Here is a 57,671-nt window from a genome sequence, read left to right on the forward strand (position 1 = left end):
TTACTGATGTTGATCCAGTATGTATAGATGCTAGTTCATTCCAACTTCAGGCAAGTCCTGCTGGTGGTACCTGGTCTGGTGATGTTGATGCCAATGGTAACTTCAATCCAGCTAATGGTTCTGGTTCCGCTACTTATACTTATAAAGACGGTAATGGTTGTGAGAACTCCGATACTGTTCAGATTACAGTTAACCCACTTCCAGAGGTAAGTATTACTGATGTTGATCCAGTATGTATAGATGCTAGTTCATTCCAACTTCAGGCAAGTCCTGCTGGTGGTACCTGGTCTGGTGATGTTGATGCCAATGGTAACTTCAATCCAGCTAATGGTTCTGGTTCTGCTACTTATACTTATAAAGATGGTAATGGTTGTGAGAACTCCGATACTGTTCAGATTACAGTTAACCCACTTCCAGAGGTAAGTATTACTGATGTTGATCCAGTATGTATAGATGCTAGTTCATTCCAACTTCAGGCAAGTCCTGCTGGTGGTACCTGGTCTGGTGATGTTGATGCCAATGGTAACTTCAATCCAGCTAATGGTTCTGGTTCTGCTACTTATACTTACGAAGATGGTAATGGTTGTGAGAACTCCGATACTGTTCAGATTACAGTTAATCCACTTCCAACGATTACTCCACAGACACCTGTTTGCTCTGAAGACCTTTTAACTTATTCTGTTGCATTCTCAAGTAATGGAACAGTAACTGTAAAAGAAGATATCCAAGGTATTGTTGTTGCTAATGGTTCTGTATCTGGAATCCCTGCTGGTCAAAACATTACCCTTGTAGCCACTAGTACTGATCAATGTACAGCTGAAGCTATTATAACAGCTCCAGATTGTAGTTGTCCTGTAGTAGAAGTTCCTCAGGCCTCTGATCAGGCAGAGTGTGACTCTGGTCAAACTCTTACTGCTTCGGCAACAGCTGGTAATGGTGAAGTCATTGACTGGTTCGATGCTCAGAACAATCCAGTACAAGATCCGTCATTAAGTAATGTTGGTATGGTTACTTATTTTGCGCAAGCAAGAAATACTACAACCAATTGTACTTCTGCTAAGATTCCTGTTAAACTTGAAATCTATGCACTTCCAGATGCACCTGAGACAACACCACTGTCATATTGTATAGGTGAAACTCCTGATGATATTGAATCATCTGTTACAGCTACAGGAACTCTAAAATGGTATTCAGACGAGAACGGTATCAATCAATTAGATGGAGCACCAAGCATTGATACAAACAGTGCTTCAGTTGAGACCTATTATGTTACTCAAATTGATGGTAACTCTTGTGAAAGTTTACCAACCATGATTCAGGTAACGGTTTACCCAGACCCAACAATTGAGATAATTTCTAAGGAATGTTCAGAAGATGCTTTAACCTATAGCATTACGTTTGAATCCAATGGAGAGGTAGAAAGTTCGGCCGGTGAAGTGGATAACGAGAATGGTATTGTTTCGGGCATTCCATCTGGTGAATCTGTATTACTTATGGTTGTTTCAGAGAATGAATGCGAAATCCAAGAGGAAGTTGAGGCAGAAGTGTGTACAGATGTACAACTAGACTTTAGTAGCTTCTGTTTTGAAGACGGTGCCTATTTAGACTATGATGTTAAATTAATTGGTCTACCAGACGTAACAAGTTTTACCATTACCTGGAAAGACAATGATGGGGCCACAGTGGATACAGACGAAATAGAACTTGAGAATGGCATGGCTTCCGGTTGGATCCCATGGCCAGGAATAGTCTTAGATGAAAATGATGTGGTTATAGATTGGCCAGGTTGGGTATTAGAAGACGACGTATGGGTAATGGGTGATGATGGATTTGAAGATCTAAGACCTACAGCTGATATTGAAGTTTCCTTTAACTCTGGAAACGGTGGACGCTTTATGGGACCAAATGCTTCTCTTAATAATGAGGAGGATGGAGTTATGCCACAAGAGTTTAAGGTGGCCTACCCACCAGGAACACCTCAGTGTAACCCTAATCCACCTGAAGAAGATCCATGTGTATTATATGGTGGTATTGCCGATGATTTATATCAAGTTAAAGATCATACGAGAGAGGCTGAAAACTACAAACACAGTGTTTGGGTCAACGGATTCCCATGTCAAGGTGCTAAAGCCAACTTTAGTTTTGATGATGACATGTATAAAGGATACGCCTATACGCTATTAAGTAATGGAAACTTCGTAATTACTGGAACGGCGGTCTTAAGTGGAATCCAAAATAACAATTGTGAAGATGATTATGAAGGTTCTGTGTGGAGCGTGTATTTCGAGTTTGCACCTATTGAAGATATTTCAGGAGTAGATCCGTTTAGTGCTCATGGTTTTGACGACACTGGATTCCCTGAAGATCCAATCTGGGATTATTATGAACTCGTTCCTGGAAGAGGAGAAATGACTTTATTGGAAGGAGATTTTGAATATGATGCCATCACCTTCACTAAAATGGATAACGATTATGCCTTCCAGGTTGGTGATGGTGCCAATGCTAAAAACAGTGGATTAGGGGCTGCTAGCTGGTTAAACTATACAGTTTGGAGTGATGGACAAGAAGCCTATTCTAATTCAGGTGCTATTCACGCCGATATTAATGTTAACCTTCACGAGATTATTTGTGAGCCAGTATTTGAAGAAGATCCAATTTGTGAGACTTATGCGTCGTTCTACGCACACAATGGACCTAACAATGCTTCAAGTATCATTTATGGTGTTGAGTTTGAGAACGGAAATGCAACGTTCACCGAACTTATAGACATGGCACAATACGGAGCAAACTATAGAGTACACATCTCATTTGATGAAGACATGAATATTCTATATACCGCTAGAAATGATGGATCCGAATTAATTTCGTTCGTCTACAACCCAGTAAGCCTTAAATGGCAAGAACTCAACAGAATCGAATTGGATGGAGTTCCTGGGGGTATTGTTCAGAATACATTCTTTAACGATATGGTGTACCTGGGCTCTAGTGTAACTAATGATATTTATTCAGTTAACCCACTGACTGCTGCAGTTACGCATTACGATTTCACCAACTTGAATATTAATGGTGGTGACCTAGCGGTTAAGGATGGAAGAATGTTCTCTGCTAGTAGAAGTGGCAGAAAAATCTACTTATTAGATTTCGACTCACTAACTGGAAGCGTTATTAATAATAATCAGGGAACTCCAGCTCAGGTTAACGGATTTGGATTATCACTTGGTGGAAACTTTGTAATGACTAATGATGGTGCTAACGTTGTCTATGTTCTTGACAATAACGGTGCTGAATTAGGATCTTATAATGTCGTAGCCGATTTCGATCAATTAATGGATGGTGATTTTGCTGCAGGTTGTGTAGGTCGTGATGAAGATCCACAAGATCCATGTGAGGATTATAAAGCCTTCTATGCTGATCATAATGGTGGAGATACCCGTCTTTACGGTGTGTCACTGGATGACAACTCCTTAGTTGCTGACTTTGATTTCATTACTTCATTACCATATCAGGCACATATAACACTGAATACTACAGATGGTTATGTCTATGCTGTTGATGAAGACGATAATAAAATCTATAAGATCAATCCTAATGGTGGTACTACAGAAGATGTAATTACGCTTAATGCAACCGACGGATCGTCTATTAATTCTATCTATTGTATGGCCTTCTTTGAAGATAAGATCTATTTAGGCTCTGCTCAAAAAGACCAGATTTATGAAGTAGAATTGGATGGTGATTATTCAGTCATTGCTTCTGAAGTACCTGTACAAGGTGGTGATCTAATTTTCAGAAATAATAGACTGTACCTAGCTACAAGGGCTCAAAACAAATTGTATTTCATTGCTGGTGGACCAGATAGTGAAATTCATGTAGGAGATATTGCAGGCAAAGTAAATGGACTGGCATTAAATGCTTCTAATGAGTTCATAACTACCAACTATGGTCACAACAAAGTATATCGTTATGACGGAAATGGTGGAGCGCTTGCACCTTATACGGTGAGCGGTGATCTCACAACATTTAAAAATGGAGACTTGGCTTCCGGCTGTACTTCAGCTGATCCAGAACCATTGTGTGATGTTGCAACATTTGATAACCCAGGTGCTGAGGGTGCACAAATAGCTAAGGATGATCCTCAGAATAATGACTTCAATAATGGTTGGCATCAGTATTCTGCTAATCAGGAACCTTCTTGGTTAGGATGGTCTACAACTACTTCAATTGAAGTTCAGGAAACTGGTCGTATTGATGGTAACGATTCGTTCTGTGGTAATTTCCACTTCGAATTATTGAGTAGAGCAGAAGGTGATAACATGTATCAGGTAGTAACAACGCAGCCTAATACAACAGTTTATCTGAGCTTCTACCATAAGAAACGTAGACAAAACAACATAGTAAATGTCATGGATGTTCTTGTAGGCTCTGAGTCTGACTTCGATCCAGAAGATCATTCAGAAAACACCACGTACGGCCTGTCGGTTGTTGAGACTATAGTAAGAACCTGGGAAGATGGCTGGGAGTTTGTTCAAATTGCCATTGAGCCAGATAGTGATAGCACCGTTATTATGTTGAGAGGACAATCCGGTACCACAACTTCTGTAGGTAACTTAATTGATGATGTTTACATCGGATGTGAGATGCAAGAGGAGAGAGAGCCATGTAACGGAGACGATAACAATGATGTCCCACCATTAACTCCACATGATGGCGCTTACTCAGATCTTATGATTGATGCAAGTCGTGTTAGTTTGTATCCAGTACCAGCTCATAGAGACTTATCAATTAAAATTGATAATAGTGGACAAAAGGTCACTGGAACATATTACATTACATCAATCAATGGTAGAACTGGGCATAAAGGAGAGATTCATGTCATTGATGGCGAGAGTGATATTGTTAAGGAAGATGTTTCTGATTTACCAGACGGTATGTATTTCTTAATGTTAGAAATAAATGGTCGTGTAATTTCTAAACAATTCATGAAAATATCCAACTAAATAATTCAAAAACAGATATTTAATAAAAACCACGCCTAATAAGCGTGGTTTTTTTGTATCTTAAAGCGAAACCTAATCTTTATCATGTTTTTGGCCGTTGTTGGTTCGTACTTTTAATGTACGCATTTCACTGAAGTTTTAACTAAATCAAAGTTCATATGAAAGAATTCGACAACAAGCACATCAAAAATGTGGCTTTTGTTGGTGCCCACAGAGCCGGTAAAACAACACTTGCAGAGACCATGTTGTTTGAAGCCGGCTTAATTAACAGACGCGGCACTGTAGAACAGCAAAATACGGTTTCTGATTATCACGAATTTGAGCACCAACGCGGTGCTTCTGTTTTTGCTACCCCTTTGCATACAGAGTGGCGTAACTATAAAATCAACATTATAGATACGCCTGGATTGGATGATTTTATTGGAGAGATTATGTCCTCCATTCGGGTGGCAGATACAATTGTTACGGTTATCAATGCCAAACATGGAGCCGATATTGGTACTGAGATTATTTGGAATTATGTAGACAAGTACCACAAACCAACACTTTTTGTAATTAATAAGATTGATAGTGAAAAGGCCAAGTTTGATGAAAGTGTTGAAAACTTAAAAAGTCTAGTAGGTAACAATGCGGTACTTATTCAATACCCCATTAATTTAGATGGAGCTCAGGCCATCATAGACGTACTGAAAATGAAGTGCTATAAGTTTGGTCCCGAAGGTGGTAAGCCAGAAAAACTACCTATCCCAGAAGATCAGTTAGATCGTGCCAATTACTTGCATAACGAGCTCGTGGAGAAGGCCGCCGAGAATGATGAAGAACTCTTAGAACTCTTTTTTGATAAAGGTACTCTTAACGAAGACGAATTACGTCAAGGCTTAAAGCAAGGGATGCTTAACCACGACGTATTTCCAGTGTTCTGCGTATCTGCTTTAAATGATATGGGAACTGGCCGTTTAATGGGATTCATTGATAATGTAGCACCTGCTGCGGCTGACTTAAAACCTGAGCAAACTATTGAGGGGGGATTGGTAACCCCTAATCTAGAAGATGACACCTCACTCTTTATTTTCAAAACCATCTACCAACCAAATCTCGGGCAGATTACCTTCTTTAAGGTGATGTCTGGCGAAGTGCACACCAACGATAAACTTTACAATACCAGAACCGGTGAGAGTGAAACCCTTAACCAACTCTACATCATGGACGGTAAGGAAAAGCATCCAGTTCAAAAGTTAACTGTTGGCGATATTGGAGCCACAACTAAATTAAAATATACCGACACCAATGATACTCTGGCTACTAAGGCCGAAGCAGGTACCATTAAACCTATTAAATTCCCTCAGCCACGTGTTTTAAAGGCCGTATTTGCAGAATCCAATTCAGATGAAGAGAAACTATCTGATGCCCTAAAACGCATACATAGTCAGGATTTTACAGTTGATCTCAGTTATAACAACGAGACACATCAAACCATTGTAGGAACGCAAGGAGAATTGCATCTAGCAACTCTCAATTGGATCTTGGAAAATATTTATGGTGTAAAAGCGCGTTTTGAAAATCCAAAAATATCCTATAGAGAAACCATTCAACGTAGTGCAACGGCTAACTACCGGCACAAGAAACAGAGTGGGGGAGCTGGACAATTTGGTCAGGTACATTTAAAAATTGAACCCTGGTACGAAGGAATTCCAGAGCCAGAAGGCTTCTCACTTCGAGGAAAAGAAGTTGTGGACTTACCCTGGGACGGAAAATTAGTATTCTACAATTGCATAGTTGGCGGTGTCATCGATCAACGTTATTTGCCATCCATCATGAAGGGTATTTTGGAAGTCATGGAGAATGGACCATTAACTAATTCCTATGCTCGTGATATTAGAGTAATGGTTTATGATGGGAAAATGCACTCCGTTGATTCCAATGATATTTCCTTTAAAATAGCAGGATCTCACGCCTTTAAAGAAGCATTTATAAATGCCAACCCTAAACTTCTAGAGCCAACAGAATTATTGACCTTAAGAGCTCCTGAAGAAATGGTAGGAGGAGTTATGACAGAACTACAGAGTAGACGTTCCATTATTCAAGGTATCGAGACTGAAGACCATTATCAGGTATTACGATGTATCATACCAAGTGCTGAGATGTCTGACTTCTCAACACAACTGCGATCCCTCACACAAGGTAGAGCTACTTATACGACAAAATCTGAAGGTTATAGTCCTGTCCCTGCACATGTGCAAAAAGAACTAATTAAAGAACAAGAATTAATAACAACATAAATAGACCGGTATGCTAAGCAAAGTTATGTATTTAAGCGATCTTCAGTTCAATATTGATACCTGGAAGCGCGAATTACGATTTCATTTTAATGAAATGGATACCTTCCAGGAAAAACTAGAAGAAGCTGTTTCAAGAATTGAAGACCCTATTGCTCTAAAGAAATTAGAGATGTTTCAAAATAGAATTATGATAGAAAAGGACGCTATTTCTAAACTCATGCATCGATGTAAAAACAAAGCCATTAGCATTAGAAATGTTGATTTCAACGAATCTATTGACGGACGATTACAAACCGAGCAATACACCCTAAAAGATGATATGCGTACCTACATTAAATTGCATTACGATCTTAAAGAGGAAATGATGGATTATTTTCTCGAGGTGCTATAAATAGACTTCTAATCAATTAAAAAAGACCACGTTTTAGTGGTCTTTTTTATTATTTGAGTATCGATTTTCCTTTATATAATACCTCTATTTCCTCCTTTGATAAACTCCTATTAAAGATGGATAACTCGTCAAATAAACCAATATAGCTTAAGCCTAAATAGATATTGGATTCTTCCAGATTCCAGGTAAATGCATTACTTATGTTCTCACGGACACCAACAAAGTCTCCGTTAACATAAAGTTCTGCCTTTCCATCAGGACTGTTTAACCCAGAGTAGTTGACCAAAACATGAGTCCATTCGTCTCTGTTAAAGGGTGGATCATCCATTCTAACTAGCAAATCTAAGAACTTTGGATTTTCATTATCTGGCCCTTCAGGCTCAGGGTTCCAGGCATCTCTATCTTCTATCACTCCCAATCTAAAGGCTCTAGGTAATGTTTTAGTAAAGTCAACCCATATTGAGGCATCGTTATAGCTGACGTCTGTTATTTGAATAGGATCGCAGTAGCCAGGCTGTAAATCTTCGTTTGGATTTAATTTCAACCAAAAGGATATGGCACCATTCCAATTAGTGCTATCATAAGCAATGTTTCCTCTACTCTTATAATAAATACTGCCTTTGGTCTTACCACTGAATAACAAGGCACCATCAGTCTTACCAAGATTTTTAGAATGGGAAACCGAATCTTTGTGTAAGCCCACTATTGCTGAATCGGCTTCACGTCTATTCATAACAGTATATAGCTTGGCATCCCCATTAGCTACATCAGCATCAATGCTCGTATCAAATGAGGCATATAGCGTTAATGCCTCTTTTAGATTATTTGAAATGGAAGATTCATCCATTCCATCCTCAATTTGGTTTGAGGACTTCTTTGTCTTGTTTCCACAGGATAATAGGACCAATGCTAAGACTAATATGACAAAACTATTTTTCATAAGATATATTTATTTTAATTCACCAGGGTGGTAGGTCTTAACAGCATTGGCTTCCACATCATCCTTGTAGTAGAGTACATCCTTAAATTCCATATTGGCATAACGCTGTGACTGGTCATTAAAATGAGAAGATTCAGGATGACCACTCTGTCCACCAGCAAGCATACTTTTAGCCTTTAGTTTATCTCCAAACTCAACCACAGCTACAAAGCTATTACCCCTCGTACCATAAATTTTCTTTGCATTATCAGCTCTGTAGCTCACACCATAAGCAGCCAAAGCTCCCCAACGACCAGATGCAAAACCAATGGGAATACTTGGCTTAGAGTCATCAAATTCCTGATAAATATCTCCATTCAATCGTTGGTAACGATTAACATCACCCCACACTAAGTCCCAAGTACCAAAATCCAGGGTGAGCTGTGCTAAAACATCTGTAAAAACCTGAAGTCGTTCCTTTTCTGGTGCTTCTGTACCAAAATATTTGAAATAATCCATCATTCCCATGCCTCTTGGTCTCGAGCTGTTTCTATTTACGGCTGTTCCATAATAATGCGCAAGGGTCATAGCTTTGGACTCAGCACTCGTATTAAAATCCCAATTGCGCAATAATTCTATAGCCCCTTTAATACCTTCAAATGCATCACTATTATTATCGTAAGCCAATACCAGTCCTGGAATCAAATCCTTAAAGGCTGGTAAGTAAGGGTCGTGAGCCATAGCTATAACATCATCTAAACTGTAATCCTTCTTTCCATTAGACAGTAATGAGATGGCATGCACACCTCTAAAATTTTCGCGATCCAAAGACATATACTTTGGATAATCTCCACGCTTAGGACTGTTTTCTGCGGCTGCCGTATAAGGCGTTGAGTTACAATTCTGAATCCAGCCATTTTCTGGATTAAGCAAGGTGATGGCCTCTTCAACATCATGTAATCCTTTCCAATCAGTATCAGGATTACTTCCATCAACCGGTAAGCGATAGTTAAAGTGTTCATTTCTAACAGGAATAAAATTGCCATGGAAATAAGCGATATTACCTTCTGCATCCGCATACACCGTATTATTTGAGGAGTTGGTTTTTATATCCATCATCTCACGGAAACCTTTATACCCACTTTGTTTAGTGCGTATGTAGGACTGTTCCAAAGCTTTTACCGGTTCCCACATGAGTGCTGTGGAGGTCCATTGGCCATCAACTGCATGGGTAATAGGGCCATGGTGGGTATGATAGGTGTCAAAAGCTTTTTCTTTTAATGAGTCACCACTTTTATACTTCAGAATCACTTCCGATTTTTCTACTGGACGTAATTCTTCTCCATAAGTGTAGAACAAATCATCACCAGATTTTACGATGGTTTCTTTAAACTCATCAATCACATCGGTAAAGGTAGAGGTATGCATCCAGCCAGTTTTTTCATTAAACCCTTGGTAAACAAAAAATTGGCCCCATGTAACTGCTCCGTAAGCATTTAAGCCCTCCTCACTTACCACATGAACCTCGCCACGGAAGAAAAAAGAAGTGTGTGGGTTAATGAGTAAAATTGGATTTCCTGAAGCCGTCATACTGCCGGATAAGGCAATACCATTTGATCCTTGCGGTTCAGCTTCTTCCACTGCCGTTGGTTGTATTTGCATCTCCCACAAAGAAGGTCTATTTTCATAGAAGTCTCTTATTCTACGAGTGGACACACGCTCTATATCGCCACCAATTGATCCCTCTGAAAAGTACATGGGCATCCAGGGTTCAAATTTAGTAAGAAGTCGAGGCTCAACTTCAGGGTGGGTATGTAAGTAATAATTAATACCATCAGCAAAGGCATCACATAGTTCCTTTAACCATTCAGGACTATTTTCATAGTTAGATTTTGCTTCTTCCTCTGTCATAAACAATTTGGCACGTAAATCACTATAAAGCGCTTCTTCTCCTTCCACTTCTGCTAACCTTCCTGTAGCCCAAATATAATTTTGTTCAACACGATTAAAATCGTCTTCACATTGGGCATATAATAATCCAAACACCGCGTCGGCGTCTGTTTTTCCATAGATATGTGGAACACCAAAACCATCCCTAATTATGGAAGTTTGATTAGCATGAGTCTCCCAACGTTCTATATCTGGATTTTTGTTGTTATCGGAATTACAGGCAATTAGTACGATAAATGCCACTAATAAAAGATATCGCATTTCAAATTTTTTATGTGAAAATAAGGCTTAATTGGCAAAGCAGAAAACCGCACAAAAGCAGATAAAATTTGATTATCTTGTGTAACCTCTTTAACCAACCAAAACATTATGACATCCATTACCAGGCTATCTATTGCAGTTTTAATTGTTTTATTTTCTTATCAATCTCATGCTCAAAACAATATCCTCGAAAAACTTGAAGAAATTGCCATCATAGATCAAAAAGTCATGATGCCGATGCGTGACGGTATACGATTAGCTACAGATATTTATAGGCCAAAGACTGATGAAAAAGTTCCTATTATTTTTTCCAGAACCCCATATAATTTTAATTCCTGGGGTGATGGAGAGCAGCGTACCAGAACGGCACAACGCGCTTATGAAGCTGTTAAACGTGGCTATGCTTATGTGGTGCAGAACGAACGTGGTCGGTATTTTTCTGAAGGTAAATGGGACATCTTGGGAGTTCCTTTAACAGATGGTTATGATGCCTTTTCATGGATGAAAGATCAGCCTTGGTCTAATGGGAAGATTGGAACCATAGGATGCTCATCTACAGCCGAATGGCAGATGGCAGTAGCTGCTCTAGATCACCCTTCACATGCAGCAATGGTGCCACAAGCATACGGGGCTGGTGTAGGACGGGTTGGTGATCTATATGAGCAAGGCAATTGGTACCGAGGTGGTGTAGAACAAATGCTTTTCTTTTCCTGGTTGTACGGTGTGGAACATGATAAGTTCAAGCCACGGATTCCAGCTGGTGCTACCCAAGAAGATCTTATCAGGATTTCACGCTTTTATGATTTAGCTCCAGAAAATCCTAGAGTGGACATGTCCGAAGCCCTGAGCCATTTACCAATCCAGGATATATTGCAAAACATTAATGGTAAGCGCGAGGTATTTGACAAAATGGTACGTCGTAAACCCAATCATCCCGATTGGTATGCTGGTGGCTTGTACCATGATGATATGGGATTTGGAGTACCAAGCTTCTGGTTTGCATCATGGTATGATGTATCGATAACACCAAACTTGGCACTTTTTAATCATGTTAGAAATAATGCAGAGGATGCCGAAGTTCGAGACAATCAATATATGGTGATAGCACCAGTATTACATTGTCGCTACACCAGAGCTACTGAAAACACAATGGTTGGTGAGCGTAATGTTGGTGATGCCCGGCTCAACTATGACGAGCAGATCTATGCCTGGTTCGATTGGTGGCTGAAAGGAGAAAACACCAATTTTAAAGAAAAAACACCCCGTGTTCAATATTATACCATGGGGAGCAATACATGGCAATCTGCCAACCAATGGCCACCTAAGGATAGCCAATTAGTCACTTATTATTTAAACAGTGGAGGGGAGGCTAACACCATGTATGGGGATGGATCTTTAAGCACAAAGATGCCAGGTAAGGACAATCCAGATTCTTATGTGTACGATCCCATGAATCCTGTAAAATCTTATGGAGGTAATGTATGTTGTACTGGTAACGCTGTACAAGGTGGATCTTTTGATCAACGTGTTATGGAGACTCGAAATGACATTCTGGTTTACACCACCGACATCTTGGAAGAAGGTGTCGAGGTAACAGGATTTATTGAAAGTACGCTTTATGTCTCCTCAGATGTAAAAGATACAGATTTCACCATCAAACTTATTGATGTTTATCCAGACGGGACCGCCTATAATTTAGATGAAACCATTCAAAGAGCCCGATTTAGAGAAGGTTATGATAAAGAAGTTTTTATGAAAGAAGGCGACGTTTATAAAATAGACCTTACACCAATGGCTACCAGTAATTATTTTAAAAAAGGCCATCGCATTAGAATCGAAATATCCAGCAGTAATTTTCCAAGATTCGCTCGTAATCTAAATACTGGTGGAGATAACTATGACGAATCAGAAGGGGTTGTTGCCAACAATTCTATTCATCATTCAAAAGCACATCCATCACATATTAAATTACCTATTAAGCAAGATTAATCTGCATTAAACATCATGAAAAGAACATTTATTATTTTCCTGAGTTTGGTCCTAGGACTTTCACAGGGAGCAATTGCACAAAAAAAATCTAAAAAGAAAGGTGACGATAAATCACCATTAGAACAAATCAGTATATCGGGACTAAAATGGCGTAATGTCGGCCCAGCACTGACCTCAGGACGTATTTCGGACTTTGCTGTTAACCCAGACAATCCATTTGAGTATTATGTAGCCACATCGGCTGGAGGTGTCTGGAAAACAGTTAATGCTGGGGTTACCTATGAACCAATTTTTGATTCTCAAGGTTCCTATTCTATTGGCTGTGTGACCATGGATCCTAAGAATTCCAATGTGGTTTGGGTTGGGTCTGGGGAAAACAATAACCAACGTTCAGTAGCCTATGGAGATGGAGTCTATAAATCGGAAGATGGAGGAAAATCCTGGAAAAACATGGGGCTTAAGAATTCCGAACATATCGGTAAAATAATAGTCCACCCTGAAAATTCTAATGTGGTTTATGTGGCTGCTATTGGACCCTTATGGAGTAAAGGCGGAGATCGCGGTTTGTACATGACCAAAGATGGCGGTGCTACTTGGGAAGTCATTTTAACGGTAGACGAACACACAGGAGTTAATGATGTTGTGATTGATCCAAGAGATCCTAATGTCCTTTACGCATCTACCTTACAGCGTCGTCGACATGTTTATACCTACGTTGGTGGTGGTCCTGGTTCTGGATTGCAGAAAAGTACCGATGGAGGTATGACCTGGACTAAAATCCAAAAAGGACTTCCATCTGAAGAATTAGGACGAATTGGTTTGGCCATTTCACCAGTTAATCCCGAAAAGATCTATGCTATTGTTGAAGCGGCCAATCGTAAAGGAGGATTTTATATTTCTACCAACCGCGGTGCCAGTTGGACCAAGCAGAGCTCTCATGTTACTAGTGGAAACTACTATCAAGAAATTATAGCCGATCCTGTTGACGAAAACACCGTGTATTCTATGGATACTTGGATGTCTGTGACCAAAAACGGGGGTAAGAATTTTGAACTGGTTGGTGAAGACACTAAGCACGTTGACAACCACTGTATGTGGATTAATCCCAAAAACAACAAACACTTTATTGTAGGCTGTGATGGTGGAATTTATGAAACCTTTGATGGTGCCAAAACCTGGGATTTTAAAAAGAATTTACCGGTAACTCAGTTTTATAAGGTAGCGACTGATAATGATTACCCCTTTTATAATATTTATGGTGGCACACAGGACAACTTTAGTTTAGGTGGCCCCTCAAGAGTATTGACCGAGCACGGTATAAGAAACTCTGAGTGGTACATTACCAATGGAGGTGACGGTTTTGAATCTCAAATAGACCCCAATAATCCAAATATTGTTTATGCCCAAAGTCAGTACGGCGGCTTGGTACGCTTTGATAGAAAAAGTGGTGAGTCCGTTGGAATTAAACCAAAAGCACGGCGCGGAGAGGATGCTTATATTTTCAATTGGGATGCACCATTAGCTGCAAGTAGACATGTCCCTGGACGCTTATACTTTGCAGCCAATAAGGTATTTAGATCCGACGATTATGGTAACAGTTGGGACGTTATTAGTGAGGATTTATCGAGACAAATTGATAGAAACACGCTTAAGGTTTATGATCGTGTGGTTAGTATAGATGCGGTAATGAAAAACGGATCAACCTCACCTTATGGGGCCATAGTGGCTTTTTCAGAATCACCATTAAATAAAGACCTTTTAGCAGCTGGTACCGATGATGGCTTAGTTCATATTTCAGAAGATGGGGGTAATTCCTGGAAACAAATTTCAAACATTTCAGGGGTACCAAATCAGTCTTATGTCAATGCTGTATTTCTATCCAAGCATGATGAGAATGTCATTTATGTAGTCTTTAACCATCACAAGTATGGAGACTTTAAACCTTACATATTTAAGTCCAGCAATAAAGGGGCGTCCTGGACGGCCATCCAATCTAATCTTCCAGAACGCGGTAGTGTGTATGCCATTGAAGAAGACCATTTGGATAAAGACCTGCTCTTTGTTGGAACAGAATTTGGGGCCTTTTTCTCCCCAGATCAAGGTCAAAATTGGAAACAATTAAAAGCAGGTCTGCCAACTATAGCAGTCAGAGATATCGCCATTCAGGAACGTGAAAATGATTTAGTGCTAGGAACATTTGGTAGAGGCTTCTACGTCATGGACGATTATTCAGCCTTAAGAAATGTTGAAAACAAGACACCAAGTGAGGAGGCCGCAATTTACCCGGTACGTACCGCTTTAATGTGGGAAAAGAGCAGTCCTTTAGGTTTGCCCGGCAAATCCTTTCAGGGAGATAATTTCTACACAGCAGAGAATTTAGGGCCGGAAGCTTTGATAACTTACTATTACAATTCAAGCTATAAGTCATTAAAAAGTCAACGTCAGAAAAAGGAAAAAGATTTAGTGAAGTCAGGTTCAGATACGCCTTATCCTAGTTATGAAGATTTAAAAGCGGAATCTAACGAAGCGAAAGAAGAATTGGTTTTTACCATAAAAGATGCCAATGGCACTGTAGTTAAAAAGGTATTTAAATCCGCTTCTAAGGGCCTACAGCGCTTTCATTGGGATCTGCGTTACACTCTACAAGATCCCATAGATTTAAGTACCCCATCTTTTTATAATCCTTTTGGCGGACGTGATGAAGGTACCTTGGTCGCTCCCGGAAATTATACAGTAGAAATGGGGCTTTTAAAAGATGGACAATTGACATCTTTAGTAGCACCAGTAAGTTTTGAAGTCAAGGCTCTTGATAATGTAGAAATACCGGCAGAAGATAGAGCAGAGAAGGTGGCCTTTCAGAAATCCTTGGCTAAACTTCAGGCAGATTTTGGTATTGCTCAAAACCTAATGTCTGAATCCAGAAATAAGTTACGCTATATCAAGGCTGCCATTAAACGCGCTGAACAACCCTTGGGCAATTTAACTAAAGACGTTATTGCAATTGAAAAGCAATTAGATGAAGTTCAGTTAGCTATGTATGGTGATCCGGTGAAGCGTCGTTTGGACATGAAGCAACCACCATCTCCTGCAAGTCGTTTAGGAAGTATTGGTTATGAGCAGAAGTATTCAACTGCGACCCCAACCCAGACCCATCGCGATAGTTATGCTATTGCTAAAGAACAGGTGACTGCCATCAAATCAAAAATAGAAGTAATATATAACCAAGACCTCAAGTCCCTAGAGGAAAAGCTTGTGAGCACAGGTGCACCTTACACCCCGGGACGAGGCTATGAAAACAAAAATTAAATGACTAGTATGAGAATTAATGTAATTCTAGGATTATTGTGTTTTTCAGGGCTACTTTCGGCCCAGAAAAAAGTCCTGCAGCATGATGACAAAGATCTTTGGAATCGAATTAGAAGCGTGAGCATATCCAATTCTGGGGATTATGTTTTGTACGCTAAAGAGCAAGGCGAACGGGAACAAACCATTCAGCTTAAGGATATTAATGGAAATCTGCTCTATAGCCATGTACGAAGTAATGGAGGCAAATTTTCTAATGACTCCAAATACATAGCTTTTACAGTTAATGCCAGGAAAGACAGTGTCAAGGAAATGAAACGGCGTAAGGTTAAAGACAAAGACATGCCAAAAGATACTTTAGTAGTTTATTCCATCGCTAACTCTAAAGAGACCAAAATTGCGAACGTTAAGTCTTATAAAATGCCAGAAAAATGGTCTGGTATCGTTGCTTATATGTTGGAAGAGATTAAAAAGCCCAAAGACACGGCAAAATCTAAGGAGAAGGATACCACTAAGGCCAAGGTTAAAGACACTTTAAAAAAAGGTAAGAAAAAGCCTAAGAAGGTTTCTAAAAAGAATGGCTATCATGTGGTGGTTAGAAATTTAGAATCGGGTACTCAGGACACTCTTAAATATGTACTAACCTATGCCATTTCTAAGGAGGGACAATTCATTACTTACGCCACCACAGGTGAAAAGGAGAAGGATAATGCTGGTGTTTACCTATATGATGTCAAGAAATCGGAAAGCAAGAAACTTGTATCCAGTCATGAGAAAACCAAATATCCACAGCTATCTATTTCAGACTCAGGGGAGCGCGTAAGTTTTGTAATGGATGCCGATTCCACTAAGAGCCTCATTAAAAAACCAAGCTTGTATGGATGGAAAAAAGGTCAAGATTCTGCCAGTGTTTTGGTTGCTTCAGAAACCAATGCATCCAAGCTTTTGGTTTCAAAAGACCGACGTCTTAACTACTCGGAAAATGAGGAACGCCTATTCTTTGGATTACGAACCGCACCAATTGTACAGGATACCACACTCTTAAAAGAAGAAATAGTAAATGTTGAAGTTTGGACCTATGATGAACCAAGGCTATACACTGTTCAGGAATTAGATGTAAAGGATGATCAAAAGAAATCCTATTTATCGGTGTATGATTTTAAATCCAATACCATGGTGCAAATAGCCGATACGGATTTTGATAATGCCAGGTATGGTGATGAGGGTAATAGTAATTACGCCGTAGTTGCAAATGCCACACCTTATATGTTACAAAGCCAATGGACAGCCCAAAGGCCTTTAGACCTACACCGTGTTGACCTTAAAACAGGGGAACATACACCTATAGCTAAAAAAGTCTATGGTGGTAATTCTTTAAGTCCTAAGGGCAAGTATTTGTATGGTTATAGCAGAAAAGACAGTACCTGGTTTACCTACAATCTGGAGACCTTGAAATATACAGCATTGACCAAAGGACGACAGTTCTATAACGAACTTCACGACTATCCTGACGACCCTTATAGCTATGGCTCTGCCGGCTGGACCGAAGATGATAAGAAGTTCTTGATCTATGACCGTTATGATATCTGGGCCTTTGATCCTGAAACGGGTTCCTCTGAGAACTTAACTAATGGTAGAGCGCAACAAATACGCTACCGTTATTTAAGGTTGGATAAAGAAGAACGGTCCATACCTAATAAAGGTCCTTGGATGCTAAGTACATTTAATGAAGATTCCAAATATGGTGGGGCTGCAGCATTTGATCCTAAGCGTAAAACTATTAGCCAGTTAATAGAAGGGCCTTATGCTTATGAAATTTTTTGGATGGCTCAGGATGATAAAAAGAAACGTTTATTGTTTACAAGACAGTCATTTACAGATTTCCCTAACCTATGGAGTACCAATACCTCCTTTGAAGGGGCCAAACAAATATCGGATATTAATCCTCAGCAAAGCGATTATAACTGGGGAACTGCTGAAATGGTGGAGTGGGTGTCTCTCGACGGCAAACCTCTAAAAGGGATGCTTATAAAACCAGAGAATTTTGATCCTAACAAGAAGTACCCTATGATCGTGAACTTTTATGAGCGTAGTTCCGACGGTCTGTACAGGCACCGACCACCATCCTATGGAAGAAGTACCATCAACTACCCGTTTTATGCGAGTCGTGGTTACCTAATCTTTAATCCTGATGTTCAGTACAGGGATGGCTATCCTGGGGAAAGCGCCTTTAATTGTGTGATTCCAGGGGTTACCATGTTAATTGATAAGGGCTTTGTTGATAAAGACAATATTGGTGTCCAAGGCCATAGCTGGGGAGGTTATCAAATTGCCTATTTAGTTACTAAAACAGACATCTTTAAAGCTGCTGAATCAGGAGCACCCGTACCAAACATGATCTCTGCCTATGGTGGAATTCGCTGGTGGACTGGACTTAGCAGACAGTTTCAATACGAGCATACACAAAGTAGAATTGGAGGTACTCCTTGGGAATACCCGCAACGCTATATTGAAAACTCACCAATTTTTAACATTGATAAGATCAATACTCCGCTTCTGATCATGCATAATGATGCCGACGGTCATGTCCCCTGGTATCAGGGAATAGAGTTCTTTGTATCTCTGCGTCGCCTTGGGAAACCAAGCTGGTTCCTAAATTATAACGACGAACCACACTGGCCACTGAAATGGCAAAACCGCATCGATTTCAATATACGCATGCAACAGTTCTTCGATCATTATTTAAAGGGAGAACCCAAGCCAGTTTGGATGGATCGTGGAGTACCAGCTCTAGAAAAAGGAATCAATCAGGGCTACGACTTTGTAGAGTCTGATAAGGAATAATTACCACCAGGTTACAAAGGCCTTCTGAAGATTGTCTTCAGGGTCTTTTAGCCAAATCATAGGAGACCGATGCGATTTGCATTGGTCTTTTATGGTTTTATAGGCGTCTGAAAATGATATCCAATCCACTTCAAGGCTGGGGATAGCCAACCACTCCAACTTTAATGGGATGTAAAATTTAAAACCCTCAAATTGATCCAAGTCGTTTATGTTACAATAGAATCCTTTTATACATTTCCTGTTTAATGGGCCTAAATGGACATCCAAATTGTTTAAGGGTAGAAATAATTGCGCCTTGAACTGAACATACTGCGCAAAGTTTCGAGATTCATAACCCAAATCATGAATATAAGATTGCGTTACTTGATGGTGCAGTAGAGGTAGTTGCTTCAACCGCAACTTATCCAATTTAAGCATAAGGGCATCCGTTCTGTTTGGACCGATCCATGGCTCTAAATTATTGTCATAGGACTTTGTGTAATCATATAAGTAAAACTTATAAATACACTCTAAATGTGAAAGTTGTGATTTATTTTTAAATAATAAATCGAGCTCCCCTAGTGTTTGTTTTTCCTGTCGGATTTGTAAGCTATCCGTTATTAAATCCAAGTCGTTATGATTAGCTATTTGATGGGCTGCAAAATGTTCAACCCATTTACCTAATCGTAGTTTTTTTGATGAATCTAATGGCTGAAATGGTACTGTTGTAGATGCTAGCTTATACTGCCGCATTCCTAAAAGCGTTCCCCTCCATAACGTAGGGGTGTGCTGATATCCTTCAAATAAATTCTGGAAGTTCAAATTAAGGCTCAATGATGAGCTTTTGACCAACTCTTAGTACTGAGTTTCTTTTGATAGAATTGGATTTACATAATGCCTCAATGGTAACGTTATTTCGCCTGGAAATGCGCGATAGGGTATCTCCCTTTTTAACAATGTACAAGCGCTTTTCACGATCTTCAAATTCAGCCAATTTTTCTTCAGAGGTGATTAAATCTATTTTAGGCAATCTTCTGGAACTGTAGTAATACGCCTTTGTCCAGGGTCGCATCACAAATAACTCTTTACCATGAACTTTGTTGGTATCATCAAACTCAAACAGATAGTCTGGGTGAATGTATTGCCCTTTGTAACTCACTACTAGGTGCAGATGGCTACCTCTGGCATTTCCACTACGTCCTCCTTTACCAATGTATTGTCCTTTTCGCACGCTATCATTCGCCTTAACTGCATATCTGGACATATGCGCATAAGTGGTTTCCAAACCGTTGTAATGTCTGATAACCACGGCATGCCCTAATCCACCGTTATAAACCGCCATCCGTACCACACCATCAAACATGGCAAAGAGACTATCTCCTGTTATTAGATCTATATCAATCCCCTGGTGCGCACGTCCCCAACGCCAACCATAACGCGAGGTCACTACCTTTTTTCTTGAAATTGGTGAAGCATATGTAGAATCCTCAAAGGATATTTTCAAAGGGAATTTTACAGGTACACCTTTATAGGGGTTGTAAACAGAATTGGTCCAATATTCCGAAGTAATATCTGGTGCAGGCACCGAATGAAGCGGTAGTTCTACCTCTGTCCAAACTGCCCGTTCAGATACCTTAGATAAGGGTAGGGAAATTTTTAGGGTTTCAGCTCGTTTATTCTGAGCAAACCCTACGGCCAATAACAAACAACATAACAAGGTAAGAATGCGTTGCATTATGTAACTGGTCTTTTTTAAACCGCTGCAAAGAAAACGAAAAATCGTTAATATTAGTATTTCATCGATATAACTTAGGGATATTTTAACGCTAAATCCCTAATTGTGAATTCAATGAATTAGGCTAGAATACTTTCGTGACCTGAGTCTTTGACAAATAAACAGGAACTTTTTGTTTTATAAGACATCTCCTTTATAAAGGCATAGGGTAAGGCATTATTCATTCCAAAAATACTAAGATCGGCACTTGGTGCTGCTTCAACAAGATTTAGAAAATCGCCCACATATACCTCGGTCATGGTTTCTGGTAAGCGCGCTAAATTGATAAGACGCTTCAAAAAATCTTTGGCATTGGCCTCTTCGTTAGGGTCTTGAACTACTGTTATTAATCGGATCCTGGCACCCCAATTCATTTTAAGTTTATAGGCAATCAACACCGAAAGATCAAGGTTTCCAATGTCCCAACCCAGTTCCCAATTGCCACTTCTATCACTTACCCAAACATTAATAGTATTCCGTTGTCCTAATAAGGCTGTTGGGTGGGATAGAAACAGCAAAACCCCTGTTTCCAGGCGCATTGCTTCCTGCATTACTGGTTTCAGTTCATTTTCATAATCATCATGGTCCTGAAGATTTAAAAACACAATATTAGGTCTAAAGAACGCCCCTTGAAGCGCCTGGTTCCCATAATTAATGCCTTTGGCAAACTCATCGGCATGAATCACCGCAGAAGATGAGAAGACTCCTTTTTCTCTAAACGAAGCAGAAATAGCCTCCAATTCAACAGCCAACTGGCTTTGAGTGGTAAAAGGTTCAATACCCACTAATTTAATAGAACCTTTCGGCTTGGTTATATTCCTAAGAAACTCAAAATTCCCCTTTAATCCTTGAACGTCTCTTACAGGCACCATAAGATTGGCTTTCCAAGCACGCTGCTGCATTTTTTTCATACCCCAGGTATGCTTTGCTGCCCATTCAGCAAAGGATACAAACAAGCCGGATCGCACATCTTCAAATGGTGTTTCCAGGTTTTGTCTGGATAAATAATAGTACACTACGAGAACGATGACAATGGATAATAGACTCACCGTTGGGTTAATAATAAACATCGCCAGAACAGAGGAGGCCAAACCTAAATAGGGCACCCATTTGGCAATACGAAATAAAGGACGGTAACTAATAAGCCCCAAGCGTTGTTCAATAATCACCACAATATTGATCATGGCATAGGTAATAAGGAAAAACAAGGTCACCAGAGGAGCAATGGCATTAATGTTTCTTAGTAATAAGGTTACAAAAATGAGAATACCTGTAACGATCATGGCGTTTCGGGGTTGGCCATTTTTACTGGTACCTGCCAGTATGTTGGAATAGGGGAGCACCTTATGCTCACCCATGGCATATAAGATTCTTGACGAGCCAACTATGGATGCTAATGCCGAGGAAAAGGTAGCTCCCAAAACACCAGCAATGATAAACGGACCAAAGTAAGCCTTATCAATCATCACATAATAGTTGGTAAGTAATTCTTCCTCCGTAGCTGATCGGGCAATCCAAAAGGCCAAAAGCATGTAAATGATAAAGCTCACCCCAATAGCCCAAAGTGTTCCCGCTGGTATACTGCGTTTGGGATCCTTTAGCTCTCCAGACATATTGGCGCCTGCCATAATCCCAGTCGCTGCTGGAAAAAAGACAGCAAACACAATCCAGAAACTTGACCCAGAAAAATCATTTTCTACCGAACCTTTAAAGCTTCCCCATCCTAAGGCTTCGGATGTAGGCACAAACATGGAACCAGAATAGGCTGCCATAACAATCGAGATCAGTGATAAAATAATGATCCCCATAATAATATACTGGGTCTTTATAGCCAGATTAGCACTGATGTAAGCTATGGTAAACAGGATGCCGAAGACAGCGAAATCCACAATAAAGGCATTATGTTCTGGAAAAATACCTAACCAACCCTCCCTAAAACCAAAGATATACATGGTTACCGCCAAGCCTTGAGAGACATATCTGGGAATCCCCAAACTTCCACCTACTTCAAGACCTAAAGCCTGCGATACAATAGCATAAGCCCCGCCAGCACCAATACGAATGTTGGTGGTGATGGCTGACATGGACAAGGCCGTACATAAGGTGATTAAAAACGAAATAATGATGATGAGCCAGGCACCCATCAATCCAGCATTACCCACAACCCAACCCAGGCGGAGATACATGATCACCCCAAGGATGGTTAGTAAGGTAGGGGTGAAAACACCACCAAAGGTGCCGAATTTTTTGGCTGTAGAAACAGGTTGGCTCAAGGATACTAGCTTAAATTCAAAAGAAATTTAAGAATTTAAACTGTATCCTGGCCAAAACTTGCTTTTAAAGGCTTAGTAAAACCTCAAATCCAATGGCATCTGAAATGGCCCCATCTCGCAACTTGCCATTGTAACTCACACCCCATAACATGCGGTCAATTTTAAATTTTGCTTCGAGCGTTTCAGCCTTATAATCGACAGTGGCATAAAAGCTAATGGGATTGGTCACTCCCCGTATGGTGAGATCTGCATAGATTTTCATGTTATTGGCGTCTTCATATTGTACTGATTTGATCACTAGTTTAGCAGTAGGATAACTAGGTACATCAAAAAAGTCCGGATCTTTTAAATGTCCTATCAGAGAGGCTTTTCCATCTTCGGAATCAATGTCCAGATTGGTCATGGAATCCATGTCTATAATAAATTCTCCACCCGAGATTACTTCATTACTTTTAAGAAAGTAGCCTTCCTTGAACTTAATATTACCATCGTGTCCTCCAAAATAAAACAGGTATTCCCCAATCCAATGGATGTTACTGGTCTCGGTGTTTATGTGTAATTTTTCTTCTTCAAGCATCATTTGTGCTTGGCTTAACCAACAGCTGCTCAGCATAATTAGTAGTAAAAACGTCTTGTGTTTCATGATAGTTTTAGATTAAATGATTACAGGGGTAAATCTATCTGGAGCAAGTGTGGAGAATGTCAAAAATGTGTAAAAGAACTGTCAACTACTGTAAATTCTCTTTAATTTATCGGTTATTTACGATTGAAATGAAATGCGCCCTGACTTTCCGATATGTAATCTTGAATATAGCGCTGCTATTATTGCCAGTGAGCATTTGGGCACAAGTGACTGAGGTTTCAGATAAAATGATGAAAGTGGCACTTCGTGATGCCGGAAATCAACTCTTGCTGACTCAAAAAGACTCAACCACACGCATCGCACCTGTGCGTCAACTCTCGGACTCCTTATATGAATTGTCCTTTGGAAGTAGCATCTCCTTTGAGCCTAGCGCCCTGGTATCGGCTATTGAAGAAAGTCTTAAACGAATTGATCTTGAGAACAAGTATACCGTAGAAGTAAAACGCTGTGCAGATAGGGAAGTGGTTTACAGTTACCTTATGACCAACAACCGTGAAAGCACTATTGTACCTTGCCTGGACAGGCCTATTGCCAGAGACTGTTATCTTATAGAATTGGAATTTTCAGGTGTGGTTACCAATACCGCTGGAGAATCCAAGGGTTTTTATCACAACCTATTTTATGGATTTCTATTAGCTACCTTGTTTTTAGCTGTGGTTGTTTACATCAAGAAACCATGGCAACACAAAACTCAAACTGAATCAAGCTTGGTTTTAGGGAAGTTTCATTTTATCCCAGATCAGTTAAAACTAGTTCGCGAAGCCGAGGAGATCACGCTCTCTAAAAAGGAGTGTGAAATTCTGGAACTACTAGTCACTAACATCAACGATATCGTGACGCGTGATGAGCTTAGCAAGCGCATTTGGGAAGACAATGGAGTAGTGGTAGGCAGAAGTCTGGATACCTACATCTCGAAACTTCGTAAAAAACTACAATCCGACAGTAGCATTAAGATCAATAATGTGCATGGGGTGGGTTATCGGTTAGAAGAAATTGACTAGAAGGTTTTGAAATTTAGCTTTTTGGTTATTTCTTTAACCGAGCAACATCAGCATTGTGAACAGTCCAATCCAATATCAATTTAAATTCTGTCTTCTTCTTTTTGTTTCCCTTTCAGCCTCAAGAATGGAACTCTATTCTCAGGAAAACGATTCTATTGCTCGAAAATCCATAAACATTGAATATACGGACAAAGGATTTCAATTTAGTTCAAGCGACGAGCGTTATAAACTGCACATTGAAGCACGACTGCAATTTAGATATGCTACTCCGTTTGACCAGAATCCGTTGACTTTTGAGGAAGTTTATGATGAGCGTTCCCCTGTTCTAAATATTAATAGAGCGCGTTTAAAAGTTGGAGGAAATGCTTTTGACACTGATTTAAACTACTACTTTGAGTATGAACTGGCACAAGGCAATCTTTTAGATTTTAGGATCATGTTCACCAAATGGAAGGGGTTTAATATAAAAGTAGGGCAGTGGAAAACCTTTTATAACAGAGAACGGGTTATATCCTCTGGAAAACAACAAATGGTGGAGCGGTCCATCATTAATCGTCCATTTACCATAGACCGTCAACAAGGAATCTCCTTTTACGGAAGATTGTTTGAAGGCAGTTTGGCAGATCTAACCTATCATCTATCGGTACTTACTGGAACCGGTAGAGGAAACTCAGTAAATGATGACGGCTATTTAATGTATGCTGGACGCTTGCAATGGAATGTCTTTGGACGCGAACTAGGAATGTCTGGATCTGATTTTAATGATACCATAAAACCCTCAGGGCTCGTTGCATTTGCTGCTGTTACTAACAGAAGTCCTTATACACGGTTTTCACAAGATGGAGGAGGCCAGCTCATGGGATATGAAGACGCAGGGCTTCCTGGCCAATTTCGGGTTAATCAGATGATGCTAGAGACTGCCTTTAAGTATAAAGGATTTTCCTGGCAAAGTGAATGGCACTATAAGGACATTGACGATACAATCACCGATCTGGATCGTATTTTAAGTGGCTATTACCTGCAGGGAGGTTACTTTTTTTCCAATGTAATCAGTTTTATACCAAAGCCACTGGAATTGGCTGCTCGCTTTGCTACTTATAAACCATTTATCAATTTACCCGATAATCTGGAACAGGAGACAGCTATTGTTGCCAACTGGTTTTTTAAAGGAGGTCACCGCAACAAACTATCAGCAGAAGTTACCTATTTTAATTTTGAAGAAGCCCGCGAAAACCAAGCCAACGGATGGCGTTTTCGTTTGCAATGGGAAATTTCATTTTAGTCGCCTTTCTCAACATTTGGGGCTTATATTGTGACAATTAGGAATACTGCTATTGGAAATATTGGTGGAAGTTTAGACCTTGAACCTAAATTAAGCACGAACACCTATGAAAACCTTTTTTACAGCCGTTTTAATCTTAATAATAAGCCTTTGTTATGCCCAAAACACCATAACAGCAGAGCAGTGGCAGGAGGACTTAATGCAACTGCAAGAATCAGTCCATAAAGACTTTCCCTTTCTATTTAAAAAAGTAACAGCGGAAGATTTTGATGCTTCTGTGGCAGACTTCAATGACGCTATTCCTAATTTAAAAGAGCATGAGATTAGAGTAGGCTTCAATAAGATCGTGGCCTTATTCCAATACGGGCATACGCAGATTCCCTATAGCAATGTTACTAGTAAGGGTGTTTTACCTGTAAATCTGTACCACTTTTCAGATGGGGTTTATATCGAAGGAGTGTACAAAGGTTATGAGGAGGCGCTTGGAGCCAAGGTCATAGAAGTAGAAGAGACCCCAATTGATAAGGCCTTAGAACTTATTTATCCGGTGGTGCCTGTGGAAAACGCACAGTATTTTAAAGCCTATGGCATCAGGTATTTACTGGCACCAGAGGTTTTGCATGCACAAGGAGTGATTCCTGAATTAAGTGATACTGTGACCTTTACCCTTGAAAAAAAAGGGCGAACGTTCCGACATTCCTTTACAGTCATCCCTAGAAAGGAGAAGCCCAGAGCCTTTAATTTCACCTTGCCGACAGACAACTGGCTGACGGCCAGAGACACCAGTACGACACCCTTATACCTTAAGTATATGGATAAGTACTACTACTTTGAATATATGGAAGATTCACAAGTATTGTATGTGCGTCAAAGCTCTGTGTTTAACATGGACTCAGAAAGTTTAGAGGCTTTTTATAAGCGCTTATTTGACTTTATCGATACCCATGAAATCTCAAGACTGGTCTATGATGTACGCTTAAATGGGGGTGGTAACAACTACAACAACCTCAATTTTATAAAAGGCTTACTGGCCAGACCCAAAGTGAATACCCTTGGGAAGTTCTTCTTTATTATTGGACGGGATACCTTTTCTGCCTGCCAAAATCTTACCAATGAGGTACAGCGTTATAGTGAAGCTATTTTAGTGGGTGAACCTACAGGTGAAAACGAGAATTTTTATGGAGATACCAAACCTATAAGACTCAGAAATTCTGGGATGACCGCCTATTTGAGTTTTGCCTGGTGGCAGGACCGACCCCAGTGGGAAGGACGGGATGCGACCTATCCACATTTGGCAGCAGACATGTCTTTTAGTGATTATGTAAGTAATACTGATGTGGTTTTGCAAACGGCTTTGGATTATACCGATGATGGTTTTATTCTGGATCCCATGCAGCATTTAACCAATTTATTTATCGCCGGAGAATTTCAACAGGTAAAAACCGATGCCTTTAAGATAGCCAAGGATCAACGCTACCGGTTTTATGATTTTAAAGAAGAATTCTCAAAGGCTGGTGGAAGGCTTCAACAACAAGGTAATTTGGAAGGCTCGCTTTTTGTTTACCAATTGATGAGCGAAATTTATTCAGAGGATGTAGGCACCTTGTTTAATTTGGCGGGAGTTCAAAAAGAATTGAAACAAACCGAAGCAGCTATTAATTCTTATAAGAAAGTCATTGACTTAGATCCCCAGCACATATTAGCCAGGAGTGCTCAAAAGCAGATTGATAAACTAAAACAACAATAAATTAGATAAAAAGGGGATTACCGTTCGTCGATGTTTTGCTAAATGGATCCTTGAAATATCTATTTTACATAATATAAATTATAGAACATTATTTATATCTCGTTAATCAAAGGATGATTACATAGTAATATAATGAGCCATTAACATCCTGTATTTCTATAATTGGTGCTACTTAGAAATTCTCAAGACTTTTCTAGAATAATAATTTCCTTAAAATTATAATAAATTCTATTTAATAGTCAGTCATCTTTATGACTTTTACAAAACAATTAATGCAGTTAAAATCATCTGCATTATCATTAAATATAAATGCGATACATGAGCTTATTGACCATCCTCGTTTTCTTCGTGGGCTTATCATTTATTTATTACGGGATTAATTGCTTATATAGTAAAACTATGAAGTCAGAATTTGAGCGGTATGATTTAAAGAATTTCAGAATACTGACCGGTATGCTCCAACTCCTTGGAGGAACTGGACTTATTGTAGGTTATTTTTTTAGTGAGGTACTTGTTTTAACTGCTGCCTTTGGTTTGTTTTTATTAATGTCGGCAGGCTTTGCGGTGCGATTACGACTAAAAGATAGAGCTAAACAGTCGGCACCATCATTGATCTATGCCATATTATCTTTATATATCGTTTACGAGAGTTTTTTGTTGCTCAATATCAATTAGACTAAAACTATAATCAGACACAACACTAAAAACAGTGTCGCCGGAAAGGATTTGTATAGTGGATCTTTGATCTTAAAATGCATGGCTATTGATCCTGTTAATAAAACTGCAAGCCCTGAAGCCGATGGAACGGCCAATACCGGATACCAAATTGAGGCGATAAGTCCAATAGCAAACACTACTTTCAATGTGCCAATTACATAGCAGAACCACACTGGTAAGCCGTATATTGCAAATTCTTCTAGAATAGTCTCAGCATCTCCTCCACGCCATTTAGTGGCCTTTTTATTTTGAATAAGCCAAACATTCAAGATGCTTAAAGCAACCACACATTTAAGAATTAATATGAAATAATACATAATTAATAAACTCTTGTCTTTCTATTTAAAGATAGTTAAATATTACTACAGAATCAAGCGCCTTTTTTATGAACAGTAGTAATGCTGAATTTTGTTGAAGAATAAAACATTCTGAAACCATCATATCTTACTAATAAAGCTCAGGTTACCTCAGAACGATGGTGATGATGCTAAAAGCGCAATGTGATCCTAAAATCAGCACTTCCATTATTCCTTCGGCATCCGATTCTTAATCGTTGCAATTTGCCCCATATGATTGGCCGAGTGTTCCATAACATGGTACCAGATATAATGGTAATTAAGGCCTTCTTCAATAATAGAAGCAAACCAGGTATCGTCTTTGGTTTTGAGTTCTTTTAAGGTGATGGCACGCACTTCGTCCCATAAATCCAAATAATGAGATATGGGCATCCCCTTAAGCATGTTTTTAACCTTCTCATTAATAACTCCAGCTGTACCAAATTTGGCGCGCTCCTCCTCTGTCCAATCACGTCCTTCTATAGTAGCGACTTGGTAATAAGATTCGGTAGATACCAAATGCATAATCAAGGCCCCAATACTATTGGCATTTTCATCGTATTGAAAATCCACCTGGGATTGGCCCATATCTTTTACTTGTTCGGTAATTCGGGTTTTTAAGTCTTCTAACATAAAGACCATATTGCCAATATTTGGCGAGTAGCCTTCTACCGGTTTTAGTTCACCCTGGGCGTTTATTAGAAAAATAGAAAGGAATAATGATACTGATAGGATTCTAAACTTTAATGATGTCATAGGTTTGTTGTTTAATCTGCTTTCTAAAGATACAAGTTGTGGTCCTCCTTATTCTTAAAAAAGAATTAATAGTTCAAATTGATCATCTGCCGAAACATCTCTTTTGAATAATCTATTTAAGAATTGCACCATACAGCTCCCCTCTAACAATTATTGTAGTTTTACACTAAACTTTAGCCTTGCATCCAGCCAATATTCATCAGTCTTCCTATGACTTTAAGTTTTTAGTAAGGGCCCATCCGGCCTTAGGCCGTTTTGTGTATTCTGGCAGATCTGGTGTTGAGACGATTGATTTTGCTGACAACAAGGCTGTGCTGGCCCTTAATACAGCCTTATTAAAAGGGCATTATGGTCTGAGCGACTGGAACATCCCCTCTGAATACCTCTGCCCCCCTATTCCCAGCAGAGCTGATTATATTCACCATCTTAAGGATTTACTACAAGAAGATGGTATAAAATCAAATATCAAAGGACTTGATATTGGCACAGGGGCTAATGCAATATTTCCCATTCTCGCAAACCGCATTTATCAGTGGCAAATGATTGGATCTGATATAGACGCCACAGCCATTGAATTTGCAAAGGCCAACATAAAGGCCACAGAAGGACTCAATAAGGCCATAGAAATCAGACATCAGGAAAACAGGGCCAACATATTTAAAGGCATATTATTGGAAAAAGAGTATGTGCATTTTACTATGTGTAACCCGCCGTTTCATGCCTCTGAAGACGAGGCCATGAAGGGCAGCCTGCGAAAACTTCGAAATCTTGGAGAACCTTCTTCCTTTAAAACAAAAAATGAACTGGTGCTCAACTTTGGAGGGCAAGCCAACGAACTATGGTGTAATGGCGGTGAGTCCCTTTTTATAAAACGCATGATTAAGGAGAGTGTCGCATTTAAGAATCAAGTGGGATGGTTCACAACACTCCTGGCTAAAAAGGAGCATCTTCCAAAAATCTATAAACAGTTGTCAAAGGCTAAGGCAGATTACAAGACCATTCCCATGGAACAGGGTCATAAAAAAACCAGGATAATCGCCTGGAAGTTTAGATGATCTAATATGAGTACTATATAATGCTATCACTCATGTTACTTATAAATTAAACTACATTAATTACTCAACAAAAAATGGAATATTGGCATGAGCCGCGTGATTATTGCCATCATATACGTAAATAAACAAGCGATAAGCACCTGGTAGTTCGGGTGCTGAAAAGGTTGCCGTATCTCCCGAATCGGCTTTAAATAAACCTTTTATTTCTTTTGGGATTTCTTCCCTATCGCCGCCAGATTTATTAGACTTGCTCTCCTCCATGATTACCCATTTGTAGATAAGCGTATCATTATCTGGGTCGGTGACTTTTACTTGAGCCATGTACTCCTGCCCTACTTTAAGTCGAATATTGTCCATGGGTGTTTTACCGTCCAGACTAAAGGCTTCCAATCTTGGAGTGCGATTCTCAGGCCAGGTGCCCTTCCATGCATAATGCATGACGTCAATGGCTTCGGTCTCGGTACCATCTGCCAGGAACATGCCAAACCATGTGGGAGTGCGTTCTTGTTTTTGCCCCCATAGAAATGCAAACGAACCCATAACTTGTTCCGGTTTTTTTAAAATTCCGTTTTGATATCGACTTAAGTATAAATCTGCCTTTTTAGAACTGTGGTTCTCAATTGGTGCACCCCAATCAGTTTTGGGCACTTCCCAATACCCAGTAGCACCCCATTCGGTAACAAGTACCGGTCCTTTATAAACGGACTTACTAATGATTTCATTAAAAAAATCCATGGGACCGTACAGTTGGGTGCTTATAAAGTCTAAATCCGGAGCTCGTTCAGTAATTTTTTCAAGAAGCTCTGATTCGAATCCGGCCAGGGACGTCGTGGTAAGGTGATTGGGATCAAGCTCATGGATCATTTTAGAAATATCATTCACCGCATTCCAAACTTCTAAGTTACTGCCATTGAGATTAAGCTCGTTTCCAAGGCCCCAACAGAATAAAGCAGGATGATCCTTTAATTCCAAAACTATCTTTTTTACCCGCTCATATTGCGTCCTTACTTGCTGTTCATCACTGTAATTAGCGCCATGGCGCTCAGGGACCAACCAGATCCCCATTAACACTTTTAATCCGTGTTCATGGGCTAAATCCAAAATTTGCTTTCCATTATCAGCGCTCCAGGTTCTAAGTGCATTTGCGCCATGACGTGCTAATTCGGCAGAATCTGTACTTTGACCCGCACCGACGCCTTTCACATAAAAGAGTTCATCATTAAGAAAGATCCGAAAACCCTCGTCTGTTTTTCTAATTTCAGCCTTTGTGACTTTTGTTTGGGATTCTTGAGCGTTTATTGAGCTTAACCCCATTCCTAAGATTAAAAGCATACAGGACAGCAGAGTCATTTTATGGAACGGGATCTTTAGCATGGCATTGAATTTATAGTATTAAAATTAAGGATTATATATAAGTCTAATGAACCGCATAAAAAAAGTGACTGCATTGCTACAATCACTTTTTAATTTATAAAAGATCCACCTTTAGTTTTTAATTATTCGCTTAACGCTAAATTGATCTGGGCTCGAATACAATTTGACAAAGTAAATACCTTGTGACAGACTCTGGAGGTCTATACTATCTGGGTTACCCTTAACTTCAAATAATTTTTTACCTAGTATAGAGTATATCTCTACTTTAGTTAATTGTCCAAAGGACGCGTTGATATACAGCATTTGATTTACTGGGTTAGGATATAAAGTAATGGTAGGTACATCTACACCTCCGGTTGATAAACTAGCCACTTGTTCTACATCATCAAAATAGAAAGTGGATGCTGCTGTTCCATCCCCGACATTTCCAATATCAAACATAAAGACGAGCTTGTCATACGCACTGACACCAAGGGAGCCGAAGTCCCAACTTAAAGTTTCCCACGCTCCCGTAACGGTTGTAGGTGTCACCAGTTCAAACGTTGATCCCCCACTCTGCTGTTCTAATTTGATCTGCATTTGCGTACCAATTGGTGCCTCTGTCCAAATCTTTAAAGTAATGTAACGGTTAGAAGAAAAGTCTAAATTTTCATTGAGATTTATATACGATCCGGCCCATGGTTGTCCGCCATTTCTAACAATTTTAGCAAGGTTGTTACTGTTATTGCCATCATTTTGTGGTGATTCTACAGGCTCAACGGTTGCCGTACCACCATCAAAATTATTGAAGTCAGCAGTTGTTGGCGTGGTTTCAAAATCAAAAGGCATTCCTGGTCCTCCAGAGGCTACACATTCTACCCCATTGTAACTAAAGGTCATTCTACCTAGATTAACCTCACCATTATCCACTCCCAATCTGAGGATATGTGTTCCAGCTGTTAGCTCAACATTACTGCTAACTTTAGTGTTCCAGTTGCCCCAGTCACCAGTTGAGCCAAAAATTATATTATTGCTCACCTTGACCCCATCTATTTCAAAAAATATTGGGCCACCTCCATTATTATTTCCTGAAGCATACCTAATACTAACATCATAACAACCAGTATTGGCCACGGCAACAGTATACTCCATCCATTCACCAGCGCTTATCCAACCCACAGTTTTGCCTTCGTTGTTGTCAGATACTGCATCAACATACTCAGTGGGTCTAAAATCTCCTTGATTATTAATGGAAGAATCGAAATATGAAATGTTCTGTCCAATACCACCCTCAAACATATCATAGTAGCCCGCTTCTATAGTTCCTGGAATGTTATGAGGACTGCCCAAATATGGCAACTGATCACCAACAATTATCGTTACCACGTTGGACACCACCGATGCACTGCTGACATAAACTTTAGCATATACATTATGAATACCTAATTCAATATCCATAAGATTAAATTCATATGGTGCCGTCGTATCCTCACCCAACAATACATCATCTTTATAAAACTCAACCTTAGTAATGTTATTTCCCGTTGTTGTAGTTGTCAGTAGAATATCATCTCCGGCACTGGCTTCTGTAGCACTTGCTGAAAGATTTCCGGTGATATTTATATCCCTACTTGTAGCCAAGGTTTGTGCAGGAACGTCTAGAATAAACCCGTTTGAAAAAGTAACACTTGTATCACTATTGGTATAGTTTTGAGCTACGTAAGTAATATTGTCGCCGTCATTAAAGGCAACTGCTAAAGGACTATTAGCAGTAATGGAGACATCCGGTGGACCTAATGCATTCATGTTGTGCAACCAATGATAGGTATGCGCATCAGAGATACCAAATTTTAGGTTTCTATTAGGATACGAATCGTACAAATCTATAGCCGTCTCAGCATCAGTAAGCGCTAAGAATTTCCAAATAGTATCATGCCATAAATTGGGGTTTTCTTCATTGCTTAAGATACCGGTATCCGCACTTATTTCTGACCACAATAACTGCGCATAATCTTGATTATGCCCCAGATACAGTGATCCGCCATGCATTGGATATAATTCAATACCATAGGAAGCAGCAATATCATTAGTCCAAAATGTACCATTGTCGTATGAGTTACCCCAAACCCTTGATACAAACTCATATGGATGTGATGGTGAAAAATTACGTTGGTACATATCAAACCAATACTCTTCAATAGCAGTTTGCTCAGTGGTATAAATAAAAATTCCCAGATCTCTAATGGCGTCATTATTGGTAACAGAGCCCCAATGAATTAAGGATGAGGCAAACTGCATACTTTCTGAAGTGGACTCCTGATCATTTCCATGAGGAAACGATGCAAATCCGTTGGCCCAGCTATGACCTTGATAAGGATTGAAATTCCGCAAAAACGGAAATAAGGCGTCATTTCTATCAGCTGAGGCTGCATCACGGACCAATAAATTCACCATATCGCCCCATTGATTGGCCCAACCAGGTTGGAACTGTTCTACAAAAGCAGCCGCATGAATAAAATACCCCCAGTGAAAATGGTGATCATTAATATTGGTGTCTTGACCATGACCAGAAGGGTAACCCAACATACTGGACCACGAATCATTATAGTAATATAAAAAAGCGACTTCGCCATTTTCATATGACAACCAATCTTCAAGACGCTCTTTTACAGTTTCAAGCATGAGATCACGCGATTCTGTATTGCCCATTTGATCTGCGATTCTAGCCGTTTGAATCAATCGATTCATAACCTGACCTTCATTATATGAATCTGTCCAGGTGGATAATTGATCATTTTCAATAAAAGCAATTTTACTTGCTAATTCCGCAGGGTCATAGCCATCACTATACTGCCCTAAGTTTGGAAGAGTAGGTAAAATACCTTTAAAGCTATGCTCAATCTCAAAACTATTACCGTCAAGTGTCTTCAATTCTCCCCTTACGGTGCTATAACTAAAGGCATTAGGAGTTGCGGATGTACCTGAGAGATTATTCCATTGATGCGGTAATAACCCTAATAAGACATTAGTATCCGTTCCTTCTTTAATATCAGTAGTAACGGAAAATGTTGTCGTTACTTTTGAAGTCTGTTCATTATACGACCAATCCGTTAGCGTGTTTTCAGGAAATACGTAGGCGTACTTCTTATAATCCTGGGCCATTGTGGCAACATTTGTTGTAGTTAGTGGCAACATGGCTAGGGACCAATAGTTTTCCCCGCTTAAGGTCGAACTATAAATAGAGCCTGACTGGGTCCAGGTACTTCCGGTTGGGGCATAAATGGCAAAATCAGCACCTGAGGTAGCGTCTTGTACTGTAATTATTTCATCAGTTATGGTTACAGTACCTGAGTTAATTGATATTTCCACAACATCACTATCACCTTTCTCGAAATATATGAATGGCATACCAATACCAGATGTCGCTTGCAGATCATGTACCCCGTCATTCCAATTCATAGTTACAGTCCAATCTGAATAATCCGAGGCTGTAGCATTTGAAACATTGAGTCCTGACAATCCAACTTTTATAGGCGCTGAATCCCCTATAGGACCCCATGGAATATAAGTAACTATGAGCCCTTCATTATAGGTTCTCATGGTCATTGGGTAATTAAAAAGGTTGTCTGCATGGTCTTCTTTGATTAATCGAGACCACCAATCGTTAGTAGGGATTGGTTTTCCAGCAGCATTTCCACTAACTTGGGGTTGCCCAGATGGAAAACCATTTCTGCCTGCAGAATCGACACCAGGGAAGCCAGTTGTGTAACTTCCGTTTCCTACATTAACAATTTGAGATGAGCTTATCAAAAAGCTTAGAATAAGAACTAAGCTCATGATAAATTTTTTAGAATAAGTAGACATAAAGTATAATTCAGGTTTTGATTTTGCAAGGTATTCTAAAAGCCTTCAACCTCAAAAAATTCTGCCTCTACACCAACAATACAAGCCAAAATATCAGAAATTACAGGGTGATTTATCCTGGTTGTTTAGTGAGCTAGTAATCAAGTTGTAAGGACTTTTAATTCACTATTTTGATGATTAAATAGCTCTAATAAAAAAAGTGACTGCATTACTACAGTCACTTTCTTGCATGAAATTTACTTACATCTTAATTCTCAATCAAACCCTGCCCTTCTATCCATTGGGCACCGGATTGCTTAAGGTCTAGCTCAAGACAATCTTCTAAACAAATGCTTAAAATTTTATTCTTGTCAATTAAAATAATCTAAAAACACTACACCAATATTAGTTCAAAACCTAATCTCTCAACTAATAATGACATGTTTGACCTACTGGCCTAAAGATTATTTTGTATATATGAATTATATCTACAAAAGCCTTACTAATATCCTGCTGCCTGCCCATCTTTGCGGCTTTCCGACGCTCCATGGTAGACTTTATTCTCGTCATCCCACATAATGGCCTGATAGCCTCCATAGACCCCTCTGGCCGTGCCTATGCGATGACCACGATCCATCAATCCTCTGATAGTACTATAAGGAATACCTGATTCCGTTCGAACCGTCCCTGTATTCTCTGTGGTTTGTCCCATTGGTGATGCTCCACCTGTATGATCCCATCGTGGTGCATCTCCGGCTTCTTGTAAATTCATTCCAAAATCTACAAGGTTCATTACGATTTGCGTATGACCCATAGGTTGAAAATCTCCACCCATAACTCCAAAGCTCACAAAAGGCTGTCCATCTTTAGTTATAAATGCTGGGATTATGGTATGAAAAGGTCGCTTACCAGGTTCATACGTATTGGCCTGACCGCGCTTGAGGCTAAAGAGTTCTCCGCGGTCCTGTAGCATGAATCCTAATTTTGGCGGTGCCATACCAGAGCCCATTCCACGATAGTTACTTTGTATCAGGGATATCATAGTACCATCTTTATCGGCTACCGTCATGTAGATGGTTTCACCGGCTGATATTTCACCAGCTTCATAGGTTCTGGCACGCTTACCTATTTGGTCTCTGCGCTCGTCAGCATACCTATCAGAAAGTAACGCTTCCACTGGTACATCTGCAAAATCCATATCAGCATAGTACTTGGCACGGTCTTCAAAGGCGAGTTTTTTAGCTTCAGTGAATAAATGCAGGTGCTCTGCACTTCCAAACTCAATATCAGAAAAATCGAATCCTTTTAAGATCTGAAGCATTTGTAAAGCAGCAATTCCTTGACCATTTGGTGGTAATTCCCAAACATCATAGCCTCGGTAATTAACCGAAACTGGCTCTACCCATTCCGATTTATGATTGGCCAAATCCTTTTCCGATAAAAAGCCTCCTTGTTCTTTAATAAAATTGGCAATGGTCTTAGCAATATCCCCTTTGTAAAAGGCATCTCTGCCACCTTCAGCCAATTGCTTATAGGTGTTGGCTAAATAAGGGTTCTTATAGATTTCACCTTCATTAGGCAGCTTACCACCGTTTTGTGTGATATAGGTATCCTCAATATTCGGTAGTCCTCGTGACTTGAAGTAAGGCACAGAACGTTGCATGTACCAGGAAATTAATTCGGTTAAAGGAAATCCTTTTTCAGCATAATCAATGGCCGGTGCTAAAATCTCACTCATGGGTTTGGACCCAAATTTCTTATGAAGCTCAAACCATCCGTCTACCGCACCTGGCACACTTACTGGTAATGGGCCAAGAGAAGGTATTTTAGTCATGCCTTGTTCTTCAAAATATTCTAAGGTTAAATCCTGAGGGGAACGTCCACTGGCGTTCAAACCATACAGTTTCTCGGTTTTGCCATGCCAAACAATGGCAAACAAGTCTCCCCCAATGCCACAACCAGTAGGCTCCATCAAGCCTAGAGCCGCATTAGCTGCTATGGCAGCATCAATGGCATTACCCCCATTTTTAAGCACATCCAGCCCTATTTGAGTAGCTAAGGGGTGGCTAGTGGCCACCATTCCATTTTGACCTAGTACTTCAGAACGCGTTGCAAAAGGTTCTCCTGTAACCCGGTCCTGAGCCCATAAACTGCTTACCAGGCACATCAAGAGAATTGACATGTAATTTGATAATCTCATAGTTGGTTTTTTAAGATTGGTCAAATTACAAATTAATGCTATGTATTATGAAGATCACAGCTGCATTGAATTACTAAAATTGCGTTAAATTTAGACGCAGTGAAGACATTAAACTTTGTATGAGTACCCTAAGACCCATGTTACGTCGTAAGCTAACCTCAATCCTACCCTTCGGAATAATCTGGTTGGTCAATGGCTTGTTGTTTTTATTTGTTGAATATGCCGTTATCTCCATTATGGAACCCCAATCAGGACTGCAATCGGCAATTACAATTTCGCCCAGGATAGTAGTATTTGCCAGCATAAGTATATTTTTTATTGGATGTTTTGTAGGTTTTGTAGAAGTGTCATTTATCAATAAGTTCTTTGTAAAGTGGACGTTTATTCAAAAGATCATAGGAAAGGTACTTATTTATGGCATGTTCTTTTTCTGCATCATATTTATCTTTTATATGCTGGCTGCGAGTATTGAAATGAAACAATCGGTGTTTAGTACTGCGGTCTTCAATCGCTATCTCATATTTCTTTTTAGCATAACCAACATTAGTACTTTCGTTCAAATTGCCTTTTCACTCTTTACATCGCTTATTTATTCAGAAATTGAAGACAACCTTGGGCAATCTGTTTTTTTGAATTTTTTTACCGGTAAATATCACAAGCCGATTGAAGAAGAGCGAATTTTTATGTTTACGGATATGAAAAACTCTACAACTATTGCCGAAACCATGGGCCATGAACTATACTTTGAGTTTTTAAGACATTATTACAATGACCTTTCAATAGCCATAATCAATTCATACGGAGAGGTATATCAGTATATAGGCGATGAAATTGTAATCTCCTGGGATTTGGCACGTTTTGAAGCAATTGAACAAGCCATAGGGTGTTTCTTTGAAATGAAAAAGGCATTAATTGCCAAACAGAACTGGTATTTGGACCATTTTAACTTGTTTCCCGACTTTAAAGGAGCCATCCACTTAGGCAAGGTTACCACTGGTGAAATAGGCGCACTTAAAAAGGAAATCTTTTTTACAGGAGATGTACTAAATACTACTGCTAGAATGCAAGGCTTATGCAATAAATACAAGACGGACTTGATAGTTTCTAAGCAGATTGTTGAAGATATTAGAGACAAGCAAAACTATGTTACAGATTTTGTTGGAACAACCCTACTTAGAGGAAAAAAGAAATCCATTGATCTTTTTACCCTTAAACCAAATATCTAATCTTTATCCATTTTAGTACAACTCAATAATCCCAAGAGTTTTTTCAAGAGCCTCATGACGCTCCCAGAAACTAGAGGTCATACTTTGAAATAAAGCCTTAAAATCTTCAGTTTCTCTGATGTTATCCAGTAAAGGTTCTGAATCTAAAAACAACAGACTCCAGTAATTAACTCTTGGGTCTTTAGAATAGGTTTCAAACAGTTGCATGGCTTTTTCGGTTTCTCCAATATAGGATTGGTACATAGCCATATCCAAATCTTTTGAGAAGTTGGGGTTAACATCAATAAACTCCCTGTAGGACACCATGAATTTCTTTGATTCCTTTGTTTTACCAACCTTATCAAAAACATAAGCTATCTCGCCATCAATGTTCTTGAATATAGCAAGATTTAGACGGTCTCTTGCATCTACAAATGATCGGAAGTAAGCATAACTACTTTTCCAGTCACGTTGATAGTAACATACTTTAGCTACTTCTTGCAAGACATCAAGCCTCGTAGTATCTCTGGCTAAAGTCTTTTCCAAACGTTCACGAGTAGCTTGTAGATCTTGGTCTCTAGCATAAAGAATATAAGCCTCCAAATAGTCCGCAAAGATGTTACTGGGATCGAATTTTTTCGAAATCTTGATGAAGTGTTCTGCTTCCTCAACAAATCCATTTTGAACAAGCGCATTACTAACATGCATGTAATTGATACTGGTAGTAGCCGAATCACTAGCTATAGTATTTATCTCCAACCCCTTTAAGGCATGTATCAGGTATTTTTCAGTATCTGGAAGGCATAAGGCGTAGATATCTGACATAAAATTTAAGGCTAGCCCTGAATTTGGATTGTAGACCAAAGCCTTTTCAAGGTAAGGTATGGCTCTTTCACAGTCGCCTTTGGTTCTGTAATACAAGGATTTGGCAATGAGACCCTGAGCCAATTCATCATCATAAAGCAACGCCTGATCGGCGAAGTAGTTGAGATCATCCAAATGCGTCTTATTCGCTTGAAACACATCCATATAGTAGTAGGCCATCGCGATTGCCGCATAAGCTCTTGAATAGGCGCTATCTTCTTTTATGGCCTTAGCGAAAATTTCTACGGAAACTTCCAAATCTACTTGAGTCTTAGAGTTGTTCAAAGCCTCAAACCCTTGCAAAAAATAATCATAAGCTATCAAATTATTGGTATAGCGCTTATTAATACGTTCTTCCTCTTCTGGAGTTACCATGACCTCTATGAACTGGGTTATAATCTTTGAAATCTCTTTCTGCAGCTCAAAGACATCACTGGCATCTCGTCTAAATTCTTCAGACCAGATTGGTATATCCATAGCTGCGTGAATTAATTGAACATTTAGAACTATCTGATCTCCTACCTTTTGACCACTGCCTTCAACGAGATAAGTGACTCTAAGCTCATCGCCTATGGCAGTCATAGACTTAGGATTGTTTCTATACTGTTCAACAGAAGTCCGGCTCACCACTTTTAACTCTTCTATCTTTTGAAGATCGTTAAGAACAGATTCCATTAAACCATTTACAAAATAGGTGTTGCCCACATCATTACTGTTGTTCACAAAGGGTAAAACGGCTATTGACTTACCATAAGTGAGTCCAGATTCAGGAGTACCCTGAAAATAGGTTATACCTGCGTAGATGAGGGCCGCTACTGCCAAAACTAAAAGGCCGGCAAACGTATACTTCTTAATTGAGCTGCGTCGCCTTACAATCTCTTCATGATTTTTAGCATACTGAGCGGCCTCGCCTGGTGGAAAGCCATACAATTCACGAAAGCACTTGGTAAAATATGAGGTGCTTCCAAAGCCTACAGCATAAGAGACTTCAGAAACCGTAACATCCGATTCCTGAAGCATGATAAATGCCTTACTCAGCCTAAAATCTCTAATGAACTGACTTACTGAAACCCCTGCTGCTTTCTTTACCCGTCTAAGAAGATTACTTCTACTCATATTGACGGCATCTGCTAACTCAGATACGCCAAAGTCCTCATTAGACAAATTTGAAGTTAAGATGTCTTTGAGTCTGGTTAGAAATTCAAGATCCTTTTCTGAGGGTTCTGTCATGAGTCAATTGCTTAGCGAAATATACAACAATGCCGTTAAGAAAGCTGTAGCTAATTAAGTCGGGTTTTAAAGGCAATTTTAAGCCGCCTTGAGCATGATGCGTCAAAATTTATAGTGATGCATCATAATTTATAGATGATTTTACTAGGCTTACATCGGATTCCTGAATCCTAATAGCTCTTGCATCGTCCTTTAATGGAATTTTACAACATCAAATTATTGTTCAATTAAAAACAAAAAACATGACAACTAAAATCAATTTTTCAAAAGGAATTCAAAGCATTCTTATGATAGCTTTAGTCTTGAATCTTTTCTCTTGTAACAACAAAGAGAAAAACATCGACAATGTAGCTGAAGTAGCTACTGAAACAAAAGAAACAATTGCAGCACCAGACACCGATTTACCAACAGCCGTATTCTTTGGGAATCTGGAAGCTGTAAAGCAACACATTGCTGCTGGTTCTGATCTCAACATTAAAGACCCTTACGGATCTGCACCTTTACACACAGCAGCCACCTTTGGACGTACTGATATAGCTCTAGCCTTAATTGAAGGTGGTGCAGACCTTAGTATTAAAAATAATGAAGGCTCTACGCCATTACATATAGCGGCGTTCTTTTGTAGAACAGAGATTGTAGAATCCTTAGTTGCTAATAATGCGGACAAGACCCTTACTAATAATTTTGGATCTACACCGATACAAACGGTACAAGGTCCATTTGAGAATGTAAAACCTATATATGACCAAATGGCTAAAAATCTTGGACCTTTTGGTTTAAAACTTGACTATGAGCGCATTGAAACCACAAGACCTGTTATTGAGGCTTTGCTACAATAATTAAAACATTTTAAATTTTACAATCATGACAACTGCAACAAGACGATACGATATAGATTGGCTACGAGTTATTACCATTGGGTTGTTACTCATTTATCACGTGGCCATTGTGTTTCAACCCTGGGGTGTTTTTATTGGATTCATTCAGAATGATGTGAGTCTCGTAGATATCTGGACACCAATGGCTATGCTCAATGTATGGCGTATTCCGCTGTTGTTTTTTGTATCAGGAATGGGGGTCTGTTTCGCCATCAGACGACGTAGTTGGAAACAACTATTGATAGAGCGAACACAGCGCATATTAATTCCTTTGATTTTTGGTGCAGTTGTGATTGTTCCCATTCATGTGCTGATTTGGCAACAATATTACAGCCAGGATGTGGTTTACGAGCCATTTGAAGGGCACCTATGGTTTCTTAAGAACATATTTTTATATGTTTTGGTCTTGAGCCCAGTATTCTTCTTATTAAAAAAATACAAAGAGAGCCAATTCAAAAGCATTGTCAAGCGCTTATTCTCACATCCTTTGAGCATAGTTATAGTGATGGCCTTTACCATTAGTGAGGCCCTGATAATTAGTCCAGAAATGTATACCATGTATGCAATGACAGCTCATGGTTTTGTATTGGGACTTATAGCATTCTTTTTTGGATTCCTGTTTGTACACTCAGGTGAGTCGTTCTGGCCAATGGTTTTGAAGTGGAGATGGTTGTTTTTATGTAATGCAGCTTCCATGTACCTGGGACGTGTGTTTTACTTTGGATTGGAAGGCACTAATGTCTATTTAAGTATAGAGTCCGCACTATGGATATTCGCCATCTTCGGTTTTGGATATAAATACTTGAATAAGCCAAGCAGAACTTTGTCACTTTTAAGTGAGGGGGCCTACCCGATTTACATTGTTCATATGATTTATATTTATGTGGGATCCTTGGTTATTGTACCACTAGACATAAATGCTAATTTAAAATTTATCTTATTGACTATAATAACCTTTGTGGGCAGTTATTTAAGCTATTACTTTATTATAAGGCCTGTAAGTTTTTTGAGGCCATTATTTGGATTAAAATCAAATGCCAGAACTGAACCACCATTAGTTAATAAGCAAATTGATGTAATTAATCACCAAAGTTTATAGACATGGTAAATTCTGTTATTGATCTATTATAGTTAAGTTATCAAGTAGAAATATCAATTATCAGGTTTTTAAATTGTGTTGATGATTTTTGATAATTGAATTTTTTGGATGCTGAGATCGATGTAAAGTCCTATATTGAAATTAGATAATTAAACAAGTGATTTTAATCAATGAGCCATGGCCAAGGTATTCCGTAAGATTCGATATAAACTAGTGGGAGGATCTAATACTGTAAAATATTTTAGATATGCCGTCGGTGAAATTCTACTGGTTGTTATTGGGATCCTAATTGCGTTACAAATCAATATTTGGCGGACCGAGAAGCAACTATCCAAGGAAGAAACCAAAATCTATAGAAACATCAAACAACAGTTAGAAGATGATAAAGTAGAGTTGGAACAGGTAAAAGGCATGAACGATTATTTTTATCATGTTTACGATTTTGCAAATGATATCATAGTTACAAAAGATTATGAGCAACAAGATGCCCTTGCCCCTGCTATTGCAGCTTTAGCTATTGATATCAACTTTCATAAAACAGCGCATATCTACGAAACACTTTTGATTAGTGGAGATATAAAACTATTGAACAACGACACCATTCCATCTCAACTACAGAAGTTGGAAATGATTTATAATTCCACAAATAGATTAGAGGAAAAGCATTGGGAAACCATTACGACAAACTTGGGGCCTGAGATGAGAGGTTTGATCAACATCAGCACTTTTGAACCAGTGAAGCCTAAGGAATTGTATACAATTGAGATGCAAAATGCCGTGACAACGGCGATGTATCTAACAAAGACTAAGGATTCTATGTACAATACAGCAATAAATAAGATAAACGATATTGTTGGGCTAATTAATAGAGAATTAGAGCGTAAACAAGCAGAATAAAACAAAATGAAAATTACGAAGCTTTTTATTATTCGATTTTTATTGTTTGGTGGTACTATTGTCTCTTTATTCTTTGTTCCCTGGTTATTAGTGAGGGCTTGGATAATGCCCCTACCCGATTCGATTCAGGAAGTTTTGGATGAAGGCATAAATTATGGTCTTGACGGGATGATTGTTTATGTGGATCAAGGTGGCAACCCCCCTGAGTTTTATGCTGCTGGTTGGAAAGATCGCGATGAAAAACTACCGGCAGATCCGCATTCCTTATTTAAAATTGCCAGTATTAATAAGTTGTACGACGCCGTTTCTATTACCAAATTAGTTGGCCGTGGGCAATTATCGCTAGATGGAACTGTTGCAGACTATTTTCCGGAATTGGTTGATCAGATTGCTTATGCTGACGAAATAACTTTACGAATGTTGATTGGCCATCGAAGCGGTATTCCAAATTATACGGATACACCCGACTATTGGACCAGACCTTCGACTAATTATGAAGAAGCGCTTGATCTTATCAAAGATGTTCCACCTCTATTCAAACCAGATGAAGACTATGCTTACTGCAACACCAACTATTTGTTACTAGGAAAGCTTATAGAAAAAACAACAGGAAAGAACACCTTCGGATTTTTTAGGGAAAATATTTTAAACCCGCTCAATTTAAAGAATACTTATGCTTCTGTTAATGATGTAAATCTTGATGATGTCATGGGCGGATACCACAAAGGATACCAGCCTAACTTGAAGGCAAATGATCAAGGTATGCTTGCTACAGCAGAAGACGTTGGTATCTTTTTAAGAGCATTAAATGATGGTTCCATATTTGAAGACGACGAACAGGAAATTTATGCATCCATATATGAGTTTAACCATTCGGGCTGGGTTCTAGGGTATCAAAGTTTTGCGGAATACCATGCAGATATTGACACCGTAGTCATACTGTTCAACAACACCACTGACAATGACCTTCTTTTGTGGAATCTGTCTGAAATATTAAATGGAAGGATACTTAAAATCTTAAAAAACAGATCCTAAATTCCAAAAGCAATTCATTCTATTATTATTGGATTAAAAAACTTCTGCAAATAAGGACTTCATACTTTCCCAGGATTTGGCATCAGCCTCAGCATTATACTTTAAGGGTAATCCGAATTTCTCCCCATTGGCATCTGCAGCTTTACTTGTAAATGAATGTACAGCACCAGGATATGCAATGTACTCATATGGCTTCCCAGTGGCATCCATGGCTTCCTTAAAAGCTGTAACGGATTCAGGAGATACAAACGGATCATCGGCCCCATTGCAAACCAAAACTCTTGCTTTTAAATCTGAACCGGGCATAACCGGAAGTTGCACTCCTGAATGAAAGGCGGCAACAGCATCCAAATCTGCACCAGAATTGGCCATGGTTAAAGCAACAGAACCGCCAAAACAATAACCAATGGCGGCTATTTTTTCAGGATCAACGGATTCTTGCTGTTTTAAAAGTTCTAATGCCGCATTAAAACGCGCTGTTGCCTCAGGCAGATTGGAAAAAACACTCATCGCAAACTTCCCAGCATCATCAGGATGTTCTGCTTGTTTACCATCACCGTACATGTCAATGGCAATGGCTGTATAACCAATTTCTGCAAGTTGGTCTGCACGCTCACGAACATAATCATTATGCCCCCACCATTCGTGAATAACGATTATTCCCGGACGTTTTCCTTTTTGGTTTTCATTGAAAGCAATGTACCCTTTCATTGAAATGGAGTCAGCAGTGTAGGTAATCTCCTCGCCTTTAATCTTTACCTCTTTAGGAGACACCAACATTTCTTTACTTGAATCAAGTGACTCATTATTTGTCTTCTTACATGACGAAAACATAACTACTGTCAAGGTCAAAAACAACAATTTAAAATGCTTCATTTTGATAGTTTTAAACAAAAATAAAAAAATACCAGACTGAATAGAAAATTAGTAATGCTTACATTTCCCTAACAATAATCACACTATTTGTATCAAAGCAAGAACCTAAAAAAGCTTCACCGTCAAAAACTTCATTAAAACTTATAACGAAGGGTTGATATTCTACCTTAGATGATGTCCAATAAAAAATACTAGTATCAAAATCACCAAGACTGTGAGCATGTAAATTATTAAAAATTGCTTCTGCCGAATTTTTACTTGGCACAAACCAATCGTTAAAGTTGCGGTAGTCAAGGTCTGTGACTATTTTAAATACATAATTATCGCTTCCAAATTCTAAACCATTCGGCACATTGCTGTTATCATTTGCGTTACCTAATACAATATCTAAGGTATTTTGTTTTCCATCACCAATAAGTTGACTATTAGTAAAATCGAAATGGTCACCCCACGATATTGGCCCTAAGTCTGAATAATTAGCGGCAATCATAACTGTACCCCTCATCTGATTAACATAATAAATATGTCCTCCACCAAATTCAAGTCCGATTAAATCCTCTTCATTTACAGAGGCTACCACATCTGAAACAGGAACACCGTTATTTAAATTTTCCAGAACTGTTAATTTCTCATTATAAAGGGTTAAATCAATATCATCATTATCGGAACAATTAAATAAAGTTAATAGGGTTAAAATGATTAAAAAATTTTTCATAAGTAATTTAATTAAATGATTTAGTTGTTTTTAAGATGTTTTTTTGTGCAATTGGTTGCGTCATAACTACAAAAAAAATAAACTCAAACTTTATTTTTAAATAATAATCATTACCCTTACTTATAAAATTATTTTGTTGCTTTTAGTCTACTCAGGCATCACCACTGCATCAATGGCATGAACCATACCATTGGTTGCCGCCATATCTGGTGTTATAACGAGAGAACTTGCCCCTGTTATGTCTGTAATAAACACATTTCCTTCCATTAGGCTAAAGCTTAAAACTTCTCCTTGAACGGTAGCAATATTATAACGGCCATCATTTGAATTAATAGACTCAATCAGCTGGGATGAATCCAACTTCCCAGGAACGATATGATACGTTAAAATTCCTGATAGAGCAACCTTTCCAGCTGGTTGTAACAAAGAGTTTAAAGTAGTATTAGGAATCTTTGAAAAGGCAGCATTAGTTGGTGCGAATACAGTAAAAGGTCCTTTGCCAGTTAAAACATTTGTAAGATCAGCAGCAGCAACAGCAGTGATTAACGTGCTGAAAGTTTCATCTTCATTAATTATTTCAAAAAGGTTTTTTGGTCCCTCTTGATTGATTTCAGATGTATCTTTACTCTTATCTTCTATAACCTTAGATTGTAATGACTCAGTGGTTTGGGCCTGTTCTCCATCTTTGCAACCCAGGGTGCCTAAAAGCAGTATCCCTGCAATAAAATAAGCGGTAATTTTCATGTTATCAAGTTTAATATGTGATAAAATTACGCATATCCTTTAACTAAACTGTAATGATAAATCTATTAATCCGTACTAATGCTCATAAGTTTTACAACAGGTATGTTTTTTTACTTTTTTCTAGGTTTAGGGTCAAGTATTATTGGAGCAATACCACTTGGAGCTACAAATGTTGTTGTTATCAATACAACCTTAAAGACTACAATCACCGAAGCTAAGAAGATCCTCTATCCGGCCGCATTTGGTGAAGTTATTCTAGTGGTTGTTGCGCTATATAGAAGCATGCCTTTAAAGGACTTTATTCAAAACAATTCGTATCTACCTGTTTATACCATTTATAATGTTGTTAATTGGCGGAATACTTTTCCTCAATAAAAAGTCAGCTGACAAGAAAAAAAATAAAATTTAACATTTCTAAACCTGTGCTAGGTTTTTCAACAGCGCTCTTAAACCCGCCTGTTCTAATCTATTGGATATTTGTATTGTCCTTTCTAAACAAGCAGATGATTTCTATAAGCGTCAATAGTGCCTACTGGCTTTTAATTTCTTTTATATTAGGGGTGTTTTCAGGGAAAGCATTTACCCTATTAGCCTATGGTAAAAGCAGTGTTTATTTAAAGTCAAGACTTTCCGGGGTTCAAAACCGTATAAATCAGTTTACCGGTCTACTTCTTATCACAGTAGCCGTTTTTCAACTTATAAAAATAATTTTAAGCTAATCGTTTTGTTTTCAAACGCTTAGTTTTTAAGCAGGTTTATAGCTGTAATTATTTCAAATAATTTACCTACTTTTAAACTGTTAGGCCCCAAACCTACAACCCTTATTTACTTAACAACCTAGACCAAGTTAGTTATGGAACTACGCAGAACATTGGCCGATTTTGAAGTTGGCATGAACCTTCTGATTAAAGATGAATTATTTGAATATGTAGAAAGAACACCCTCTTTCCATGTATTAAAATCATTAAAAAGCGATTACCGCCTTTTTATTCAAAAACATGCACAGATTACATTATAGAGCTATTCTATAAAGACCTTGTAATGTTCATAGCGAACTAAAATTTGATTAACATAGTTAACAGGTTCTGTCCCGCGAACATAACCATGTTTAATAAAATCAAGTTTATAATTCTTCGGGTAGCGCAAATCCAGTAGCATTTGTTCAACATTACCTTGCCAAATATTAGGGTCTAAACCACGAACTTCTGCTAATTTTTGAGCATCCTGAACATGACCTGAGCCGCAGTTATATGCCGCGAGAGTTAGTTTAACACGTTCCATTGAATCGGGTACATTCAAAAACTGTTTATGGTTGATTCTATAATAGTTGACTCCTGCTCTTATACTCTGTTCAGGGTCTGTGGGATCAGTAACCTTCATGGCTTTAAGTGTCGTGGGCATCATTTGCATCAATCCAGCAGCACCCGCCCATGAGGTCGCATACCTATCGAATTTAGACTCCTGATAGATCTGGGCAGCTACTAACCTCCAGTCAACACCAATGGTAGCAGCATATTGCTTAATAAGTGCATCATACTTACTTATTTGATTGTTTTTTATGCTATAGTACTCACTATTTCGCCTACGTTGGAAGGACCGTTTATTCTTGAAGTATTTGTTGTAAATAACATTGTATTCAGTAGTTTTTCTTTGATCAATAATCCATTGATTAAGAACCTCCCTAAATTCTTTGGATTTTTTTCGCGTTACCCAGGCTATCCGCTGGTTTAATGATATTGGGACATCAACATTAAGAATAGGCCTGTACGCTGAATTGATTTTGGCTAAATTTTCATCGGCAATAGTGTATTTAACAGTGCCATCAGCTACCTTGTCTATAATCTCATCTGTGGTAATATCACTATCCAAGTAATTGATGTATATAGTATCTCCAATTTCATTTGATAAACTTACCAGGCGCTCGTAATAAGACGAATTTTTTCTAATGGAAACCGTATCACCCATTAACTCAATAGGATCCTGAATAAGGGCTTTTTGGATCTTACTCCATGACATGCTCCTGTAGTTATCCGGTTTTTTCTGAACCAGAACCTGCCTCGTTAAATACAAATGTTCTGTAAAATCCACTTCCCATTTCCGTTGATTTGTGATGGTCATACCATGTGCAATCAGGTCAACATCGCCATTGTTAAGAACTTCAAATTCAGAATCCAAATTTGAGGAAATCACTAATTCTAATTGCAGATCAAGATCTTCTGCCAATCGCTTCAGTAATTCATATTCAAATCCCATAGGCTGGCCTTTGTACAAGAAGTAGCTGGTACTACTATAAACCACTAGGGCTCTAAGCACTCCATCTTTCTTTATGTCCTCTAAATCTCGATTGCTGGAATTGGCTACTATAGGATTATCATAAGGATCCTTATAGGTTTTCTGGGTATTGGATTCCTTACATTGAAAAAGAAAAACAACTAATAATCCTAATAAAATACGCTTCAACAGGGCCATGTATATACCCAAATATACACATTAGGATTTTATACTGCTCTAATTGATTAGACTTCACGACGCAAGACCTCCAAGGGAGAACTTCTTAGAACGCCCTGTATGTTGGAAAGCCCAATTAGCATAACTATTAGTGTAATTCCAGGTAAGAACACCGTAAAGGGAATGGACGAAGGAACAAACGGTTCTTGAAATACAAATAGGGCTAACATTAGACTACTAAATAAGGCTAATAATATACCCACCATTGTTCCAATCAGACCTAAAAACAAATATTCCAACGCGGATATTTTTAATATCTGCTGGTTCTTAGCACCTATAGTTCTTAAAAGCACAGACTCCTTAATGCGCTGATATTTGCTATTACGCACCGATCCAATTAAAACGATAATACCTGTTAGAATACTAAAAAAGGCCATAAAATTGATAATCCAAGAGACCTTGTTAAGAATATCCTCAACAATATTTAATACTTGTCTTAAATCGAGTATTGAAATATTTGGATATTTAGCGACCAACTCCCTCTGCAGATCGGCCGATTCCTGTTCATTGGCTGCATTGGTACTCAGAACAGAAAACTGCGGTGCTTGTTCTAATACGCCCTTTGGAAATACAATGGAGAAGTTAAGCTGTACGCGGCTCCAATCCACTTGACGTATACTGCCAACTGTTGTTTCCATTAATACTCCTTGTACATTAAAAACAATTGTATCACCGACAGTTACCTTAGCATCATTGGCAATATTATCTGATATAGAAATCTTAACATGTTCTCCAGTCCTTAACTCTGGGATCCATTCCCCTTTTTGCAATGTTTCTGATTCTACCAGTTCATCTCGATAAGTGGTTCTAAATTCATGGTTTAAAATCCAACCACGAACTTGCCTTGTTGTGTCTGTTCGTAATTCATTAACCAATTGGTTTTTGATTTTGTGCATTCGCATGGTGACAATGGGCACGTTGTCTATAACGGGAAGCCCTTTTTCCTGAAAGGTTTGCACCACTTTTTCACGTTGCTGACTCTGAACATCCAGCAATATGATATTAGCATCTTGCTCTGTTTGACTAATGTCTGTATTAACTAATAGTATGTCTTTGGTAAAATAAAGTGTACTAATTAGGAATGATCCAAGTCCTATGGCAATAACTAACACCAAGGTTTGATTGTTGGGTCTAAACAGATTTAATAAGCTCTGACGTGAGGTGAAACCCCAGGACCTTGGGAAATACCGTTTGATCATTTTCATGCTTAAATAGGCAATACCAGATAAAACTCCAAAAGTCAATACCACCCCACCAACAAATGCTAATGAGTAAGTAACACTCCGCAATAACCAATAAGAAAATGAAAATAGAAAGCCTAGAATAATAATGATAATTAGCGATCTCGCCTTCGAAATTTGTTGTTTGGATTCCGCTCCTACTCTCAGTACTTCTAACGGTGACACATACCAGGTGCGCATTAAAGGAAGAAGCGCAAACAAAATGGAAATACAAAGGCCTAGAATCAATCCCATGACTATGGGTTGAGCCTCTATACTAATAGTAACATCAAAAGGTAAAAAGTCCTTTAGGATATAAGGAAAGAGCTCTTGAAGAAAAACACCTAACACAGTTCCAATAATCCCACCAACAAACCCAATGCCGGCTATTTGAATTAAAAAGATTAAAAAACTCTGTCTTCGAGTAGCGCCCATACACTTTAAAACAGCGATGGACCTTAATTTTTCCTTTATATAAATATGGACAGAACTGGCAATCCCAATACAACCTAAAAGCAAGGCTATAAAGGCGACCAGATTTAAAAACTTACCGACATTGTCATAACGCCTACCCAAGCGTCTACTTGTGCTGGTATGGGTATCGATATCGAGGTTTTCAGATTCGAGAATAGGTTCTATTTTTCTTTCAAATTGATCAATATTAACAGAATCTGCTACTTTAAAAAAGTATTGGTATTCTTTGCGGCTTCCAAACTGAATCAATTGGGTGTCTTCCACATATTTATAGGGGATAATAACCGGTGGTGCCACTGAAGTTGACACTGCCGTACTTCCAGGAACTGATTTTAAGGCCCCGGAAATAGGAAGAACCACCTCACCTACTTTGATGGAATCGCCTGGTTGCACACCGTATTGCAACATAAGGGTGGCATCTACTAAAGCCCCACCATTATCTTGAAAGGAAGATGCAGCAACTTCTGGCTGGGTATCTATACTTCCGTAAAACGGAAAATCTCCTTCCAGTCCTCGTACTTGAACTAAACGTGTCCCATTTTGTTTTGGAAAGGCTATCATCGAAACAAAATTGATCTCAAAAGCATCAGGGCCTAGAGAATCAATGATGGCCATGGATCTTTCGTTGGGCTCCTGGCGAGTATCAATAATATAATCAGCTCCCATAAGAGCTTTGGACTGAAGCTGGATGTTGTTCTTTAAATTAGTACTGAAGAGTTGAATAGATACCACGGCACCTATTCCAAGTATGATGGATGCCATAAATAAAAACAAACGTCCTTTACTGGCTTTTGCATCTCTCCAAGCCATTTTTAACATCCAACTAAAAGGTGTTTTTCTAGCCGTAATCATTAAAGAACTTCTGTTGGTTGGTTAGCAATAATCTGTCCGCCTTTTAATCTAAGAATTTGTTGGGTTCTATTGGCCAAATCCAAATCATGTGAAATAATTACCAAGGTTGTTCCTGCATCTTTGTTAAGTTGGAATAGTAACTGAATTACTTTTTCTCCAGTCTCTTCATCAAGGTTTCCAGTTGGTTCGTCAGCGAAGAGAATTTCAGGATCATTAGAAAATGCTCTTGCAAGCGCTACTCGCTGCTGCTCCCCGCCAGAAAGTTGAGACGGATAGTGGTCCATTCGATCGCCTAATCCTACTTTATGCAACAATTCTGAAGCCTTTTTTTGTGCATTTTTTGAGCCTTGTAACTCTAGTGGTACACTTACATTTTCAAGTGCCGTAAGTGTGGGAAGTAATTGAAAATTTTGAAAAATAAAACCCACCTTATTATTTCGCAGTTGTGCTCGTTCGTCTTCATTTAGGGTATTAAGGTCATAGCCACATAATTCTACCGAACCATTATTTGGTTGATCTAAACCTGCACATAATCCTAATAAGGTCGTTTTTCCACTTCCAGATGGTCCAATAATGGAAAACGTTTGACCCTTTTCAACTTCAAACGACACATTATGCAATACCGTTAGTTCTTTAGAACCACTAGTATAGGTTTTCTCCAACCCTGTTATCTTTAATATCTTTGGCATACAATTTTTTTATTATCCATATATGAATCAGCTACATCACGACCAAAGGTCAATATTTGTAACAGCAAAAAGCTTAAAGTTTTGTTATATTCTAATCCTAAGTTTATTAGTGTCCTGCGCTAACAGCAATAAAAATAACCAATCTACTGAGGAAATGGATGAAACAAAGGTTATTGAAGCCGAAGTTTCAGATACAAAGACCATTCTGTGCTTTGGTGATAGTATCACGGCAGGGTATGGTTTGGATGACATTAACGATGCCTATCCTGCTGTAATTCAGTCTAAAATAGATTCATTACAATTGGATTATCAAGTCGTTAATTCTGGATTAAGTGGCGAAACCAGCGCAGGTGGGCTCAGTCGAATCAACTGGATTTTAAATCAAGACATCGACATTTTTCTATTAGAACTTGGTGCCAACGATGGTTTAAGAGGAATTCCTTTGAGCGAAACCCGTTCTAATCTGGAAAACATCATAAAAGCCGTTCAAGCAAAGGACGCCAACATAATTATTGTTTTAGCAGGTATGGAATTACCACCTAACATGGGACAAGATTATATAAGTGAATTTAGAACCATCTTTTCAGACCTTGCCGCAAACTATGAGTTTCCTTTTATTCCATTTATTTTAAACGGTGTTGGCGGCATAAAAGAATTAAATCAGGCCGATGGCATTCATCCTACAATTGCGGGTCATAAGATAGTAGCCGATAACGTCTGGCAAGTGCTACAACCACTTCTTTAGTTTAGGTCTTTAAGGATTTCATGTCAATTACAAAACGGTACTTGACATCACTCTTGAGCATACGCTCATATGCTTCATTGATATTCTGCATGTCAATCACCTCCACATCTGAGGTAATGTTATGTTTTCCACAAAAATCCAAAAGCTCTTGTGTTTCAGCTATTCCACCAATCAAAGAACCTGCCATAGAAGTGCGACTCATAATCATAGGCACTGTTACCAATGGTGTAGTTACTGGTCCTAAATATCCAAGAACGACAATGGTCCCATTCGTTTTTAATGTTGCTATATACGGGTTAAAATCATGCTCATAAGGTACAGTATCCAGTATAAGATCAAATTTCCCCATTGCCTCTTCCATTTGAGCTGAATCCGTTGATATAATAACGTCATCAGCGCCAAGGGCTTTTGCATCGGCTATCTTATTCGTAGATCTTGAAAACAAACTGACATGAGCTCCGAGTGCATGAGCGAGTTTTATAGCCATATGACCTAAACCTCCTAATCCAACAACAGCCACTTTGCTATTCTCATTGACATTCCAATGTCTTAAAGGAGACCAAGTGGTAATTCCAGCGCATAAAACGGGTGCGATACCGGCTAAATCAAGATTTTCAGGAACAGAAAGCACGAAATGCTCATCTACCACAATGGTTTCAGAGTAGCCCCCATGTGTATTGGTTTGAAGATGTTCATCGAAACCACCATAAGTACCAACCCAGGAATGGCAATATTGTTCTTCGTCGTTCTTACAATTATCGCAACTGCGGCAGGAATCTACAAGGCATCCAACAGCTACTAAATCACCCACCTTATGTTTGGTAACATCTGAACCAATCTTGGTAATTCTTCCAACGATTTCATGCCCAGGTACCACCGGGTATTGTGTCATACCCCAGTCATTACGAGCAAAGTGTAAATCGGAATGGCACACTCCACAGAATAAAATATCAATTTCAATATCTTTCGGTAAAACTGTTCTGCGGTCAATTTGGAGTTGCTTAAGATCGGCATCGGCAGCCTCTGTGCCATAAGCCTTAACAGTAATTGTTTCCATGAAATTGTGATTGATTAATTAGCGTTCTTCCTAAAGATAAGAAAAATAGGCTACTGCCACCATTGATCTGTAAACAAAGATGCATCTTTAACCATTATAAAATCACCAATTCTTGGCACGGTAATGGGCATATGCAACTCGTTTGCCTTTATCAATACTCTTTTTACCGAGTCATCCCAAGAATGCAGTGCCAAGGTGAAGGCACCCCAATGAATGGGCATTATTTTTTTGGCCTTTAAATCCACCCCTGCTAAAACAGTTTCTTCAGGCATCATGTGGATTTTGGACCACATTTGATTGTACTGACCACATTCAATCATAGCAAAATCAAAAGGGCCATAAGCCTCCCCGATAGTTTTAAAATGAGAATTGTAGCCACTGTCGCCACTAAAGAAAATATTATCCTTCTCAGATTGAATTACCCAGGAGGCCCAAAGTGTGCTGTTTCTATTATCAATTTTACGCCCCGAAAAATGCTGGGCAGGAGTTGCTATAAATTTAAGATCTTCAAACTCTTGCTCTTCCCACCAGTCCAACTCCGTTATTGAAGTTTCTGGCACATCCCAGGCTTTAAGATGGACTCCTACACCCAGAGGTACATAAAAGTGACCAACCTTATCTTTCAATCGCTTTATGGACTTATAATCCAAATGATCATAATGATCGTGAGAAATTAATACGGCATCAATACGCGGTAATTGTTCTATTTCAATAGGTAATTCTTCATTGTAACGACGTTGTGCATCTCGTGATATAGGCGCAGGCATATCTGTTAACATGGGATCTATTAAAATTTGTTTGCCAGACATTTGAAGTAGAAAAGTAGAGTGACCAAACCACATGAGTCTGGTGGGCCCAGCATAATTAGCTAAACTGGATGAGTCCGCCTCAAGAACCGGGAGTTTCTTGTCAGGTTTAGCCTTAGGGTTTTTCTCGAAAAGCATCATTCGCATGATTTCTAATACTTTGCTAAAAGAAATGTCATCGTCTACCCCATCAATGTTCTCAAATTTATTGTCTTTGTGTTGTTTTGATTGGACGGAATACATCTTTTTCAGGTCTTTGGTAACATCCCCTCCAAAGGCCGGATTTACACGTACAAAGATCATATATCCCCCAACAATGACTAGAACAATTGCTATCACAATGTATAACATGCGCTTCAATATTTTAATTACTAAATTCAATTATTGCTAATTCTGGTTTCGGTACTGGACAGGCGTCATCCCTGTTTGTTTTTTAAACAGTTTGCTAAAGTGCTGAGGATATTCAAATCCAAGCTCATAGGCTATTTCACTAATGGCTTCAGTGGTTCCTAACAATTGGTTTTTGGCTCTATTAACAACAAACATGTTAATATGATCCTTTGCTGATTTACCTGTTTCTTTCTTTAAGAGATCGCTTAGATAATTGGGTGACATGTTCAATGCTTCGCCGCAGTATTTAACAGATGGAATTCCCTGTTCTGAAGGCTTATTTGAATTAAAGTAATCTTTCAATAATCCTTGAAAATCTGCTACATGATCCTGATTCAAATTAGTTCTTACATAAAACTGACGATCATAATACCTGGTGCAGTAATTCAAGATTAATTCAATATTAGAAATGATTAACTTTTGACTGTGTTGATCAATATTTTGTTCGTACTCACGTTTTATTTTCAGTGCCAATTCAAAAATATTAGCTTGCTCTTCATCTGATAGATGAAGCGCTTCATTTACCTCATAATCAAAGAAATTGTAGTTGGCCATCTGGTTTCCCAGGTCTGATCTTCTTATCAAGTCAGGGTGAAACAGCAACATCCAACTATTTGAATTATTGGAGTGGTTTTCATCTTTGCCATAAAGGATCTGATTAGGTTTTGTAAAAACCATGGTTCCATCTGAGTAATCATAGGAATTGCGTCCATAATTAAAAGAACCTTCTATACCATCTTTTACGGAGATCATATAAAGCTCAGAGTAAAATCGTGCTCCATCGAAATTAATTGCATCTGGTAAATCCTTTAAAAACACCAGTGAAACCAATGGATGTTTTGGTCGTTTTAAACCGAGTAATTGATGAATCTGTGAAATAGACTATACTTGAATTATTGGGTCCATAAAAGTAATTTAACAACTATACCTCCTGCATTTGTCGCACTTGTTTGAGCAATAGCTTCTTCGGCGTAATAGGAATCATAGACATCATTAATTTTTGACTAAATGTTAATCCCGAAACGACATCGAGTTTTCCTGCAATCATTCCATTATACCCTTCTTCAGCAACACTTCTAGCAGATACTGCCTTTTTAAATAAATCTGTTTTCTCCATATCAGCTGTTTGCGCAAACTCCGTTTCTGTAGCTCCAGGCATCAAGGTTGTTACACTAATATTGGTATCATGTAATTCTTCAGCAAGGGCATTTCCAAAAAATGTTGCATAAGCTTTTGTAGCAAAATACACAGCTTGTAAAGGGCCTGGCATGAAAGAGGCTGTTGATGAGGTGTTTAGTATTTTCCCTGAATTTCTTTTGAGCATGTCTGGTAAAAAACAATAGGTGAGTTCAGACAGTGCTATCATATTCAAATTCATCATTTGCAATTGCCGATCCCAAGATAATTCTTGAAATTTGCCACGAAGTCCAAACCCAGCATTGTTTATCAAGTAATCCACCTGTAGTCCAGCTTTTGTAACTTCTTCAAAAAGTTCT

General features: G+C 38.8%; 41 protein-coding genes (1 of these 41 running past the window's edge). 19 read left to right on the forward strand and 22 right to left on the reverse strand.

Annotation, left to right across the window (positions count from 1 at the left end):
• From DN064_RS06100 to DN064_RS06110, 3 genes are all read left to right on the forward strand, one after another.
• Nucleotides 1–4,997: Ig-like domain-containing protein (locus DN064_RS06100; RefSeq protein ID WP_157962250.1), on the forward strand; the 4,997-nt coding region annotated here is incomplete at its 5' end.
• A gap of 158 nt (nt 4,998–5,155) precedes the next feature.
• On the forward strand, nt 5,156–7,276 hold the full coding sequence (locus tag DN064_RS06105; RefSeq protein WP_115461758.1) for an elongation factor G: 2,121 nt from the start codon (nt 5,156–5,158) through the stop codon (nt 7,274–7,276).
• A gap of 10 nt (nt 7,277–7,286) precedes the next feature.
• A complete protein-coding gene (locus tag DN064_RS06110) occupies nt 7,287–7,667 on the forward strand; it encodes a hypothetical protein (protein ID WP_115461759.1) in 381 nt (126 codons plus the stop codon).
• A gap of 49 nt (nt 7,668–7,716) precedes the next feature.
• On the opposite strand, the gene DN064_RS06115 is transcribed toward DN064_RS06110, so the two are convergent.
• Both DN064_RS06115 and DN064_RS06120 read right to left on the reverse strand, forming a co-directional pair.
• Nucleotides 7,717–8,607 (reverse strand): LamG-like jellyroll fold domain-containing protein, encoded by an 891-nt coding sequence (locus DN064_RS06115; protein WP_115461760.1) that lies wholly within the window; start codon nt 8,605–8,607, stop codon nt 7,717–7,719.
• A 9-nt stretch (nt 8,608–8,616) separates the two neighbouring features.
• Nucleotides 8,617–10,797 (reverse strand): acylase, encoded by a 2,181-nt coding sequence (locus DN064_RS06120; RefSeq protein WP_115461761.1) that lies wholly within the window; start codon nt 10,795–10,797, stop codon nt 8,617–8,619.
• 108 nt (nt 10,798–10,905) lie between these two features.
• On the opposite strand from DN064_RS06120, the gene DN064_RS06125 reads away from it, so the two are divergent.
• Genes DN064_RS06125 through DN064_RS06135 form a run of 3 tightly spaced genes read left to right on the forward strand, consistent with a single transcriptional unit; the run spans nt 10,906 to nt 18,933 of the window.
• A complete protein-coding gene (locus DN064_RS06125; RefSeq protein WP_115461762.1) occupies nt 10,906–12,786 on the forward strand; it encodes a CocE/NonD family hydrolase in 1,881 nt (626 codons plus the stop codon).
• 15 nt (nt 12,787–12,801) lie between these two features.
• Complete coding sequence (locus DN064_RS06130; protein ID WP_115461763.1) at nt 12,802–16,092, forward strand: VPS10 domain-containing protein; 3,291 nt, start codon at nt 12,802–12,804, stop codon at nt 16,090–16,092.
• Between the two features lie 9 nt (nt 16,093–16,101).
• Complete coding sequence (locus tag DN064_RS06135) at nt 16,102–18,933, forward strand: S9 family peptidase (RefSeq protein WP_157962251.1); 2,832 nt, start codon at nt 16,102–16,104, stop codon at nt 18,931–18,933.
• On the opposite strand, the gene DN064_RS06140 is transcribed toward DN064_RS06135, so the two are convergent.
• From DN064_RS06140 to DN064_RS06155, 4 genes are all read right to left on the reverse strand, one after another.
• Nucleotides 18,934–19,746 (reverse strand): DUF1853 family protein, encoded by an 813-nt coding sequence (locus DN064_RS06140; RefSeq protein ID WP_157962252.1) that lies wholly within the window; start codon nt 19,744–19,746, stop codon nt 18,934–18,936.
• Nucleotides 19,736–20,647, reverse strand: coding sequence for a peptidoglycan DD-metalloendopeptidase family protein (locus DN064_RS06145; RefSeq protein ID WP_115461766.1), 912 nt, complete (start codon nt 20,645–20,647; stop codon nt 19,736–19,738). The genes DN064_RS06140 and DN064_RS06145 overlap by 11 nt, the downstream gene beginning before the upstream one ends.
• Nucleotides 20,648–20,766: 119 nt before the next feature.
• Nucleotides 20,767–22,959, reverse strand: a complete 2,193-nt coding sequence (locus tag DN064_RS06150; RefSeq protein ID WP_232827406.1) for an amino acid permease — start codon at nt 22,957–22,959, stop codon at nt 20,767–20,769.
• A gap of 64 nt (nt 22,960–23,023) precedes the next feature.
• A complete protein-coding gene (locus tag DN064_RS06155) occupies nt 23,024–23,602 on the reverse strand; it encodes a YceI family protein (protein WP_115461767.1) in 579 nt (192 codons plus the stop codon).
• 128 nt (nt 23,603–23,730) lie between these two features.
• On the opposite strand from DN064_RS06155, the gene DN064_RS06160 reads away from it, so the two are divergent.
• From DN064_RS06160 to DN064_RS06175, 4 genes are all read left to right on the forward strand, one after another.
• The gene (locus DN064_RS06160) at nt 23,731–24,603 is read left to right on the forward strand and encodes a winged helix-turn-helix domain-containing protein (RefSeq protein ID WP_157962253.1); all 873 of its coding nucleotides are present in this window, start codon (nt 23,731–23,733) and stop codon (nt 24,601–24,603) included.
• A gap of 124 nt (nt 24,604–24,727) precedes the next feature.
• Complete coding sequence (locus tag DN064_RS06165) at nt 24,728–25,885, forward strand: porin (protein ID WP_115461769.1); 1,158 nt, start codon at nt 24,728–24,730, stop codon at nt 25,883–25,885.
• A gap of 106 nt (nt 25,886–25,991) precedes the next feature.
• Entirely contained in the window at nt 25,992–27,632 is a 1,641-nt protein-coding gene (locus tag DN064_RS06170) for a tetratricopeptide repeat protein (RefSeq protein ID WP_115461770.1), read from the forward strand.
• 318 nt (nt 27,633–27,950) lie between these two features.
• Entirely contained in the window at nt 27,951–28,307 is a 357-nt protein-coding gene (locus tag DN064_RS06175; protein ID WP_115461771.1) for a DoxX family protein, read from the forward strand.
• On the opposite strand, the gene DN064_RS06180 is transcribed toward DN064_RS06175, so the two are convergent.
• Together DN064_RS06180 and DN064_RS06185 are read right to left on the reverse strand one after the other, a co-directional pair.
• Nucleotides 28,304–28,666 (reverse strand): DoxX family protein, encoded by a 363-nt coding sequence (locus tag DN064_RS06180; RefSeq protein WP_115461772.1) that lies wholly within the window; start codon nt 28,664–28,666, stop codon nt 28,304–28,306. The two genes, DN064_RS06175 and DN064_RS06180, sit on opposite strands and share 4 nt — an antisense overlap.
• Nucleotides 28,667–28,873: 207 nt before the next feature.
• Complete coding sequence (locus tag DN064_RS06185; RefSeq protein WP_115461773.1) at nt 28,874–29,440, reverse strand: DinB family protein; 567 nt, start codon at nt 29,438–29,440, stop codon at nt 28,874–28,876.
• Nucleotides 29,441–29,619: 179 nt separating this feature from the next.
• Between DN064_RS06185 and rlmF the strand changes: the two genes are divergently transcribed.
• Entirely contained in the window at nt 29,620–30,495 is an 876-nt protein-coding gene (gene rlmF / locus DN064_RS06190) for a 23S rRNA (adenine(1618)-N(6))-methyltransferase RlmF (protein WP_115461774.1), read from the forward strand.
• A 60-nt stretch (nt 30,496–30,555) separates the two neighbouring features.
• Here rlmF and DN064_RS06195 read toward each other — a convergent pair whose 3' ends face one another.
• The 3 genes from DN064_RS06195 to ggt form a co-directional block, all read right to left on the reverse strand.
• Nucleotides 30,556–31,869, reverse strand: coding sequence for a glycoside hydrolase family 2 TIM barrel-domain containing protein (locus DN064_RS06195; protein WP_198659414.1), 1,314 nt, complete (start codon nt 31,867–31,869; stop codon nt 30,556–30,558).
• Nucleotides 31,870–31,980: 111 nt separating this feature from the next.
• A complete protein-coding gene (locus DN064_RS06200) occupies nt 31,981–35,685 on the reverse strand; it encodes a glycosyl hydrolase (protein WP_232827410.1) in 3,705 nt (1,234 codons plus the stop codon).
• Between the two features lie 508 nt (nt 35,686–36,193).
• Nucleotides 36,194–37,891: a gamma-glutamyltransferase gene (ggt, locus tag DN064_RS06205; protein WP_198659415.1), complete on the reverse strand. Its 1,698-nt coding sequence runs from the start codon at nt 37,889–37,891 to the stop codon at nt 36,194–36,196.
• A 119-nt stretch (nt 37,892–38,010) separates the two neighbouring features.
• On the opposite strand from ggt, the gene DN064_RS06210 reads away from it, so the two are divergent.
• On the forward strand, nt 38,011–39,117 hold the full coding sequence (locus DN064_RS06210) for an adenylate/guanylate cyclase domain-containing protein (RefSeq protein WP_115461776.1): 1,107 nt from the start codon (nt 38,011–38,013) through the stop codon (nt 39,115–39,117).
• Between the two features lie 12 nt (nt 39,118–39,129).
• On the opposite strand, the gene DN064_RS06215 is transcribed toward DN064_RS06210, so the two are convergent.
• A complete protein-coding gene (locus DN064_RS06215; protein WP_115461777.1) occupies nt 39,130–41,190 on the reverse strand; it encodes a helix-turn-helix domain-containing protein in 2,061 nt (686 codons plus the stop codon).
• 242 nt (nt 41,191–41,432) lie between these two features.
• Between DN064_RS06215 and DN064_RS06220 the strand changes: the two genes are divergently transcribed.
• The 4 genes from DN064_RS06220 to DN064_RS06235 all read left to right on the forward strand — a co-directional run bounded on the left by DN064_RS06220 (nt 41,433) and on the right by DN064_RS06235 (nt 45,099).
• Nucleotides 41,433–42,029 carry an ankyrin repeat domain-containing protein gene (locus DN064_RS06220; RefSeq protein ID WP_115461778.1) on the forward strand — a complete coding sequence of 199 codons (597 nt, stop codon included), beginning with the start codon at nt 41,433–41,435 and terminating at the stop codon, nt 42,027–42,029.
• Between the two features lie 25 nt (nt 42,030–42,054).
• Nucleotides 42,055–43,167 carry an acyltransferase family protein gene (locus tag DN064_RS06225; protein ID WP_115461779.1) on the forward strand — a complete coding sequence of 371 codons (1,113 nt, stop codon included), beginning with the start codon at nt 42,055–42,057 and terminating at the stop codon, nt 43,165–43,167.
• 177 nt (nt 43,168–43,344) lie between these two features.
• Nucleotides 43,345–44,064, forward strand: coding sequence for a DUF6090 family protein (locus DN064_RS06230; RefSeq protein WP_115461780.1), 720 nt, complete (start codon nt 43,345–43,347; stop codon nt 44,062–44,064).
• Between the two features lie 6 nt (nt 44,065–44,070).
• Nucleotides 44,071–45,099 (forward strand): serine hydrolase domain-containing protein, encoded by a 1,029-nt coding sequence (locus DN064_RS06235; RefSeq protein WP_115461781.1) that lies wholly within the window; start codon nt 44,071–44,073, stop codon nt 45,097–45,099.
• 33 nt (nt 45,100–45,132) lie between these two features.
• Here DN064_RS06235 and DN064_RS06240 read toward each other — a convergent pair whose 3' ends face one another.
• The 3 genes from DN064_RS06240 to DN064_RS06250 all read right to left on the reverse strand — a co-directional run bounded on the left by DN064_RS06240 (nt 45,133) and on the right by DN064_RS06250 (nt 47,434).
• Nucleotides 45,133–45,975: a dienelactone hydrolase family protein gene (locus DN064_RS06240; protein WP_115461782.1), complete on the reverse strand. Its 843-nt coding sequence runs from the start codon at nt 45,973–45,975 to the stop codon at nt 45,133–45,135.
• A gap of 58 nt (nt 45,976–46,033) precedes the next feature.
• Nucleotides 46,034–46,690 (reverse strand): hypothetical protein, encoded by a 657-nt coding sequence (locus DN064_RS06245; RefSeq protein ID WP_115461783.1) that lies wholly within the window; start codon nt 46,688–46,690, stop codon nt 46,034–46,036.
• 147 nt (nt 46,691–46,837) lie between these two features.
• Nucleotides 46,838–47,434 (reverse strand): fasciclin domain-containing protein, encoded by a 597-nt coding sequence (locus tag DN064_RS06250; RefSeq protein WP_115461784.1) that lies wholly within the window; start codon nt 47,432–47,434, stop codon nt 46,838–46,840.
• 78 nt (nt 47,435–47,512) lie between these two features.
• Here DN064_RS06250 and DN064_RS06255 point away from each other — a divergent pair, with 78 nt between their 5' ends.
• Nucleotides 47,513–47,809, forward strand: coding sequence for a hypothetical protein (locus tag DN064_RS06255; RefSeq protein WP_157962254.1), 297 nt, complete (start codon nt 47,513–47,515; stop codon nt 47,807–47,809).
• A 478-nt stretch (nt 47,810–48,287) separates the two neighbouring features.
• Nucleotides 48,288–48,452 carry a hypothetical protein gene (locus DN064_RS14160; RefSeq protein ID WP_157962255.1) on the forward strand — a complete coding sequence of 55 codons (165 nt, stop codon included), beginning with the start codon at nt 48,288–48,290 and terminating at the stop codon, nt 48,450–48,452.
• Nucleotides 48,453–48,454: 2 nt separating this feature from the next.
• Here the strand turns inward: DN064_RS14160 and DN064_RS06265 are convergent, their stop codons facing one another.
• The 3 genes from DN064_RS06265 to DN064_RS06275 are packed head-to-tail and all read right to left on the reverse strand — an operon-like array spanning nt 48,455 to nt 53,177.
• Nucleotides 48,455–49,903, reverse strand: a complete 1,449-nt coding sequence (locus DN064_RS06265; protein WP_115461787.1) for an MltF family protein — start codon at nt 49,901–49,903, stop codon at nt 48,455–48,457.
• 47 nt (nt 49,904–49,950) lie between these two features.
• Nucleotides 49,951–52,446, reverse strand: a complete 2,496-nt coding sequence (locus DN064_RS06270) for an ABC transporter permease (protein WP_115462060.1) — start codon at nt 52,444–52,446, stop codon at nt 49,951–49,953.
• A 41-nt stretch (nt 52,447–52,487) separates the two neighbouring features.
• The gene (locus DN064_RS06275; protein WP_115461788.1) at nt 52,488–53,177 is read right to left on the reverse strand and encodes an ABC transporter ATP-binding protein; all 690 of its coding nucleotides are present in this window, start codon (nt 53,175–53,177) and stop codon (nt 52,488–52,490) included.
• Between the two features lie 154 nt (nt 53,178–53,331).
• On the opposite strand from DN064_RS06275, the gene DN064_RS06280 reads away from it, so the two are divergent.
• Nucleotides 53,332–53,922 (forward strand): arylesterase, encoded by a 591-nt coding sequence (locus DN064_RS06280; protein ID WP_232827412.1) that lies wholly within the window; start codon nt 53,332–53,334, stop codon nt 53,920–53,922.
• A gap of 1 nt (nt 53,923) precedes the next feature.
• Here DN064_RS06280 and DN064_RS06285 read toward each other — a convergent pair whose 3' ends face one another.
• From DN064_RS06285 to DN064_RS06300, 4 genes are all read right to left on the reverse strand, one after another.
• Nucleotides 53,924–54,979, reverse strand: a complete 1,056-nt coding sequence (locus DN064_RS06285) for an NAD(P)-dependent alcohol dehydrogenase (RefSeq protein ID WP_115461790.1) — start codon at nt 54,977–54,979, stop codon at nt 53,924–53,926.
• 50 nt (nt 54,980–55,029) lie between these two features.
• Nucleotides 55,030–56,136: an MBL fold metallo-hydrolase gene (locus tag DN064_RS06290; RefSeq protein WP_115461791.1), complete on the reverse strand. Its 1,107-nt coding sequence runs from the start codon at nt 56,134–56,136 to the stop codon at nt 55,030–55,032.
• A gap of 36 nt (nt 56,137–56,172) precedes the next feature.
• Entirely contained in the window at nt 56,173–57,006 is an 834-nt protein-coding gene (locus DN064_RS06295) for a helix-turn-helix domain-containing protein (RefSeq protein ID WP_198659416.1), read from the reverse strand.
• Nucleotides 57,007–57,097: 91 nt separating this feature from the next.
• Nucleotides 57,098–57,671: the 3' portion of an SDR family NAD(P)-dependent oxidoreductase gene (locus tag DN064_RS06300; protein ID WP_115461792.1), read on the reverse strand. The gene runs 203 nt beyond the window's last position; only the last 574 of its 777 coding nucleotides appear in the window; its start codon lies beyond the right edge, outside the window; it ends in the stop codon at nt 57,098–57,100.

The sequence above is a fragment of the Winogradskyella aurantiaca genome (assembly GCF_003362725.1).
Classification (GTDB): Bacteria; Bacteroidota; Bacteroidia; order Flavobacteriales; family Flavobacteriaceae; genus Winogradskyella_A; species Winogradskyella_A aurantiaca.

Bases quoted from the DNA above. Each gene is read 5' to 3' on its own strand.
- DN064_RS06105 (WP_115461758.1), top strand. From the start codon at position 5,156: ATGAAAGAATTCGACAACAAGCACATCAAAAATGTGGCTTTTGTTGGT.
- DN064_RS06110 (WP_115461759.1), top strand. From the start codon at position 7,287: ATGCTAAGCAAAGTTATGTATTTAAGCGATCTTCAGTTCAATATTGAT.
- DN064_RS06115 (WP_115461760.1), bottom strand. From the start codon at position 8,607: ATGAAAAATAGTTTTGTCATATTAGTCTTAGCATTGGTCCTATTATCC.
- DN064_RS06120 (WP_115461761.1), bottom strand. From the start codon at position 10,797: ATGCGATATCTTTTATTAGTGGCATTTATCGTACTAATTGCCTGTAAT.
- DN064_RS06125 (WP_115461762.1), top strand. From the start codon at position 10,906: ATGACATCCATTACCAGGCTATCTATTGCAGTTTTAATTGTTTTATTT.
- DN064_RS06130 (WP_115461763.1), top strand. From the start codon at position 12,802: ATGAAAAGAACATTTATTATTTTCCTGAGTTTGGTCCTAGGACTTTCA.
- DN064_RS06135 (WP_157962251.1), top strand. From the start codon at position 16,102: ATGAGAATTAATGTAATTCTAGGATTATTGTGTTTTTCAGGGCTACTT.
- DN064_RS06145 (WP_115461766.1), bottom strand. From the start codon at position 20,647: ATGCAACGCATTCTTACCTTGTTATGTTGTTTGTTATTGGCCGTAGGG.
- DN064_RS06155 (WP_115461767.1), bottom strand. From the start codon at position 23,602: ATGAAACACAAGACGTTTTTACTACTAATTATGCTGAGCAGCTGTTGG.
- DN064_RS06160 (WP_157962253.1), top strand. From the start codon at position 23,731: ATGAAATGCGCCCTGACTTTCCGATATGTAATCTTGAATATAGCGCTG.
- DN064_RS06165 (WP_115461769.1), top strand. From the start codon at position 24,728: ATGGAACTCTATTCTCAGGAAAACGATTCTATTGCTCGAAAATCCATA.
- DN064_RS06170 (WP_115461770.1), top strand. From the start codon at position 25,992: ATGAAAACCTTTTTTACAGCCGTTTTAATCTTAATAATAAGCCTTTGT.
- DN064_RS06175 (WP_115461771.1), top strand. From the start codon at position 27,951: ATGAGCTTATTGACCATCCTCGTTTTCTTCGTGGGCTTATCATTTATT.
- DN064_RS06180 (WP_115461772.1), bottom strand. From the start codon at position 28,666: ATGTATTATTTCATATTAATTCTTAAATGTGTGGTTGCTTTAAGCATC.
- DN064_RS06185 (WP_115461773.1), bottom strand. From the start codon at position 29,440: ATGACATCATTAAAGTTTAGAATCCTATCAGTATCATTATTCCTTTCT.
- DN064_RS06195 (WP_198659414.1), bottom strand. From the start codon at position 31,869: ATGCTAAAGATCCCGTTCCATAAAATGACTCTGCTGTCCTGTATGCTT.
- DN064_RS06200 (WP_232827410.1), bottom strand. From the start codon at position 35,685: ATGAGCTTAGTTCTTATTCTAAGCTTTTTGATAAGCTCATCTCAAATT.
- ggt (WP_198659415.1), bottom strand. From the start codon at position 37,891: ATGAGATTATCAAATTACATGTCAATTCTCTTGATGTGCCTGGTAAGC.
- DN064_RS06210 (WP_115461776.1), top strand. From the start codon at position 38,011: ATGAGTACCCTAAGACCCATGTTACGTCGTAAGCTAACCTCAATCCTA.
- DN064_RS06215 (WP_115461777.1), bottom strand. From the start codon at position 41,190: ATGACAGAACCCTCAGAAAAGGATCTTGAATTTCTAACCAGACTCAAA.
- DN064_RS06220 (WP_115461778.1), top strand. From the start codon at position 41,433: ATGACAACTAAAATCAATTTTTCAAAAGGAATTCAAAGCATTCTTATG.
- DN064_RS06225 (WP_115461779.1), top strand. From the start codon at position 42,055: ATGACAACTGCAACAAGACGATACGATATAGATTGGCTACGAGTTATT.
- DN064_RS06230 (WP_115461780.1), top strand. From the start codon at position 43,345: ATGGCCAAGGTATTCCGTAAGATTCGATATAAACTAGTGGGAGGATCT.
- DN064_RS06235 (WP_115461781.1), top strand. From the start codon at position 44,071: ATGAAAATTACGAAGCTTTTTATTATTCGATTTTTATTGTTTGGTGGT.
- DN064_RS06240 (WP_115461782.1), bottom strand. From the start codon at position 45,975: ATGAAGCATTTTAAATTGTTGTTTTTGACCTTGACAGTAGTTATGTTT.
- DN064_RS06245 (WP_115461783.1), bottom strand. From the start codon at position 46,690: ATGAAAAATTTTTTAATCATTTTAACCCTATTAACTTTATTTAATTGT.
- DN064_RS06250 (WP_115461784.1), bottom strand. From the start codon at position 47,434: ATGAAAATTACCGCTTATTTTATTGCAGGGATACTGCTTTTAGGCACC.
- DN064_RS06255 (WP_157962254.1), top strand. From the start codon at position 47,513: ATGCTCATAAGTTTTACAACAGGTATGTTTTTTTACTTTTTTCTAGGT.
- DN064_RS14160 (WP_157962255.1), top strand. From the start codon at position 48,288: ATGGAACTACGCAGAACATTGGCCGATTTTGAAGTTGGCATGAACCTT.
- DN064_RS06265 (WP_115461787.1), bottom strand. From the start codon at position 49,903: ATGGCCCTGTTGAAGCGTATTTTATTAGGATTATTAGTTGTTTTTCTT.
- DN064_RS06270 (WP_115462060.1), bottom strand. From the start codon at position 52,446: ATGGCTTGGAGAGATGCAAAAGCCAGTAAAGGACGTTTGTTTTTATTT.
- DN064_RS06275 (WP_115461788.1), bottom strand. From the start codon at position 53,177: ATGCCAAAGATATTAAAGATAACAGGGTTGGAGAAAACCTATACTAGT.
- DN064_RS06280 (WP_232827412.1), top strand. From the start codon at position 53,332: ATGGATGAAACAAAGGTTATTGAAGCCGAAGTTTCAGATACAAAGACC.
- DN064_RS06285 (WP_115461790.1), bottom strand. From the start codon at position 54,979: ATGGAAACAATTACTGTTAAGGCTTATGGCACAGAGGCTGCCGATGCC.
- DN064_RS06290 (WP_115461791.1), bottom strand. From the start codon at position 56,136: ATGTTATACATTGTGATAGCAATTGTTCTAGTCATTGTTGGGGGATAT.